General features: G+C 39.6%; 59 protein-coding genes and 1 pseudogene (1 of these 60 running past the window's edge). 40 read left to right on the forward strand and 20 right to left on the reverse strand.

Features of this window, described 5'->3' with window-relative positions; genetic code table 11:
* Window positions 1-205: 205 nt before the first annotated feature.
* Window positions 206-541: pseudogene (locus tag I6F48_RS16585) on the reverse strand (sugar O-acetyltransferase); the annotation flags it as partial.
* 145 nt (window positions 542-686) lie between these two features.
* On the opposite strand from I6F48_RS16585, the gene I6F48_RS16590 reads away from it, so the two are divergent.
* Window positions 687-1280: a hypothetical protein gene (locus tag I6F48_RS16590; protein ID WP_165729058.1), complete on the forward strand. Its 594-nt coding sequence runs from the start codon at window positions 687-689 to the stop codon at window positions 1278-1280.
* A 2-nt stretch (window positions 1281-1282) separates the two neighbouring features.
* Here the strand turns inward: I6F48_RS16590 and I6F48_RS16595 are convergent, their stop codons facing one another.
* Window positions 1283-1663 carry a hypothetical protein gene (locus I6F48_RS16595; protein WP_024591701.1) on the reverse strand — a complete coding sequence of 127 codons (381 nt, stop codon included), beginning with the start codon at window positions 1661-1663 and terminating at the stop codon, window positions 1283-1285.
* A 99-nt stretch (window positions 1664-1762) separates the two neighbouring features.
* On the opposite strand from I6F48_RS16595, the gene I6F48_RS16600 reads away from it, so the two are divergent.
* The gene (locus tag I6F48_RS16600; RefSeq protein ID WP_007584919.1) at window positions 1763-2203 is read left to right on the forward strand and encodes a tellurite resistance TerB family protein; all 441 of its coding nucleotides are present in this window, start codon (window positions 1763-1765) and stop codon (window positions 2201-2203) included.
* 21 nt (window positions 2204-2224) lie between these two features.
* Here the strand turns inward: I6F48_RS16600 and I6F48_RS16605 are convergent, their stop codons facing one another.
* Window positions 2225-2791, reverse strand: coding sequence for an NADPH-dependent FMN reductase (locus I6F48_RS16605; protein WP_165729059.1), 567 nt, complete (start codon window positions 2789-2791; stop codon window positions 2225-2227).
* A 119-nt stretch (window positions 2792-2910) separates the two neighbouring features.
* On the opposite strand from I6F48_RS16605, the gene I6F48_RS16610 reads away from it, so the two are divergent.
* On the forward strand, window positions 2911-3810 hold the full coding sequence (locus I6F48_RS16610) for a LysR family transcriptional regulator (protein ID WP_007584924.1): 900 nt from the start codon (window positions 2911-2913) through the stop codon (window positions 3808-3810).
* 32 nt (window positions 3811-3842) lie between these two features.
* Here the strand turns inward: I6F48_RS16610 and norR are convergent, their stop codons facing one another.
* Window positions 3843-5399 (reverse strand): nitric oxide reductase transcriptional regulator NorR, encoded by a 1557-nt coding sequence (gene norR, locus I6F48_RS16615; RefSeq protein ID WP_165729060.1) that lies wholly within the window; start codon window positions 5397-5399, stop codon window positions 3843-3845.
* Window positions 5400-5559: 160 nt separating this feature from the next.
* Here norR and I6F48_RS16620 point away from each other — a divergent pair, with 160 nt between their 5' ends.
* From I6F48_RS16620 to hmpA, 3 genes are read left to right on the forward strand one after another with little or no spacing between them, the layout of a single operon-like run.
* Entirely contained in the window at window positions 5560-5826 is a 267-nt protein-coding gene (locus I6F48_RS16620) for a hypothetical protein (RefSeq protein WP_197119872.1), read from the forward strand.
* A gap of 2 nt (window positions 5827-5828) precedes the next feature.
* Complete coding sequence (locus I6F48_RS16625) at window positions 5829-7061, forward strand: NnrS family protein (protein ID WP_197119873.1); 1233 nt, start codon at window positions 5829-5831, stop codon at window positions 7059-7061.
* A gap of 20 nt (window positions 7062-7081) precedes the next feature.
* Complete coding sequence (hmpA, locus tag I6F48_RS16630; protein WP_165729063.1) at window positions 7082-8263, forward strand: NO-inducible flavohemoprotein; 1182 nt, start codon at window positions 7082-7084, stop codon at window positions 8261-8263.
* Window positions 8264-8343: 80 nt separating this feature from the next.
* Here hmpA and I6F48_RS16635 read toward each other — a convergent pair whose 3' ends face one another.
* The 3 genes from I6F48_RS16635 to I6F48_RS16645 all read right to left on the reverse strand — a co-directional run bounded on the left by I6F48_RS16635 (window position 8344) and on the right by I6F48_RS16645 (window position 11072).
* Window positions 8344-8715 (reverse strand): hypothetical protein, encoded by a 372-nt coding sequence (locus tag I6F48_RS16635; protein ID WP_197119874.1) that lies wholly within the window; start codon window positions 8713-8715, stop codon window positions 8344-8346.
* On the reverse strand, window positions 8715-10319 hold the full coding sequence (locus I6F48_RS16640; protein WP_197119875.1) for a S41 family peptidase: 1605 nt from the start codon (window positions 10317-10319) through the stop codon (window positions 8715-8717). The genes I6F48_RS16635 and I6F48_RS16640 overlap by 1 nt, the downstream gene beginning before the upstream one ends.
* A gap of 99 nt (window positions 10320-10418) precedes the next feature.
* Window positions 10419-11072 carry an endonuclease gene (locus tag I6F48_RS16645; protein WP_197119876.1) on the reverse strand — a complete coding sequence of 218 codons (654 nt, stop codon included), beginning with the start codon at window positions 11070-11072 and terminating at the stop codon, window positions 10419-10421.
* Window positions 11073-11303: 231 nt separating this feature from the next.
* Between I6F48_RS16645 and I6F48_RS16650 the strand changes: the two genes are divergently transcribed.
* Window positions 11304-12272: a DnaJ C-terminal domain-containing protein gene (locus I6F48_RS16650; protein WP_007584935.1), complete on the forward strand. Its 969-nt coding sequence runs from the start codon at window positions 11304-11306 to the stop codon at window positions 12270-12272.
* The gene (locus tag I6F48_RS16655; RefSeq protein ID WP_002959626.1) at window positions 12272-12592 is read left to right on the forward strand and encodes a chaperone modulator CbpM; all 321 of its coding nucleotides are present in this window, start codon (window positions 12272-12274) and stop codon (window positions 12590-12592) included. Before I6F48_RS16650 ends, I6F48_RS16655 begins: the two co-directional genes overlap by 1 nt.
* Before the next feature lie 75 nt (window positions 12593-12667).
* Here I6F48_RS16655 and I6F48_RS16660 read toward each other — a convergent pair whose 3' ends face one another.
* Window positions 12668-13393: a hypothetical protein gene (locus tag I6F48_RS16660; RefSeq protein ID WP_197119877.1), complete on the reverse strand. Its 726-nt coding sequence runs from the start codon at window positions 13391-13393 to the stop codon at window positions 12668-12670.
* Window positions 13394-13706: 313 nt separating this feature from the next.
* On the opposite strand from I6F48_RS16660, the gene I6F48_RS16665 reads away from it, so the two are divergent.
* Window positions 13707-14087 (forward strand): hypothetical protein, encoded by a 381-nt coding sequence (locus tag I6F48_RS16665; protein ID WP_197119904.1) that lies wholly within the window; start codon window positions 13707-13709, stop codon window positions 14085-14087.
* On the opposite strand, the gene I6F48_RS16670 is transcribed toward I6F48_RS16665, so the two are convergent.
* A complete protein-coding gene (locus I6F48_RS16670; protein ID WP_007584940.1) occupies window positions 14088-14528 on the reverse strand; it encodes a PaaI family thioesterase in 441 nt (146 codons plus the stop codon).
* A 167-nt stretch (window positions 14529-14695) separates the two neighbouring features.
* On the opposite strand from I6F48_RS16670, the gene lexA reads away from it, so the two are divergent.
* The 5 genes from lexA (at window position 14696) to I6F48_RS16695 (ending at window position 19983) form a co-directional block, all read left to right on the forward strand.
* Window positions 14696-15313, forward strand: coding sequence for a transcriptional repressor LexA (gene lexA, locus I6F48_RS16675; RefSeq protein ID WP_007584941.1), 618 nt, complete (start codon window positions 14696-14698; stop codon window positions 15311-15313).
* A 483-nt stretch (window positions 15314-15796) separates the two neighbouring features.
* A complete protein-coding gene (gene coxB / locus I6F48_RS16680) occupies window positions 15797-16939 on the forward strand; it encodes a cytochrome c oxidase subunit II (protein ID WP_024594300.1) in 1143 nt (380 codons plus the stop codon).
* Entirely contained in the window at window positions 16939-18531 is a 1593-nt protein-coding gene (gene ctaD, locus I6F48_RS16685; protein ID WP_007584944.1) for a cytochrome c oxidase subunit I, read from the forward strand. Before coxB ends, ctaD begins: the two co-directional genes overlap by 1 nt.
* Window positions 18531-19061, forward strand: a complete 531-nt coding sequence (locus tag I6F48_RS16690) for a cytochrome c oxidase assembly protein (protein WP_197119878.1) — start codon at window positions 18531-18533, stop codon at window positions 19059-19061. The genes ctaD and I6F48_RS16690 overlap by 1 nt, the downstream gene beginning before the upstream one ends.
* 46 nt (window positions 19062-19107) lie before the next feature.
* Window positions 19108-19983: a cytochrome c oxidase subunit 3 gene (locus tag I6F48_RS16695; RefSeq protein WP_024594298.1), complete on the forward strand. Its 876-nt coding sequence runs from the start codon at window positions 19108-19110 to the stop codon at window positions 19981-19983.
* On the opposite strand, the gene I6F48_RS21510 is transcribed toward I6F48_RS16695, so the two are convergent.
* Complete coding sequence (locus I6F48_RS21510; protein ID WP_076916441.1) at window positions 19886-20194, reverse strand: DUF2909 family protein; 309 nt, start codon at window positions 20192-20194, stop codon at window positions 19886-19888. The two genes, I6F48_RS16695 and I6F48_RS21510, sit on opposite strands and share 98 nt — an antisense overlap.
* Before the next feature lie 14 nt (window positions 20195-20208).
* Between I6F48_RS21510 and I6F48_RS16705 the strand changes: the two genes are divergently transcribed.
* The 13 genes from I6F48_RS16705 to I6F48_RS16765 all read left to right on the forward strand — a co-directional run bounded on the left by I6F48_RS16705 (window position 20209) and on the right by I6F48_RS16765 (window position 32289).
* A complete protein-coding gene (locus tag I6F48_RS16705) occupies window positions 20209-20949 on the forward strand; it encodes an SURF1 family protein (RefSeq protein ID WP_197119879.1) in 741 nt (246 codons plus the stop codon).
* Window positions 20939-21433, forward strand: a complete 495-nt coding sequence (locus I6F48_RS16710) for a hypothetical protein (protein WP_007584950.1) — start codon at window positions 20939-20941, stop codon at window positions 21431-21433. The genes I6F48_RS16705 and I6F48_RS16710 overlap by 11 nt, the downstream gene beginning before the upstream one ends.
* A 28-nt stretch (window positions 21434-21461) precedes the next feature.
* On the forward strand, window positions 21462-22451 hold the full coding sequence (locus I6F48_RS16715; RefSeq protein WP_197119880.1) for a COX15/CtaA family protein: 990 nt from the start codon (window positions 21462-21464) through the stop codon (window positions 22449-22451).
* A 12-nt stretch (window positions 22452-22463) separates the two neighbouring features.
* Complete coding sequence (gene cyoE / locus I6F48_RS16720; RefSeq protein ID WP_024594295.1) at window positions 22464-23393, forward strand: heme o synthase; 930 nt, start codon at window positions 22464-22466, stop codon at window positions 23391-23393.
* Window positions 23390-24007, forward strand: coding sequence for an SCO family protein (locus I6F48_RS16725; RefSeq protein WP_197119881.1), 618 nt, complete (start codon window positions 23390-23392; stop codon window positions 24005-24007). Before cyoE ends, I6F48_RS16725 begins: the two co-directional genes overlap by 4 nt.
* A gap of 152 nt (window positions 24008-24159) precedes the next feature.
* A complete protein-coding gene (locus I6F48_RS16730) occupies window positions 24160-24432 on the forward strand; it encodes an STAS domain-containing protein (RefSeq protein WP_002959595.1) in 273 nt (90 codons plus the stop codon).
* 8 nt (window positions 24433-24440) lie between these two features.
* On the forward strand, window positions 24441-24803 hold the full coding sequence (locus tag I6F48_RS16735) for a response regulator (RefSeq protein WP_007584956.1): 363 nt from the start codon (window positions 24441-24443) through the stop codon (window positions 24801-24803).
* Between the two features lie 10 nt (window positions 24804-24813).
* Window positions 24814-26904, forward strand: coding sequence for a chemotaxis protein CheA (locus tag I6F48_RS16740; RefSeq protein ID WP_007584958.1), 2091 nt, complete (start codon window positions 24814-24816; stop codon window positions 26902-26904).
* The gene (locus I6F48_RS16745) at window positions 26901-27386 is read left to right on the forward strand and encodes a chemotaxis protein CheW (RefSeq protein ID WP_007584959.1); all 486 of its coding nucleotides are present in this window, start codon (window positions 26901-26903) and stop codon (window positions 27384-27386) included. The genes I6F48_RS16740 and I6F48_RS16745 overlap by 4 nt, the downstream gene beginning before the upstream one ends.
* Window positions 27387-27431: 45 nt before the next feature.
* A complete protein-coding gene (locus I6F48_RS16750) occupies window positions 27432-29738 on the forward strand; it encodes a methyl-accepting chemotaxis protein (protein WP_197119882.1) in 2307 nt (768 codons plus the stop codon).
* Between the two features lie 79 nt (window positions 29739-29817).
* Complete coding sequence (locus I6F48_RS16755; protein ID WP_197119883.1) at window positions 29818-30648, forward strand: CheR family methyltransferase; 831 nt, start codon at window positions 29818-29820, stop codon at window positions 30646-30648.
* Window positions 30632-31249, forward strand: a complete 618-nt coding sequence (cheD, locus tag I6F48_RS16760; protein WP_007584962.1) for a chemoreceptor glutamine deamidase CheD — start codon at window positions 30632-30634, stop codon at window positions 31247-31249. Before I6F48_RS16755 ends, cheD begins: the two co-directional genes overlap by 17 nt.
* Window positions 31250-31257: 8 nt before the next feature.
* A complete protein-coding gene (locus tag I6F48_RS16765) occupies window positions 31258-32289 on the forward strand; it encodes a protein-glutamate methylesterase/protein-glutamine glutaminase (RefSeq protein WP_165740891.1) in 1032 nt (343 codons plus the stop codon).
* Here I6F48_RS16765 and I6F48_RS16770 read toward each other — a convergent pair.
* On the reverse strand, window positions 32279-33316 hold the full coding sequence (locus I6F48_RS16770) for a polysaccharide deacetylase family protein (RefSeq protein ID WP_165729074.1): 1038 nt from the start codon (window positions 33314-33316) through the stop codon (window positions 32279-32281). The genes I6F48_RS16765 and I6F48_RS16770 overlap by 11 nt on opposite strands.
* Window positions 33317-33358: 42 nt before the next feature.
* Here I6F48_RS16770 and I6F48_RS16775 point away from each other — a divergent pair, with 42 nt between their 5' ends.
* A complete protein-coding gene (locus I6F48_RS16775) occupies window positions 33359-34630 on the forward strand; it encodes an MATE family efflux transporter (protein WP_024591683.1) in 1272 nt (423 codons plus the stop codon).
* A gap of 176 nt (window positions 34631-34806) precedes the next feature.
* Here the strand turns inward: I6F48_RS16775 and I6F48_RS16780 are convergent, their stop codons facing one another.
* Window positions 34807-35076 carry a hypothetical protein gene (locus I6F48_RS16780; RefSeq protein ID WP_197119884.1) on the reverse strand — a complete coding sequence of 90 codons (270 nt, stop codon included), beginning with the start codon at window positions 35074-35076 and terminating at the stop codon, window positions 34807-34809.
* Between the two features lie 9 nt (window positions 35077-35085).
* The gene (gene nfuA, locus I6F48_RS16785; protein WP_007584966.1) at window positions 35086-35661 is read right to left on the reverse strand and encodes a Fe-S biogenesis protein NfuA; all 576 of its coding nucleotides are present in this window, start codon (window positions 35659-35661) and stop codon (window positions 35086-35088) included.
* A gap of 146 nt (window positions 35662-35807) precedes the next feature.
* Here nfuA and I6F48_RS16790 point away from each other — a divergent pair, with 146 nt between their 5' ends.
* Entirely contained in the window at window positions 35808-38357 is a 2550-nt protein-coding gene (locus tag I6F48_RS16790; protein WP_197119885.1) for a M14 family zinc carboxypeptidase, read from the forward strand.
* A gap of 224 nt (window positions 38358-38581) precedes the next feature.
* On the opposite strand, the gene I6F48_RS16795 is transcribed toward I6F48_RS16790, so the two are convergent.
* Complete coding sequence (locus I6F48_RS16795) at window positions 38582-39259, reverse strand: ComF family protein (RefSeq protein ID WP_010554946.1); 678 nt, start codon at window positions 39257-39259, stop codon at window positions 38582-38584.
* Between the two features lie 74 nt (window positions 39260-39333).
* Between I6F48_RS16795 and bioH the strand changes: the two genes are divergently transcribed.
* The 3 genes from bioH (at window position 39334) to I6F48_RS16810 (ending at window position 41329) form a co-directional block, all read left to right on the forward strand.
* The gene (bioH, locus tag I6F48_RS16800; protein ID WP_024594288.1) at window positions 39334-40071 is read left to right on the forward strand and encodes a pimeloyl-ACP methyl ester esterase BioH; all 738 of its coding nucleotides are present in this window, start codon (window positions 39334-39336) and stop codon (window positions 40069-40071) included.
* Between the two features lie 90 nt (window positions 40072-40161).
* Window positions 40162-40470, forward strand: coding sequence for a hypothetical protein (locus tag I6F48_RS16805; RefSeq protein WP_007584971.1), 309 nt, complete (start codon window positions 40162-40164; stop codon window positions 40468-40470).
* Between the two features lie 4 nt (window positions 40471-40474).
* Window positions 40475-41329 (forward strand): putative metalloprotease CJM1_0395 family protein, encoded by an 855-nt coding sequence (locus tag I6F48_RS16810; protein ID WP_197119886.1) that lies wholly within the window; start codon window positions 40475-40477, stop codon window positions 41327-41329.
* Between the two features lie 72 nt (window positions 41330-41401).
* Here I6F48_RS16810 and I6F48_RS16815 read toward each other — a convergent pair whose 3' ends face one another.
* The 4 genes from I6F48_RS16815 to greB all read right to left on the reverse strand — a co-directional run bounded on the left by I6F48_RS16815 (window position 41402) and on the right by greB (window position 45437).
* The gene (locus tag I6F48_RS16815) at window positions 41402-43729 is read right to left on the reverse strand and encodes a Tex family protein (RefSeq protein WP_101216089.1); all 2328 of its coding nucleotides are present in this window, start codon (window positions 43727-43729) and stop codon (window positions 41402-41404) included.
* A 168-nt stretch (window positions 43730-43897) separates the two neighbouring features.
* On the reverse strand, window positions 43898-44479 hold the full coding sequence (locus I6F48_RS16820; protein ID WP_024594284.1) for a CBS domain-containing protein: 582 nt from the start codon (window positions 44477-44479) through the stop codon (window positions 43898-43900).
* Between the two features lie 50 nt (window positions 44480-44529).
* Complete coding sequence (locus tag I6F48_RS16825; RefSeq protein ID WP_007584977.1) at window positions 44530-44841, reverse strand: hypothetical protein; 312 nt, start codon at window positions 44839-44841, stop codon at window positions 44530-44532.
* A 116-nt stretch (window positions 44842-44957) separates the two neighbouring features.
* Window positions 44958-45437, reverse strand: coding sequence for a transcription elongation factor GreB (gene greB, locus I6F48_RS16830; RefSeq protein ID WP_007584978.1), 480 nt, complete (start codon window positions 45435-45437; stop codon window positions 44958-44960).
* A gap of 195 nt (window positions 45438-45632) precedes the next feature.
* On the opposite strand from greB, the gene ompR reads away from it, so the two are divergent.
* A complete protein-coding gene (gene ompR / locus I6F48_RS16835; protein ID WP_002959552.1) occupies window positions 45633-46352 on the forward strand; it encodes an osmolarity response regulator transcription factor OmpR in 720 nt (239 codons plus the stop codon).
* 5 nt (window positions 46353-46357) lie between these two features.
* Complete coding sequence (gene envZ, locus I6F48_RS16840) at window positions 46358-47671, forward strand: two-component system sensor histidine kinase EnvZ (RefSeq protein WP_024607434.1); 1314 nt, start codon at window positions 46358-46360, stop codon at window positions 47669-47671.
* A gap of 22 nt (window positions 47672-47693) precedes the next feature.
* Here envZ and I6F48_RS16845 read toward each other — a convergent pair whose 3' ends face one another.
* Complete coding sequence (locus I6F48_RS16845; protein ID WP_197119887.1) at window positions 47694-49736, reverse strand: glycoside hydrolase family 97 protein; 2043 nt, start codon at window positions 49734-49736, stop codon at window positions 47694-47696.
* A gap of 158 nt (window positions 49737-49894) precedes the next feature.
* Here I6F48_RS16845 and I6F48_RS16850 point away from each other — a divergent pair, with 158 nt between their 5' ends.
* Together I6F48_RS16850 and I6F48_RS16855 are read left to right on the forward strand one after the other, a co-directional pair.
* Window positions 49895-50518, forward strand: coding sequence for a methylamine utilization protein (locus I6F48_RS16850; RefSeq protein ID WP_197119888.1), 624 nt, complete (start codon window positions 49895-49897; stop codon window positions 50516-50518).
* A complete protein-coding gene (locus tag I6F48_RS16855) occupies window positions 50508-51740 on the forward strand; it encodes a hypothetical protein (RefSeq protein WP_197119889.1) in 1233 nt (410 codons plus the stop codon). The genes I6F48_RS16850 and I6F48_RS16855 overlap by 11 nt, the downstream gene beginning before the upstream one ends.
* A gap of 59 nt (window positions 51741-51799) precedes the next feature.
* On the opposite strand, the gene speE is transcribed toward I6F48_RS16855, so the two are convergent.
* Complete coding sequence (gene speE / locus I6F48_RS16860; RefSeq protein WP_197119890.1) at window positions 51800-52663, reverse strand: polyamine aminopropyltransferase; 864 nt, start codon at window positions 52661-52663, stop codon at window positions 51800-51802.
* Window positions 52664-52861: 198 nt separating this feature from the next.
* Between speE and speA the strand changes: the two genes are divergently transcribed.
* The 4 genes in view from speA to I6F48_RS16880 are tightly spaced (at most 60 nt apart) and all read left to right on the forward strand, a layout consistent with a single transcriptional unit that may run on beyond the window.
* Complete coding sequence (gene speA, locus I6F48_RS16865) at window positions 52862-54742, forward strand: biosynthetic arginine decarboxylase (RefSeq protein WP_007584591.1); 1881 nt, start codon at window positions 52862-52864, stop codon at window positions 54740-54742.
* Between the two features lie 60 nt (window positions 54743-54802).
* Window positions 54803-55681 carry an acyltransferase gene (locus I6F48_RS16870; protein ID WP_197119905.1) on the forward strand — a complete coding sequence of 293 codons (879 nt, stop codon included), beginning with the start codon at window positions 54803-54805 and terminating at the stop codon, window positions 55679-55681.
* A gap of 25 nt (window positions 55682-55706) precedes the next feature.
* A complete protein-coding gene (locus tag I6F48_RS16875; RefSeq protein WP_197119891.1) occupies window positions 55707-56627 on the forward strand; it encodes an acetyltransferase in 921 nt (306 codons plus the stop codon).
* Window positions 56624-57671: the 5' portion of a mechanosensitive ion channel family protein gene (locus I6F48_RS16880; protein ID WP_024594278.1), read on the forward strand. It continues 212 nt past the right edge of the window; 1048 of the gene's 1260 nt are visible here — the first part of the coding sequence; the start codon lies at window positions 56624-56626; its stop codon lies off the right edge, out of view. Before I6F48_RS16875 ends, I6F48_RS16880 begins: the two co-directional genes overlap by 4 nt.

Genomic DNA, 57671 nt, shown 5'->3' on the forward strand with positions numbered 1-57671 from the left:
GAAACAGCGCCGATGATAGTGTAGCATTTGCTATGTGAAAGTAGGACATTACCAGGCTTCAAATTGTAGAAAGCCCGAATCTAACGATTCGGGCTTTTTTACGTCTGCAGAAAAGTAAAATGCGTGCAATTAATGTACACTCGTCAACACCTAGCATGTAGGTCGAGCGTAGCGACTCCCAACGTTAAAATCACATCGAGAATAACTACAGTGTTCTTATTTCACGATCTGGATTATCCGCTACTGCGGTATTAGGCATTACATTTTTAGTAACGACAGCACCCGCACCCACAATACTGTTTTCACCAATACTCACACCCTCTAAAATAATTACACCTGTGCCAACCCATGCGTTATTGGCTAACGCGATAGGCGCTGCAAAGTTTTCTTACTAAGCCTTTTTACTGGATTAGTAGCATGTGACACAGCTAAAAGCTGAACGTTCGGGCCAATTAAGCAGGCATCACAAATGGTGATTAAATAATTGGCCAGTGGCTAGTTGAGGTGTGTAATTAATATTTATAAAAGTAGGATTGTTAATGAAGGCTGAGATATTTAGTCGTTAATCGCTATTTAGTAGTTTTACCTAGTTGTCTTGTTCTAAATTTTATATAGATACTTCTAATAAAGTACTTAAGAAAACTGTACTATTACAGGTGTTTTAAAATAACTATAACGAGAAACATATGAAATTATTAACTGCAGCAACCTTAATAGTTGCTTCATCGACAGCTTTTGCACGCCCTGCACCGTTAGTGTCTATTCCTACTCATAATGCCTTTTTTAATAGTATTGCAGCGCATTGCGGTAAAGCTTTTGAAGGTGAAGTAGCGGTAGATAACGCGAAAGGGCCAAGCTCATTTACAGATAAAAAGCTGGTTATGCATGTACGTAAATGTAGCGAGACTGAGTTACAAGTGCCGTTTCATGTAGGAGACGATGCATCACGTACGTGGATCATAACTAAAACGGGTAGTGGCTTGAGTTTAAAGCACGATCATCGTCATAAAGACGGAACAGACGACACATCAACTATGTATGGTGGCCATACGCTTGATGCAGGGTTCGCGCAAATGCAGTCGTTTCCAGCAGACCAATACTCTAAAGAGTTATTCGTGAAAGAAGGCATTGCACAGTCTGTAGGTAATACATGGCAAATGTATATTTACCCAGAAGTATTTACTTATCGATTAATTCGCCAAGGACGTGAGTTTAAGGTGGATTTTGATTTAACTAAACCGATTACTCCACCATCAGCACCTTGGGGTTATAAAGACTAAGGCTACTTACCCTTGTTTGTATCTTCTTTAGTTTCGCATTGTAGTAAAACACTTAAATCTGGTTGGTAAGCACGTGGTTTTGTTGGAAAGCGCTCGTACTCTTGCACGCCTTCAAGTATTTTCAACATAAAGGTATTGCCGCGGCATAGACGGTCCGCATGGCGTAATAAAAATACACTTTGATTGGTAAAGTGTTTGTAATCGTCTGACTGGATTTCTATTTTATAGTTGTCTTCGCCAATTTTTGTTTGGTAGTAATGCACTTTGTTGTCAAAGTCGTAGAGCTTCTCTGTTTCGGCTTTTTCAGCAAGTGCAGTATTTGCACTTGAAAGGGCCACCAGTGTAGCGCCTATAAATAAGCGTGGTGCGTTTATTCCTTTCATAAAATGTATCCTTTAATTTGCGAACTTTATACCCATTAATAAGAGTAATAAAGTCGATTTCTTTACGTATTAGTCTAACACCCAAAAAGGGAAAGTGTGATGTTCAAACAAATAAAACAACTTTTTGCTGTATTCGATGAACAGCAGCCAAGTATGCAAGAGCACGATTTAAAAACAGCTGTTGCTGCATTATTAATTGAAGTTATGCGTGCAGATACCAAGCTTGAACATGATGAACAACGAACCCTGACTGTAACCTTAAAAAAGTATTTTAATTTAACAGATATTGAGGTTAATGAGCTTACTAATAACGCGGCAAGCAGCTTAGATGATTCGATAGATTACTTTCAGTTTTCAAAACAGATTAATGAGCATTGCAGCGCGGCGCAGCGAATTGAAATAATAGAGTTATTATGGCGCTTAGCGTATGCCGATGGAGAAATAGATCCCCAAGAAGACTACGTAATACGTAAAGTAGCAGGGCTTTTATATGTAACGCATACCGATTTTATCGCCGCAAAACTCGCGGCGACAAAGTAATTAGTTATTTAGGCGTGCAAGTTACCTTAACTTACTTGCAACGCTTACTAACTGATGAGCAAGCGCCGATACTCGCTCTGTAGTAACAGGTTCATTAATTTGCCCATTTTCATCAAACAATGTCTGTACAGCGGGTACTGCAAGTTGATCGGCAAGCACTAACGATCCAATACCACTTAATATATCACGTACATGATTTAAACCGCGTAACCCACCAAGTCCACCTGGTGATGCTGAAAACAGCGCCACTACTTTATTGCGAAAAGCAGGAACAGCACCTTGTTCCGTGCGCGATGCCCAATCAATCGCATTTTTAAGTGCTGCAGTTATAGATCCGTTGTACTCTGGGCTTGCTAGTAAAATACCGTCAGCTGCACGTAGTTTGTCTTTTAAAAGCTGTACATCGCTTGGGGTACCTTGCGCTTCAATATCTTCGTTAAATAGTGGGATGTTTAATTCGTTTAGTTTTATTACTTCTACTTCAGCACCTGTTTGTAGAGCAAAACGTGCTGCCTCATTAATAATTTTTTGATTAAAGCTTTCTTGTCGAAGACTTCCTGCTAGGGCGATAATTTTTGGTGCTGACATGCTAGTGACCTTTTAGTGTTTAAACTTACAACGCTAATGTAGCAAAATTTTGCTTGTAGAAAACCCCAATAAACGCAACACTTGTGTGCGTAAATGCACATAAGTATAAGGTAAGCAGAATGGCGATAAAATTTGAAGATTGGCAAGACGTTAAAGTAGCGTTTGAAGTAGCACGATTAGGCACGTTAACGGCAGCAGCAGAAGAGCTTAATGTGCACCACAGCACAGTACTTAGGCGAATTAATAATCTTGAAAAAAACTTAAATGCACGCCTTTTTCATCGCCATGCTCGTGGTTACAAGGTTACTGAAATTGGCACCAAGTTATTTGAAACAGCACAAACTATCCATAGCTCCTTAGAGCAGTTACATAACGATATAGCAGCAGCCGATAGCACCCTTAGAGGGAGTTTATTGCTAACGACGGTAAGTGGCTTTATGGATGTACTTGGTGATGTATGTGAGCAATTTCAGGCATTACATCCGCAAGTGCAGTTAGAAGTTATTTTAGAACAAAAAAGGTTAAGGCTCGATCACGGACAAGCACATATTGCAGTTCGTGCAGGCCCAAGGCCTGATGAAGGCGATTATATTGCTCAGCATTTAGCGCAGTTATCATCGGGTTTATACGCTAATAAACGTTACATTAATAAGTACGGGATGCCTAAATTATTAAGTGATTTACAACAACATAATTTTGTATCGGGTGTGGCGGGTTTTAATGCCCGCGTGCCTTATTTTGCATGGGCTGATGAACATATTCCTGCATCGCAAATTAAGCTGCGAGTATCTGAAACCGCAGAAGCGACTCGTGCAATAATTAAAGGGCTAGGCATTGGCGGATTACAGCATGACGTAGCGGCGCAATATTCTGATTTAGTACCTATATTACACAGTGAGTTAAGCTGGCCTACCGATGTATGGTTAGTCACGCATCACCTAGTACATCGCACTGCTAAAGTACAAGCTTTTGCAGGGTTGTTAAAAACACACTTTAGTAAGTTAGCTGCTAATCAATAGTTTTAGCAGCATTTTAGCTGTGTTTTAAATGATTATAGTGTTTTTTTTACTTCTATGCCTAGGCGTTTAGCCAAGCGTACTAAGTTAGCTCTATCTAATTCAAGTACTCTTGCTGCTGCTGACCAGTTGTAGTTATGCTTCTTTAATTGCTCGGTAATTACGTTGTATTGCAACGATTCTACAGCTTGCTTTAAAGGTTGGTTGATTAAGGTGTTGGTTGTACTTTGGCTTGCTACTAGAGAGTTTTGTGGCGCACTTGGGGTTAAATCACAGTGCTCGCTTGTAATGGTTATTATTGGATTTTGCCATTGGCTTTGTTTTGCTTTTAGGGCGCTGCGACTAATAACATGTTCAAGCTCGCGAACGTTACCTGGCCAGTTGTACTGATTAAGCAGTACTTGCGCTTCAGGGCTTAGTTTTAATTGTTTTATCCCTAATTTACGGGCTGTTTGCTCAATAAAATAACCAGCTAAGAGTGTTATGTCGTGCTCGCGTTTACTAAGTGGTGGCACAGTAATAGGGTAGACACTGAGGCGATGGTATAAATCGGCTCTAAAGCGACCTTGAGCTACTTCTTCTTTTAAATTTCTGTTGGTTGCGGCAACTACGCGTACATCTACGTACTTTGGCGTGTCTTCTCCTACCGTTTGTATTTCGCCACTTTGTAGCACTCGTAATAGTTTACTTTGCATGGTCAGGGGCAGTTCGCCTATTTCATCTAAAAATAACGTGCCGCCATCAGCTAATTGAAATTTACCTTGGCGCGAATTTTGTGCGCCTGTAAAAGCCCCTTTCGCATGACCAAAAAATTCACTTTCAGCAAGGTTCTCAGGAAGCGATGCACAATTTAAGTGAATAAGCGGTTGATCTTTTCGAGCTGAATTTAAGTGAATATTACGCGCTACAAGCTCTTTCCCTACTCCTGTTTCACCTAATATAAGCACGCTAAAGTTAGATGCTGCAACGAGTTTAATTTCGTTTTTAAGTGTTTGCATTAGCGGACTTTGACCAATAATTTCACCGCCATCTCGTGTTAACGCTTCACGATTTAGTTCTTGCACTAATGCACTTGAGTGCTGTGCATGCTGTTTGTAATGGGCAAGCTCTAAAGCTGTTTTAAAGTGCGCACTACACAGTGTTTGTAAAGTATTGAGTGTATCAGCGCTTATGCTGTTAAATGCATTGGCGTTAAGGCTATCAAACGTAAGTACGCCAAGTAGCGCGTTTTTATCATAAAGAGGTAAACCTAAACATGCATGTACCGGTATGTCGCCGGTTTTAGCTAATAGCAATCCGTCGTATGGATCGGGTAGTGGGCAGTCGTGCGCAAATTGTAGCGCGAGTGTGCTTTTGCAAATAGCTTCTAGACGAGGGTGTTCTACTATCTTAAATCGCCTGCCAAGACTGTCGGACATTAATCCTTTAATTGCCAGTGGTTTTAATTGCTCACCCTGAAGCACTAATAACGCACTTGCATCACTAGGAATCACCCGCTCAACCGTTGCTAGTAATTGATCAAAACTATGCTCGTGCAGTGTACTTTGAGCAAGCTCTAGAGCAACTTGGGTAAGGTTGAATTGCTGGTTCATGTCAAAATGACCTGTTTGTGTTTTTATGAGTTAATTTATAGTAGGTCATAAAGACTCATACTGTAAAGTGGTTTAATTTAACTTATTGAATTTAATTAATTAAATTTGTTGGCACAGTATGTGTAATAGCTAAGTAACGTAGTTAGTTACAGAGATCGCTATGAACACACTAATGCTGAATAATTTAAATAATCAAACACAGTTTAGTTCACTATACGAAACAGTATTATTTGCTGCCAATACTGCATTGGCTGTGAGTTTAGTGTGTATTACGGCAAGTACTTTAATTAGCTACCCGTTTGCTGAGTACTTTTCCATGGCGGTGCAAGTATCAGCTCATATTGGCACTATTGTTATTGCTGCTATTTTAAAAGTAAGTTACGTACTGCGCTGTGTTGCACAACATGGTTTAGGGCAGGAGGTATGATAATGCGCCCTATAAACTTAACTGAGCCAATGCCAGCACGCGTTGCTATTCATCAAGTATCTCAATGGCCATTATGGATGCTCGCTTTTAGACCTTTCTTTTTAGGCGGTGGCTTATTGGCATTTTTGTCGGTGGGGTATTGGCTACTTATTTTAACAGGCCATGCAAGTTGGCACTTATCGATACCTGCGACATTATGGCACGCGCACGAAATGCTGTTTGGCTTTGCAGGAGTTGTAGCTGTTGGCTTTTTACTTACCGCTGCACAAACATGGACAGGCATGCCGAGCATAAGTGGCAAAGCCCTTATGTGGCTTACGTTTATATGGCTTGCAGCGCGCTTAGCTTTTTTTGTGATATTGCCTGATATTACTCATTTTAATTTATATGCTGCACTTACATTACAAGTTATTTGGTGGTTAGGCGCCATAGCCGCGTTGGCTAATATGTTATTAAAAGCCAATAGCAAAAGTAACTATCCGTTTTTAGCTATTTTGGCTGTGCTTTGTGGGCTCAATGTATTGTATTTAATACTCATTTTACAGAAAAACATGCAGCTTGCACTTGGTGTGGTTGATACCGCAGTACTGGTCATTACTTTACTAGTTGGCATTGTTGCGGGTCGCGTTTTACCATTTTTTACCGCTAAAGGTCTAGGTTTAACCGCACAAGTTCGCACTCCTAAAATAGATAAAGCTGTTATGTATTTATCTATTTTGGCTATCACTTTATTTTTCATCAACAAGTTGTTTTTGAACACGATTAATCCTGCGTTAGTTGTTGCAACTGTTGCTGCGCTTCACCTGGTCAGGGCAGGTTTTTGGTGGGATAGCAAGGTATTGAGAGTGCCGTTGTTATGGTCTTTACATTTATCCTACTTAGCGTTAGGCGTAGGGTTAATGATGGTTGCATTTAGCTTTTATAGCAGTGCAATACAATTTAAAGATGCGCTGCACTTAATCACTATTGGCACAATAGGTACGATGATTTTAGCAATGATGACGCGTGTATCACATGGTCATACAGGGCGGACACTCGCTATTCCTCATTACATGGCTGTTGCTTTTGCGTTTTTGCTTGTGGCCGCTATTACTCGTTCATTACTCCCTTTTATTATTGGGCCTCACCTTGCTTGGCAAATAAGTGCTTTGCTGTGGTTAGTGGCTTTTTCATTATTTTTAATTCACTGCACACCTATATTAACGCGGCGTCGTGTTGATGGGCGTCGTGGTTAGTTCATCCATAGGAAACACATATGTTATCTGATAAAACCATTGAGATTGTAAAAAGCACAGTTCCGTTATTAGCGCAGGCGGGTACGGTTGTTACCGATCATTTTTATAAGCGTTTATTTAGCCATAATCCTGAGCTTAAAAATATTTTTAATATGGCGAATCAAGATACAGGTCGTCAGCAATTTGCACTTTTTAATGCATTGGCTGCGTATGCACAAAATATTGATAATTTAGCCGTATTAAAAGAAGCGCTAACACGTATTAATCATAAGCATACAAGCTTGAATATTTTACCTGAGCATTATCCTATTGTAGGTGCGCATTTAATTGGTACTTTAAAAGAGCTTATTCCTGAGCAATTTACTCCCGATGTTGAATACGCTTGGCGCGAAGCTTACGGCGTACTTGCTGATATTTGTATAACCGAAGAAGCTGCTTTGTATGAGCACAGTAAAAATAAACACGGTGGTTGGGCGGGAACTCGCCAATTTGAAATAACCAACAAACAGGCTGAATCAGAACTAGTAACGAGCTTTACACTTACGCCAGTTGATGGCGAAGCTGTTATTACACATAAACCAGGGCAGTATTTAGGTATTAAAGTTAAGCCAGAGGGCGCTGAATATGAAGAAATTCGCCAGTATTCTATTTCGCAAAAAAGTAACGCTAAAAACTACCGTATTAGTGTTAAAAAAGAGCTACAGCCAAAGCCTGGCATGGTGTCTAATTATTTACACTCATTAGAGCAAGGCACTATTGTTGAGTTATACCCGCCGGCAGGAGACTTCTTTTTACGCAATAACACAAACCCAGCGGTACTCATTTCAGCAGGTGTTGGGCAAACGCCAATGCTGGCTATGCTTGAAACGTTATTAAGTGACAACTCTAATCAAGAGATTATGTATTTACATGCCTGCGAAAATACTCAGCAGCATTCGTTTTCAAAATATTTAAATGAGTTAAATGCAGTTTATAACCGTTTACAAACAATGACGTGGTTTAACCAAGCGACAGAGGGCGCTGACTTTACTGGGTTAATGAACCTAAACGCAGTACAAGCACAGCTACCATTGAGTAATGGTGACTTTTACTTATGTGGTCCTGCCGGTTTTATGGCATTTATAAAAAACCAGTTACTTGAATTAGGTGTTAAAAACGAGCAGATTCATTATGAAGTGTTTGGTCCGCATCAAGACTTGTAATAACGCTTTAAAATAGAAAAAGGCGCGCAGCGATATGCTGCGCGCCTTTTTTATTAATTTATAAACATTAATAAAGTGCCTTATAACTCTTTACAGGTAACACCTTCAAGTACTGTAGTAAGCTCTTTTTTAGGATAGTAAAGCTCGCATTGGTTATTACGTAGTTGCAAAATAAACTTCTCAGATTTTATATTATGCGCGCCCATAATTACTCTGCCATCAGACCCTTTACTCATTGCATGATCAATTAGCAGTTCGCTACGTTTAGTAAATACCGAATCGGCAAGTGTTACTAATGTGCCTCCCTTAGCTTGTTGAATTGCCTGTTGTAGTGTTGTAATAACGCTGGGATTAACGCTCGTTAATATAGCGGGTTTAGCAGGCTCATTATCTACACTTTGGCATCCGCCTAAAGCGAGCAAGGTGGCTAATGGGAGTAATAATTTAGCCATTACCTTTCCTCACCCAGCGTTGGCCAAGTTAAGTCCATATTACGCTGGGTAAATTGTACCGGCATATTTAAAGGAATGAGAGATTCACGAGAGCTTGAAAAATTAGCTGGTTCTGCTTTTGCAGCAGCCGTTCTAACTGGACAACTGCCATTTTCAACATGAAATAATGCGGTGGCTAAAACGGCCTCGTCACTGTCGCCTAACTGATGATCAAAGTCGTCCTCAATTTCACAACCTTGAACATCAGCATCAAATTGTGGAGTAGGGGTTGGTGTAAAACCCGCAGCGTATTCGCCAAATCCTTTGCTATTTACGCCACTAAACTGAATAGTGTAATAGGTTGTTGCGCAGTTATGAGTTGGGGTAAAGCCATAGGGCTTACCGCAGGTTGTGTCGCCAATTAAAATAACTTCTGCGTCTATACCTTTTAAACCATTAATAAAAGCTTCTGATGCCGAACAGGTGCCTGATGTGCTTAATACATAAACCTTTGATAGGTTTAAATCAGGTAGGTTTTCACCTGTGCTAAAAAAAGTAGAGTAATCTATTTCTTCATCAATAAATGGAAAAGGCGAATCAACAGGTTGTTTATCGTTTTGTTGAGTTTGATAATAAAAGCGGTTGTTAACGTTGGCATTACCGGCAACCATATAAGCTAATTGTGCCGACAGTGCTAATAAACCACCACCGTTATATCTAAAGTCGATTACAAGCTCATCAATACCATCGGTTTTAAACTTATTTACCGCATCAATAAGTCCTTCTTGGGCAATGCTTATATGGCTATTAAATTGCATGTAACCCACGCTTGAACCATTTGCGGTTGTAATCGTTTTAACATTTTGAACAGGTGTTTGTTCAATATTACCAGCGGTTACATTAAATGTTTTTTCGGCGCCATCGTTACTGCGTACAACAATAGTATGTGAGTCGCCGTTAGTAGGACTAAATAAACCTTCGTTAAGCGTATCTACACCCGACTCTGTATTGGTATTAATGCTAACACCGTCAACTGAAAGTACAGTATCACCACGTTGAAAGCCTATTTGGCTTGCAGGTGAATCATCTTCAAGATAAGCGACGCGTAAAATACGGTCGGCTGTATCGCCAATAAACGCCCAATTTATACCGTAACCAGAAGTAACGCCCGATTGCGCTTCTTGAAAGTAATCTTCAGTAGGTTCTGAAAAATGAAAGTTATCTTTTTTTGCCCCTGAGTCGGTAAGCTGCTCTGTTTTTAATTGAGCGAAGTAATCGGCTACTGTTGTAAAGCTTTCAGGGTCGTTATCGGCAATCTCATCATACCAAAGGTAGGTTTCGTCGCTCCAAGAGCGAAGCCAGAGCTTTTCATAAAGGGCAGAACCCGCTTGATCTGGGTAGGGGTTGTTGTTATTAAAGGGATCGTTACCCGTACGAGGGGTTTCGCAAAAGTTTTTTAAATCGTTAGAGGGCTCAAATACCGCCGCTGTCCATGTTGGGCTGCTACTAACAGGTGTTGTAACTACAGGAGCAGAGTCGATACCGCCTCCGCCGCCACAACCCGTTAAAGCAAAGCCCGAAAGTGCTGCAAAAATGGCAAGCGAGGTTTTATTATTTTTAAACATAGTTAAGGACTTTCTGTAAATAAGTTGTTTAAAATATTACAACACTCGCTCGTTTATTCAACATTTATAACTTTGATTTATGTAAATGAGTGTTAAAGCTTAGAGCTTGCTCGCACTACTTGTATCTGCAAATGCTTGCTTTTTCCACGCATTAAATAACTTTTGCTGTTTATCAGAGATTTTTAAACCGTATGTTTTCTGCATGTAAGCGTAAGTGTCGGCTATACGTTTACGTGCATAGACAGGCGGTTCAACTACACGTTGCTTAAAGTTTACTTTTACTTCGCAGCGACCATACTGTGTGGCGTTTTCGCTAAGCATGCCAAAACGATAATTAGAGCGATCGGCATTAATTTCGCCAATAGCTGGCGCTAAGTTATTTATATCAGCTTCCATTTTTCTAAATTTAGCACTTACTTTACGGCAGTTTTTACGTCCGCCATCTTGCCAACATTGTAGCTGATGACCAAATTCCCACGCCGGAACAATATGTTCCCACTCAATGCGTAGTGCTCGCACATTTACTTTGCCTGAGCGGGTAAGTGTATTTCGAGGAATGTAACCACAGTTAGAAGGATCAGGAACGAGTTTTTTGCCTTCTTTTTTAATATCACAACCGCAGTAAATACTTTTGGCGTTGTCAGGGAGGGTTTTAATTAAATGTCTTTTAGCTGTTGAAAAACGGGTAAATTGTTCGGCTGATACCGAAACGCACACACAACAAGCCAGTAAGGCCAGAATAAATCGAGTCATATCCATCACAAATGTGAACTACAGGAACAGGCAGTTTAAAGCCTTGAAGATAAAAGATAAAGTTAACTTAAGGCCTGCACTTATATTACTAAAAAGTGTCCGATTAATTTTTTATTCAAAGTTATTTTCACTATTCATTTATTTCTTACTATTTATCGTATTTTAACCACACAAGATTATACGTTAAGGAGTATGCTTAAAGCTTACTCAATATGGGGATTTGGATTGCAAATGAAATTTGTTGATTATTATGCAGTGCTTGGAATATCGCCTGATGCAGACGATAAAGCGGTTAAAGTAGCTTATAAAAAGTTAGCCAGAAAATATCACCCAGATGTAAGCAAAGAGCCTCAAGCAGAAGATAAGTTTAAAGAAATAGCAGAAGCTTACGAAGTCATTCATAACAAAGAAGAACGCACTAAATACGACGAGTTACGTCGTCATCAACAAAATCGTGCTCGTCAACAGCAAGGTAATTATGGTGGTAACAATGCCTCATCGCAAAGTAATTATCAGCAAAGCGATCCTCAAACCGATCAAGAGTTTTCTGATTTTGTTAATTCAATGTTTGGCGGCGCCGGTGGATTCAATCGTTCCGGGCAGAGCAGAAGTAACGCCGCTCGCGCGCAAAAAGGACAAGATGTGGAAATAGAGTTCCCGATTTTTCTTGAAGAGACTTTAGTTGATACCGTTAAGCCTGTTGAGTTTATGTTACCGCAGCGAGATAGTAGTGGTCGTGTCTCTGAAATTAAAAAATCACTTAAAGTGAAAATTCCCGCAGGCTCAGTAAATGGCGAACGAATTCGACTAAAAGGGCAAGGCGGATTAGGGTCAGCGAACGGGCAAAATGGCGATTTGTACTTACAAATTAGTTTAGTGCCCCACCCATTATTTGATGTTGAAGGTCATAACCTAAATATAGTCGTCCCTCTTGCACCATGGGAAGCGGCTCTTGGTACAAAAATAAATTTACCTACGTTGGCAGGCAAAATCCAATTAACTATTCCATCTAATAGTCAGTCTGGTCAACGCTTGCGTATTAAAGGTAAGGGATTAATGAGTAAAAAAGCCAAAGGTGATTTATTTGCTGTGCTTAAAATTGTTAATCCAACATCTGTTGATGATACCAGTAAAAAACTTTGGGAAGAATTAGCCGAAAAAGCTCACTTTGATCCCCGTAATAACTGGAGCAAGCCATAATGCAAATTATCGTGACACAAAAAGATGATTTACTTACTAGCAAAGAGCTATGTTTGAGTAGTGATATTAGCGAAGCAATTTTATATGAGCTAGTTGAGCACAATATTGCGGTTCCAATTGAGGGGGAGCACGTTACGCAGTGGCAATTTACGGTATCTGCAGTGACCTTAGTTAAAAAAGCGGCCCGTATTCAACATGACTTTTCGTTAGATTGGTCGGCAATAGCTTTAGTTTTACAATTGCTGGATGAGCGTGATGAGTTGATTTTCGAAAACGAAATGTTAAAGCGACATTTGAGTCGATTTAAACACTTGGAATAAAATCTGCCCTTGGGTATTTCCTAGGGCTTATTTACTCTTTGGTGAGAGTGCGCTAGTTCTTAAAAACCAATATGACTACTTTGATTTATTCTTACTTTTAATTCGGATAAATCGTTTTAGTCGTATGTTTTGCATAAGTAGTAATATTCCACTTAGGCAAAAAAGTACGCTGGTTGCTGCAAAACTAATAAGCAGCGGATTATTAAAATCCTCTCGCTCATCGTAATCCATAATATGTAACATCCAAAAAAAGTCGAAAATTCGCCATAGTGTGCTGCGAACGGTGATAACTTTGCCGTTATTTTCTGACAAATACAGTGTTGTGTTAAATGTGTCGTCAAATTGTACCTGCCAAACATTGGTTTTATATCCAACTTCTCGCATACCTTGCTTTAGCAGTACAGCGCTTGTCACTTGAGCATCAATAAGTAAGTGTGCTTTAGCATTTGCGGTAATTTGTATTTTAGTTGGCGGCTCAAAGGGCCGGCCTGTTATACCGTTAAAGCTTTGCTGTTCATCTTTATTTATTACTGTAATTATAGGTGTGGTTAAAAAGTTCTCAAAAATTATTTGTGTTGGATTAACCACCTGAGGTGCAATATCGTTAAGGGAGGCAATATAATCAGCCTGCGTAAATGGGTTATTAAGAGTACGTGTTGCAAGATGCTCCCCATGAACTTTATCAAGAGGAATAGCGCTCATGACTAAACCGCCTAATAGCCAAGCTAAAATTTGTAATGTGAGCAAATAACCGAGCCATTTATGTAACTTGCGAGCATACTTAAATATTTTTTTATTCATGTTTTAGTCTTATTATTTTTAGAGGCTAGTTTATTACATTAATGGGATTAGTTACTGCGACATTTTGTCGCAGTTTAAACTATAGCTTACTGTAATCATTTAAAAATAAAAAAGATTACACTTAAATTGCTAACATGACTTATTTGTTTAATTGAGCTGAGTGTTTGATATCCAGCTAGCTTTAAACGCTAAAAAATACTTAAAAGCTGCGAAATATCTATATAAAGTGGTTAATAGAGCATAGTTGATTTGGTATAACGGTAAAACTGCGTTAAAGTTTGCAATGAAATTATTAGAGGATAAATACGAAACGATGCCGGAAATTCAATTTTTAAATGTAGATCTTGAGCTTGAATCAAAGCAAGATATTAGTTTGCTAGTGGCAGACTTGAAAAAAGTCGCGACGATTTTACATTATGACAAAGACGAATACCGTCAATTAGCGCGTATTGAAGCAACAGGTATAGTAAACACGCCTGACAAAGCAATAAACCATATATGTGAGCTTATTGAATCGTGTTCGCGTAACGCGCTAAAGCAATGGTTAAGCTGTTCACGTAGAACGTTTGATATTGGTTTTGAATCAGGCACTTCCCCTAAGTGCTTTAATCAAGCCTTAGATGCAGATACATTACTACGTATATCTGCGATTGGTGCGGGTATGGAAATTACAATTTACCCAATCGAAAAGTAACTATCTTCGCTCTACGACTGCTGCGGTCATTTTTGATACGCAGCACAGCTCATTGCGGCTATTTGTAATTTTTATTTCCCACACTGAACTACGTTTGCCAATATGAAACGCTCTTGCCGTTGCTGTTAAAGTGCCGTTGCGAGATGCTTTTAAATGACTTGCGCTAATTTCCTGCCCCACGCAGTAAAATTTTGTAAAATCGACAACAAAGTTAGCTGCATAGCTGGCAACTGTTTCGGCAAGTACAACGTTAGCACCGCCGTGAACCATTCCCATTGGGTTATGATGCTCAGGAATTGCCGGCATAGTGGCTACTAAGTAATCATCACCAATTTCAGTGACTTCTATTCCCATGGTTTTCATTAATGTTCCTTGGCCATCAATGCCTTGTTCTAACTGCTTGCACAGCTCTAAAGTGATGGGCTGGTACCAAATACTCATAATGACTCCTTTGCTTTTTTAATCATTTATAAACCTAGCGTTAGTTATATCCCTAAAATGTACACAAGTGAAATTACTTTGGCTATTTTAAGGCTTAATTTAAATTTGCGATTTTTATTTAACTGTATATACTCACAGTTAAATGTACTGTATGGAAAACCAGTTGTATGCGACCATTAACGAACCGCCAAGCTCAAATACTCGAACTAATTAAAGTTTTTATTAAAGACACTGGTATGCCTCCTACACGTGCTGAAATAGCGCAAACATTAGGTTTTAAAAGTGCCAATGCTGCTGAAGAACATTTAAAAGCACTTGCTAAAAAAGGCGCAATTAAAATGAAACCAGGTGCAAGCCGTGGTATTCAGTTAATTGAAGAAGAAGAGCCAGAACAATTAGGTTTACCGCTTATAGGGCGTGTTGCTGCTGGTTCACCTATTTTGGCGCAAGAGCACGTTGAAAGTCACTGCAAAATCGATCCATTAATGTTTAAACCGGCTGCAGATTTTTTACTACGCGTTAACGGTATGAGCATGAAAGATATTGGTATTATGGATGGTGATTTACTTGCTGTGCATCGTACTCAAACCGCTGAAAACGGGCAAGTTGTTGTTGCCCGCCTAGACGAAGACGTAACTGTAAAACGTCTTGAGAAAGCGGGTCGTAAAGTATTACTTCATGCTGAAAACGACGATTTTGAATCTATTGAAGTAGATCTTGAGAATGAGTCTTTTAATATTGAAGGCTTAGCCGTTGGCGTTATAAGAAACGCTGATTGGATGTGACTTTAAAAATAGCTTTTAAACAAGCAGTTTTATAAATGCGTACTAATTAGTACGCATTTTCTGTTTTAAATTCGCACTAAAAATAGGGCATAAATAGCTCACTGACAATTTAAGCTGTAAACTTTTTTGCACTTATATTTTCCCCCTCCGAATGCGTTAAACCCCTTTGTTTTGCTCATCTTTTGAACTTCCTGTTACCTAGTTGGTTACTGATTTTTTATTAATTACTCAATATCACCTGATTGTTTTTTATACTAAAACTTGCTTGTTGTTCATTTTTTAGCTAATTATTAATGTGCTGAGCTAATAATAACTCACAGCTTTTTAGTTTTGAGAACACACAATATACACAAACCCGTTGTTGGCGCAGCAAAACCAATCAATATTAAATGAGATTGACTAAAAAAATAAAAATAACGAATTGGCGTTTAAGCCGTATGCCTCTTCGCTTTGCATTCGCAATAGCATCAAAGGAGCCGTCACATGGGTAAACTGACCTCTACCTTGTGGCTTATATTATGTGTTTTTTCGCACCCAGTTTTGGCTAACAGCCAATACAATATGCGCAAAGGCGTAACCGATATAAGCAATAATGTATATCAGCTGCACATGACCATATTTATAATATGTTGTGTGATTGGGGTGATAGTGTTCGCAATTATGTTTTGGGCACTTATTCATCACCGTAAATCTAAAGGGGCTGTACCTGCCCAATTTCACGAAAGCACTAAAGTAGAAATACTTTGGACTGCAATCCCGTTTGTTATTTTAATTGCTATGGCAGTACCAGCCACTAAAACCCTAATTGCAATGGAAGATGCCAGCAAAGCTGATCTCACTATTAAAATTACAGGCTCGCAATGGAAATGGCATTATGAATATATGGGTGAAGATGTAGAGTTTTACTCTATTTTATCTACCCCGCAAGATGAAATCGCGAATCTTGCAGATAAAAATCCTAACTACTTACTTGAGGTTGATAAGCCTCTCGTACTGCCAATAAATCAAAAAGTACGATTTTTAATGACTTCTGACGATGTTATTCACTCTTGGTGGGTACCTGATTTTGCAGTTAAAAAAGATGCGAATCCCGGCTTTATAAACGAAACATGGACGAACATAAACGAAGAAGGTACTTACCGAGGCCAATGTGCTGAGTTGTGTGGTAAAGATCATGGCTTTATGCCCGTTGTGGTGGTCGCTAAATCTGAGGCTGATTTTAAAACATGGCTTGCAGATGCAAAGCAGGCTAAACAAAAAGCAGCATTAGCAGATGCCGCATTACTTGATAAAACCCTCCCAAAAGAAGAATTAATGACTTTAGGCGAACAAGTATATATGGCCAATTGTGCTGCATGTCATCAGCCTACTGGCATGGGGTTACCGGGTGTATTTCCTGCACTTAAAGGCAGTCCTATAGTGCTTGGCGATATAAAAGATCACATTGATGTAGTTATCCATGGACGACCTGGTACGGCAATGCAAGCATTTGCCAAACAGTTATCTATAAAGCAATTAGCAGCGGTTATTACTTATAAACGTAATGCGTGGGGTAATGATACGGGTGATGTTATTCAACCGAGTCAAATACAGGCAGCACTTGATGCCAAAGTGGAGGCGAACTAATGAGTAGCATAGTAGAACAACCTAACGCCAATGAAGCTCATCATGCTCATCACCCAGCTAAGGGTTTTAAACGCTGGCTTTACACAACTAATCATAAAGATATAGGTAGTTTATATTTAATTTTTTCGCTGACCATGTTCTTAATTGGTGGTGGAATGGCCATGGTGATCAGAGCTGAATTATTTCAACCAGGTTTACAGTTGGTCGATCCTCACTTTTTTAATCAAATGACCACCGTGCATGGTTTAATTATGGTGTTTGGTGCGGTTATGCCGGCCTTTACTGGCCTTGCTAACTGGATGATACCACTCATGATTGGCGCGCCAGATATGGCATTGCCAAGAATGAATAACTGGAGCTTTTGGATTTTACCGTTTGCGTTTTTAATCCTATTGGCATCGTTATTTATGCCTGGTGGGGGTCCTGCATTTGGTTGGACTTTTTATGCACCACTGTCTACAACATACAGTAATGATAATACTGCATTGTTTGTATTTGCCGTACATATTATGGGGATTAGTTCAATAATGGGCGCAATCAATGTGATTGTAACCATAGTGAACTTACGTGCCCCAGGCATGACATGGATGAAGTTGCCCTTATTTGTATGGACGTGGTTAATTACTGCCTTTTTATTAATAGCGGTAATGCCAGTGCTTGCAGGGGCTGTCACTATGGTACTTACCGATAAGTATTTTGCGACCAGCTTTTTTGATGCCGCAGGCGGTGGCGACCCGGTGATGTTCCAACACATTTTTTGGTTTTTTGGTCATCCCGAAGTATACATAATGATTCTTCCTGCCTTTGGCATTATATCTACAATAGTACCTACCTTTTCTCGTAAAAAACTTTTTGGCTATGCCTCAATGGTATACGCCACATCCTCCATAGCACTATTGAGCTTTATTGTATGGGCTCATCATATGTTTACCACTGGGATGCCGGTCGCTGGCGAGTTGTTTTTTATGTATGCGACCATGCTTATATCGGTACCTACAGGAGTAAAAGTATTTAATTGGGTTGCCACAATGTGGAAAGGCTCAATAACTTTTGAAGTGCCAATGCTTTTTAGTATTGCGTTTATTGTGCTGTTTACCTTAGGTGGCTTTTCGGGTTTGATGCTGGCAATTACACCTGCTGACTTTCAGTACCACGATACTTATTTTGTAGTGGCGCATTTTCATTATGTATTAGTAACAGGGGCTGTATTTTCGATAATGGCGGGGGCCTATTACTGGCTGCCCAAGTGGACGGGCAATATGTTTAATATCACGCTAGCTAAATGGCATTTTTGGCTATCGCTGGTGAGTGTGAACGTATTGTTTTTTCCTATGCATTTTGTAGGGCTTGCCGGTATGCCGCGTCGAATTCCCGATTATGCACTTCAATTTGCCGACTTTAACGCAATCATAAGTATTGGTGGATTTGCCTTTGGTTTATCGCAATTGTTGTTTGTAGCTGTGGTAATTAAATGCGCGCGTGGCGGTGATAAAGTGCCTGCAAAAGTATGGGAAGGGGCAGAAGGGCTTGAGTGGGAAGTTGACTCTCCAGCGCCATATCATACTTTTTCTACGCCGCCGGTAATTAAGTAATGACACACGCACCGCTACTCAAACGTTTGGTACTTATTTGCATAGGCATGTTTGCCTTTGCCTTTGCTTTAGTACCTTTGTATGACGTGTTTTGTGATGTAACAGGGCTTAATGGAAAACCTTCGCTTGAGCAAGCAGAGCAAAGTACACAAATAGTACAAAACCGAGAAGTCGGCGTTAGCTTTACTACTCACGCACAAAGTGGTGCACCGTTTGAAGTTAAATCAAAAGAATACAGTGTAGTGGTAAAACCCGGTGCAATGCGTGAAGTAATGTTTAGTGCTAAAAATAACAGCAACCTAGATAAAGTAATGCAGGCTATACCATCAGTCTCGCCAGGTAAAGCGGCAAAGTATTTACACAAAATAGCCTGTTTTTGCTTTGATCAGCAACCTCTAAAAGCAGGGGAAGAACTTGAATTTAAATTACTTTTTTATGTTGATACCGCACTGCCGAGCGATATTGAAGAATTAACTTTATCTTATACCGTATTTGATATTAGTGAACAGCTGGTGGCAAGTAACAACTAGCTTTTTAAACTAGTGTGAAACTAGTGTGAAACTAGGAGTAAATAAAATGAATCAAGAATATGAGCATTATTACGTACCTGAGCAAAGCCCATGGCCTATTGTAGGTGCTGTTGCATTGTTTTTTATTGCAGTAGGGGCAGGCTTGACTGTTATGAGTGTAGGTAAAGAAGGTGGTAGCGGGGTTTATCTGCTTTATGCCGGTATTGCTGTACTTGTGTATATGTTGTTTAGCTGGTTTAAAAATGTAATTAATGAATCGGACCAAGGTTTGTACTCAGCACAAATGGATCGCTCTTTTAGACAAGGTATGAGCTGGTTTATTTTTTCTGAAGTTATGTTTTTTATGGCCTTTTTTGGTGCGCTTTTTTATGCACGCGTATTGTCGGTACCTTGGCTTGGAGGCGCAGGCAATAATGCAATGACTAACGAGGTTTTATGGCCAACTTTCGAAGCTGTTTGGCCGCTAGTTTCAACACCTGCTGGTGAAACTACTCAAGCTATGGGCTGGCAAGGCTTACCGCTTATAAATACCTTAATACTGCTTACTTCCTCAGTTACTTTACATTTTGCCCACGTAGCGATGGAAAACAATAAACGCACTCCACTTAAAGTTTTTTTAGGCGCTACTATTTTATTGGGCGTTTGCTTTTTAGGGCTGCAAGTTGAGGAGTACATGCATGCATATAATGACCTTAACCTAACGCTAGATGCGGGCATTTACGGTAATACGTTCTTTTTATTGACTGGTTTTCATGGCATGCATGTAACGTTAGGAACCGTACTTTTATTTGTAATATTTTTACGGATATTAAAAGGGCACTTTACTAAAGATAAGCATTTTGCTTTTCAAGCAGCTGCTTGGTATTGGCACTTTGTTGATGTGGTGTGGCTGTGTTTGTTTGTATTTGTATATGTGCTGTAGCGTTTATTGGCGAATTATTTGCTTTAATAAAACCAAGTTTAAGCGCTGCAATAACAACAACTAAAACAACGACCGAAAACAATACGCGACGACCTAAAAAGTGAGACATAGGTCGTCCCCCAGTTTTCCCTGACACCATAATAAACAATGCTCTAAATAAGTTAAAAAGTATAAATATTAACAACAGTACGATAATAATTTTAATAATCACTGAGTTGACCCTTTATGCAGTTAGTTTTATGGTACAAACAAAAGCTTAGTTCACTAATCACACTTTGTATGGTTGTGGTTGTTGTACTTGTGTGTGTGCGACTAGGATTTTGGCAGTTGGAGCGGGGTGAGCAAAAACAGCAGCAACTAACCGCTATTGCTAAGCAACATACTCGTGGTGTGATGAGTTGGTCTCAATTACATAACCTGCCTGATAGCTGGAACAAAACAGGTGTATTGGTTGAGTTAAAAGGGCGGTTTGTACAAAACCAATATTGGCTTTTAGATAATCAAGTTTATAACGGACAAGTAGGGTACGACCTACTTGCTTTACTAAAGCCAGCCAGCGAAGAAAAAGTGATTTTAGTTAATTTAGGATGGGTAAAAGCGCCTATATCTAGAGATACACTGCCAAAGGTTACTCTGCCTACAGGTGTTTTTATTCTTAAAGCGCAAATAAAAGAAAATAACCTAAGTAGCTTTACGCTTGAAGATAAAACTATAAATAACGACTTGCCTACAAGAATCCAATCTATCGACTTGAATATGCTGAACACTCAAAGCCAGCAATCATTAATTAATTTTATGGCTTACAGACAAGGTACTGGTGATGAGATTGCAACACCTCATTATGAGGCAGTTGTTATGAGCCCTCAAAAGCATAATGCCTACGCTGTGCAATGGTTTTTAATTGCTATTGCATGTGCTGTTGTGGCTATTTTTGCGAGTAAAAAAAGGACACATAATGAAAAATAACCCCCTTGTGTTGTTTGTGGGCTGCTGCGCTATCCCATTAATTTTGGCATATGGCGCATTAAAGTTTGATTGGTTGCCTACTGCAATTACTAATAATGGCGAGTTTTTAAGCCAAGAAATAAAACTTAAAAATTGGCCGCAAAATAATCCCAAGCAATGGACTATCGCACTTAATTATTCAAACGAATGTAACACCCCATGCAGCGAACAACTCAATGCACTTAATAATTTATATGTGGCACTTGGTAAAAACCAAGGCAAGGTTGATATGGCTGTAATGGGAAGTCCCGACAATAAAAACCTACCATGGAAAATTATTACCGAGCAACAGAGTTTAAATCCTGCAAGTTTGTATTTGATTGATCATATGGGGTTAGTGGTACTTGAATATCCCTTTAAGGTCGAGCCACAAGAAAACCGTTTAGTACAAAAAGGGTTATTAAAAGATCTAAAAAAATTACTTAACTATTCTCGTTCTAGCTAACTAAGTTGAGCTTAAGTTGGAGTATCTGATGTATAAAAATTATAAAAACTTAGTATTAATAACAGGATTACTCGCTTTGATTGTAGTTGCTTTAGGTGCGTACACCCGCTTAAGTGATGCAGGTTTAGGGTGCCCCGATTGGCCTGGTTGTTATGGTTTTTTAACGGTACCTAAGCATGAGGCTGACATAGCCTTAGCAACTCAAAGCTACCCCGATATGATGTTCGAAACCGCAAAAGCGTGGAAAGAAATGATTCATCGCTACTTTGCAGGTGCTTTAGGCTTACTTATTTTAGGTTTATTTGTGTTGGCTTTTTTAAAACGCCAATATCCAACTACGCCAGTTAAATTGCCTTTGGCTTTACTTCTACTAGTGGTGTTTCAGGCTGCTCTTGGTATGTGGACAGTAACCATGAACCTTCAGCCGCTTATTGTAATGGGCCACTTATTAGGTGGCTTTAGTATTTTGTCACTTATAACGCTTTTATATTTACGGCTAACCGCAAAACCTATTATGGGTGGCGATAGCGGCGCAAAACGCTATTTCGGTTTAAGTTTAGTAGCGCTCAGTGTATTAATTATCCAAATTGCACTTGGTGGTTGGCTGGCTGCAAATTACGCCGCTCCACATTGTAGTGGTTTGCCATTGTGTAATTACGCACAACCGTTTTCATTGAGTAGCGTATTTCAATTACCACTTGAGCACAGTAATTATGAGTTTGGTGTGTTATCGCAGCAAGCGCGTATGTCTATTCATTTATTACATCGCATTTGGGCACTCGTTACTTGCATTGTTCTGGCGTTAATTATGTGGAAAATATACAGCCAAGCGCACTCTAAAAAAATTAAAAATTGCGTTGTGAGTGTATTACTTGTTTTGCTTTGCCAAATTAGCTTAGGGCTTATTTTAGTACATTGGCATATCCCGTTGGGAGTTGCACTGGCGCATAACTTGATGGCAGCCATACTGTTATTAAGCATAGTTAGGTTGTGTTATTACCTAAAATCACGCACATAAAGGGGAAATATGATGGCACTTATAATAGATAAAAAAATACTGCTACCCGTTAATACTCAATCGCTAATTTCGCGTACTCATAGTTTGCTGCAAGACTACTTAGCAATTAGTAAATTTAAAGTGGTAGCTATGTTGGTGCTAACAGCTTGGGTTGGTTTAGCGCTGGCTCCCGATGTAGGGCGCGGTATGGTCGTACAGTTTATTAGCTTGTTAGGTATAGGGCTACTTTCTGCTGCTGCAGCGGTTATTAATCATGTAGTTGATAGCGAGATAGACTCAAAAATGGCACGGACTCGTCATCGCCCTGTGGCTAAAGGGCGTTTAAGTAAAACACATGCGCTTAGTTTTGCAGCTGTTATTGGGGTTGCTGGTTTTATTATGCTAATGGTGTGGGCTAATACCTTAACCGCTATATTAACGTTATTTGCATTGGTAGGTTATGCATTTGTTTATACATCATTTTTAAAGCGTGCTACACCGCAAAATATTGTTATAGGTGGGTTGGCTGGCGCAATGCCTCCATTATTAGGTTGGGTGTCAGAAACAAACCAAATGGCAGCAGCCCCTTGGTTACTTGTAATGATAATATTTACCTGGACTCCGCCACACTTTTGGGCGCTGGCTATAGCACGAAAAAGTGATTACGAACGCGCTAAAATCCCTATGTTACCAGTAACCCATGGAATCGACTTTTGTAAAACGTGCGTCGTTGCTTACTCTGTTTTACTCGCTGTAGTTTGCGTATTGCCTTATTTAATTGGTATGTCTGGATTAATCTATTTGATAGGTGCATGTGTATTAAATGCAGTGTTTATATATAAAGCCGTCAAATTAAAAATTGCTGGAAATGATGAGACTGCAATGGACTTATTTCGTTTTTCGATTATTCATTTAATGGTACTCTTCGTAATCTTATTTATAGATAAATGGCTCCCTTTATGAAGCAGTTATGGCTTGGATTAATCGTTGTTTTAGTTTTGTTTTTATCGGCATGTTCAAACGAAAATAGTCCGCCAGATGTCGATGCATTAGTTTACGAAAATGCAAAGCCACTGTCTGATTTTACGCTAAACGATCAGCGCGGTGAATTAGTGACTAAGCAACAATTTGTAGGACAGTGGAATTTAGTATTTTTAGGCTATACAAGCTGTCCAGATATTTGTCCATTAACACTTGCTAAGTTAAATGCTGTTTATAAAAACTTACAAGCAGATTATCCGCTGCAAATTTGGTTTTTATCGGTTGATCCAAAACGCGATACACCAGCTAAACGAAAGCAATATATAAATTACTTTAACCCAGACTTTTTAGCTGTATCAGGGGAACATAAACACCTTTTTCCTGTTGTTCGAGAGCTTGGTTTAATTTACGCCATTAGCGATAGTAGTGAATCAGAATATGCTGTTGATCATAGTGCCTCGGTCGCTATGGTTGATCAAAATGGAGCCGTTAGAGCTATTTTTAAACCAGAATTTAAACAAGGTAGTGTGCCATTAATTAATGCGACGACTTTAACGCAAGAGTTTAAAAAAATAGCTGATTACTATAAAAACTAGTTTTTTACTTTTTACCAATTTTAAAGGAGCTTTAGGCTCCTTTTTTTGTATTTTAACGACAGGTTAAATTTAATTAAGCATTTTATGGCAATTTTAATAACTAGGGCTAAGCTTTTGTTATGAATTGAATTGACAGGGAATGCACTTACTAAATGCTAAAACTTCCGAGCGAACTTGCTATTACGCAAGTTGAAACACTACATCAAGACTTACTACACGAACTCAATAGCAACGATGATATCTGTCTTGATATTAACGATGTGATTTCTGCTGATACTGCCTCAATTCAACTTTTATGCGCCTTACAAAAACACCTACTTACTATACAGCACAAAATAATATGGGTAGGCAGTAGCGAGGCCTTAACGCATACAATTAATAAACTTGGCTTAAGCCAATACTTAACAACCGAAAGTAAAAGTTAGGGGTATATATGAAAAGAATTTTAGCGGTTGATGATTCAGCATCGATGCGTCAAATGGTGAGCTTTACATTAAAAACTGCCGGGTTTGATGTAACCGAAGCTAAGGATGGCAGTGAAGCTCTCGCTATTGCCAAGCAACAAGACTTTGATGCCGTGATCTCAGATGTAAACATGCCAATAATGGATGGAATTACATTAATACGAGAGCTGCGTACTTTACCGAGTTATAAATTTACACCACTACTGATGCTTACTACAGAGTCGGGCTTAGAAAAAAAGATAGAGGGTAAAGCTGCTGGTGCAACAGGTTGGATTGTAAAACCATTTAATCCCGATCAGCTACTAGCGGTAATTAAAAAAGTTATTCGCTAAGGAGCGCAGTGTGAGTATAGATTTAAGTCAATTTTTTGAAGTTTTCTTTGAAGAGAGTTTTGAAGGCCTAGATACCATGGAGGCTGAGCTATTAAACTTAGTGCCAGGTGAGGAAGATTTAGAAACTATCAACACTATTTTTAGAGCTGCTCACTCAATAAAAGGAGGCAGTGGCACTTTTGGCTTTAGCTCCGTTGCTGACTTTACTCATGTACTTGAAACACTACTGGATCAAATTCGCCAAGGTGAACGAGAGCTTAGTACCGAGCATGTCAATTTATTACTCAAAGCTGTGGATTGCTTGCGCGCTTTACTTGCTGCACTTCAAGGTGAGCAAGAGCCAGATTTAACTGAGGCAGATTTGTTAAAAGTACAATTTGAACATGTACTTGGAATGAAAAACGAAACACAAGAGAATAAACCTCAAAGCTGTGAAGAGCAAACAAGTAGTAACACCTATCAAATAGACTTTAAACCCCATCATCATTTATTTAAAACAGGAAACGAGCCACTGTATATGATCAGTGAGCTTGAAGAGCTAGGTGAGTTAGAAACCACAGTATTTTACGATGAAGTTCCAGAAATCACCGATTTAAGTAGTGATGAATGCTTTTTACATTGGCGCTTTTTTTTAGATACTAGCCATGATGAAAAAGCCATAAAAGAAGTATTTGAATGGGTAGAAGACGATGCCGACATAAAAATTGAATTATGCGGAGGCTTATTTGGCAATGATGAGCAAATACAACCTAATCAAGGTGAGATATCTAAAGCTGTTGAGCTTGAAACATCCGATTTAATAAAAGTAGCTGAGCTACCTAGTAAGCCAAAGCAACCCGCTGCTAATAAAGATAAAAAACCTGCAAGTACACCAGAATCTACCTCCATTCGAGTTGGTATTGATAAAGTTGATTCGTTAATAAATATGGTAGGTGAACTTGTTATTACACAAGCGATGCTCAATCAGCTTAGCGAACAAGAAATCACACCAGCCACAATCACTTTACTACAAGAAGGTCTAGCGCAACTTGCCCATAATACGCGTGATTTACAAGAAAATGTGATGCGCATTCGTATGCTGCCAATAAACTTTGTATTTAGTCGTTTTCCTCGATTAGTGCGAGATATAGCGCAAAAACTAAATAAGCAAGTTGAGCTAAAGTTGATTGGAGAGCAAACCGAGCTTGATAAAACAGTAATGGAAAAAATATCCGATCCTATGGTGCATTTAGTGAGGAACTCACTTGATCATGGATTAGAGACTGTTGAGCAAAGACTGGCGGCAGGTAAAGATCCCGTTGGCACAGTAACCTTAAATGCGTTTCATCAGGGTGGAAACATTGTTATTGAAATAATGGATGATGGGCAGGGGTTAAATACAAAAAAAATAAAAGAAAAAGCCATCGCTAACGAATTAATCTCAGCTGATAACCATCTCAGTGACGATGAAATAAATGAGCTTATTTTTATGCCCGGCTTTTCGACAGTGGATGAGGTAAGTGACTTATCTGGTCGTGGAGTTGGGATGGATGTAGTTAAGCGAAATATTCAATCATTAAATGGCTCAGTAGAGGTAACCTCAGCGCCCGGTGTTGGTTCTACGTTTACTATTAGATTACCACTTACTCTCGCTATTTTAGATGGGCAATTAGTTAAGGTGGCTCAGCATACTTATATTATCCCGCTCATTTCTATTGTGGAATCTCTGCAAATTGATATTGCTAAAGTGAGTCGAGTGGGTAAAAACCTTGATGTATTGAGGCTTCGGGACGAATACATTCCTATTTTAAGGCTCTACGATATTTTTAATCATAAAAATGCCATTGAATCACTCGATAAAACGCTGCTTGTTGTTGTAGAAACAGATAACCAAAAGGTGGGTTTATTAGTTGATGATTTACTGTCTCAACAACAGGTTGTTATTAAAAGTTTAGAGGCTAACTATCATAAAGTTGATGGCGTATCGGGAGCCACTATTTTAGGCGATGGGCGTGTATCGCTGATTGTGGACATTAGCGGCTTAATAAAGCTCTCAGGTTTAAAAAAACCAGGTAGCCAAGAATTAACGATTGAAACGCAAGCCACTTTGGAGGCGTTATGAGCTCAGAGCAAAGCCAGTTAAGTAATCAATTAAATCTTCAGCAACAGCAAGGTGTAAAACAGTTTTTAACTTTTATTATGGCTGATGAAGAATACGGCGTTGATATTTTAACAGTACAAGAAATTCGCAGTTGGGAAGAAATTACAGTACTGCCCAATGCGCCTGAATTTGTAAAAGGCGTTATTAATTTACGTGGAACAATAGTGCCAATTATTGATTTACGGTTGCGCTTTGGATTACCAAGTGTCGACTATGGGCCATTAACGGTGGTTATCGTTGTCAAAATAGAATTTGAACTAGGTAGTAAAATTATAGGTGTTGCTGTTGATGCCGTTTCTGATGTTTACAGTATTGCGGAGCAAGATGCGAAAGCTGTTCCTAGTTTATCTGAGTCGAATAATTGTGAATATGTAGCTGGGTTGGTGAATGTTGGTGAAAAAATGGTAGCGCTAATTGACCTGCAAAAAACAATGAATATTTAGCAAATAGAAACTAAATGAATAATAAACTTAAAGGTGGTGATGAGCATGGGATGGTTTAGTAATCCAAAGCAGTCAAAATCAAGTAATGATTTAATTGTAGACGCATTGAATAAATCATTAGCGGTGATTGAGTTTGAACCTAACGGAAAAATAATTACTGCAAATATGAATTTTCTAAACGCGATGGGCTATCGCCTTGAAGAGGTTCAAGGCCAGCATCACTCTATGTTTGTTGACCCAGATGAAGCTCAGGGCAACGATTATAAGAACTTTTGGCAACGCCTGCGTAATGGCGAGTTTATCTCAGATGAGTTTAAGCGTAATGCAAAAGGTGGAGCTGAGGTATGGATCCAAGCAACTTATAACCCAATTGTTGATGAGCAAGGGCAAGTATTAAAAGTAGTTAAATTTGCCACCGACGTGACCGAGCAAAAGTTAATAGCAGCAGAAGCCTCAGGGCAAATTAGTGCTATAAGTAAATCTCAAGCGGTTATCGAGTTTAATTTAGATGGCACTATTATTGATGCCAATGATAACTTTTTAAATGCACTTGGTTATCAACTTAGCGAGATTAAAGGTCAGCACCATAGGCTTTTTATTGAACCCGAACATGCAAATAGTATCGAATATAAAGAATTTTGGGCCAAACTAGGTCGTGGTGAATTTGATTCAGGGGAATATTTAAGAATAGGGAAGCAGGGTCAGGAGGTTTGGATTCAAGCATCTTATAACCCAATTTATGATATGAACGGCAAGCCGTTTAAAGTGATTAAATACGCATCTGATATTACTGAACAAAAAGAGCTTGAAAAAGCATCTCGCAAAGCAGCCGATTTAGCAAATGCGCTTAAAGTTTGCCAAGCGAACGTAATGATTGCTGATGAAGACCTTAATATAGTATTTGTGAACGATCGTGTTCAGCAAATGCTAAAAGTCCGCGAAAAAGAATTACAAACTGTATTACCAAGCTTTTCTGTTGATAATTTAATTGGCACCTGTGTTGATGATTTTCATAAGCACCCTAATCATCAGCGCGATTTATTAAAAAATCTCGATAAGCCTCATAAAGCCGAATTACTTTTAGCGGGTGTCACTTTCACCTTGATTGCTTCACCTTGGATTAGCCAAGATGGAAAGCATTTAGGCACCATTGTTGAGTGGGAAGATAGGACCAATGAGGTTGCGCTTGAAAAAGAAATAGCCGAACTTATTAGCGCTGCAGGTAATGGCGAATTAGATACAAGAGTCGCGGAAGAAGGCAAGGAAGGATTCTTTTTACGTTTGGCTCAAGGGCTAAATAGCTTAGTTAAAATAGTTGATGATGCAGTTGCTGACACGGGCAGTATGCTCGATGCGATGGCAAATGGTGATTTATCAAAACGAGTTGAAAAAGAATATAAAGGCTCATTTGATAAACTCAAACGCGATGCTAATGCTACGGCAGATAAGTTAACGGAAGTGATTAATCGCATTAATTCATCGGCAACGCTTGTAGCCAGTGGTGCAGAGGAAATCTCTCAAGGTAATGCTGATTTAAGCCAACGTACAGAAGAGCAAGCCTCGTCACTTGAAGAAACAGCGTCGAGCATGGAAGAGATGACTAGCACCGTTCGCCAAAATGCTGATAACGCAAAAGTGGCAAACGATTTAGCAGAAGAAACATGCGAAAAGGCGATTCAAGGTGGTGAGGTTGTAAATAGAGCAGTTACGAGCATGTCGGCAATTAATGAGTCGAGCAAGAAAATTGCAGATATTATTGGTGTCATTGACGAAATAGCATTTCAAACTAACTTATTAGCGCTTAATGCTGCAGTAGAGGCTGCAAGGGCTGGTGAACAAGGTCGAGGCTTTGCGGTTGTTGCAGGTGAAGTTCGTAATTTAGCACAGCGCTCTGCAGGCGCAGCGAAAGAAATTAAAGAGTTAATAAGAGATAGTGTAGGCAAAGTAGCTGATGGCTCTCAATTAGTTAATGAGTCGGGCGCTACACTTAAAGAGATTGTTGTATCGGTACAAAGAGTGACGCAAATGATTTCTGATATTACAGAGGCATCTGAGGAACAAAGTGCGGGTATTGAACAAGTTAATACCGCCATCTCACAGATGGACGAAATGACGCAACAAAATGCCGCCTTAGTAGAGCAAGCCTCTGCCGCTGGCGAGTCTATGGCTGAGCAAGCTAATGAGATGCGCCAACTACTCAACTTTTTCTCAATAGGTCAGCAAGAGATGGCGATGATTTCGCCGACTATGCGCACACCTAAATTATCTCATAAGTCGCAAAGCAGTTTTGTAAGTAATAAACCCAAAGGCGATAACTTTGTAGACTCTGCTGATGAATGGGAAGAATTTTAACAACCAATCTTCTTATATACCTCGCTGAATACATAATCACAGCGAGGTATTATTTGGCAGGCTAAATTGAGAGCGAACAATGAAAGAGTTTTTGTGTACCGACCGCGACTTTAAAGAAATTGCCAGTTTAGTTTATAGCGCATGTGGAATTGTATTAGGTGAGCATAAGCGAGAGATGGTTTATTCACGCTTAGCAAGACGTATTAGAGAGCGAAAACTAACTGACTTTAAAGCCTATTTAGAGTATTTAAATAGCCATAAAGATCAGGAGTTTGATGCCTTTATTAATGCAATAACAACTAACTTAACGTCTTTTTTTCGTGAAATACACCACTTTGAATTTATAGAATCTGAGCTTGTACCTGCTCTCTTAAAGGCAAATAAAAATAGTAAGCGAGTAAGAATCTGGTCTGCAGGTTGCTCAACAGGAGAAGAGCCCTACAGTTTGGCGATGACTTTAAATAATGTATTTCCGAGCAATTGGGATGTAAAAATACTAGCAACCGATTTAGATTCTAATGTATTGGCAAAAGCACAAAAGGGTATTTACACCGCAGCGAATGTTAACGGCTTAGATGACGTGCAACTTAAGCGTTGGTTTTTAAAAAGTAAAGACGGTGAAAACTATAAAGTTAAAGATAGGCTAAAAGAGTCTATTTCATTCAAGCGTTTAAACTTATTGCAAGATTGGCCAATGAAAGGATCATTTGATCTTATTTTATGTCGTAATGTTGTTATTTACTTTGATAAAGAAACAAAAGATCAGCTTTTTAAGCGTTACGCCAATATATTAAATGAACAAGGTTATTTGTTTTTAGGTCACTCAGAAAGTATGGGAAAAGAGCATACGCAATTTAAAAATTTAGGGAAAACTATGTACCAAAAGGGACAAAATGCACGCAGAGTTTAGGCCGGTATTACCTAACTTTGAACATATTAAACGATATTGGGACTCGGGCCGAGGTAGCGTTGTTGCTAAAGTGCTTCCGGGTGAGTTTTATGTTTCTAAAAATAATGAGCTGATCTCTACAGTTCTGGGTTCGTGTATTGCGGCTTGTGTTTACGATGAAGTACTAGGGATTGGGGGCATGAATCACTTTATGTTACCAATTCAAAAGGGAGTAGAACTTAAGAATGCGCATAGTTTAAGTTGTCGGTATGGCAATTGGGCTATGGAGTATCTTATAAACGAAGTTTTAAAAAATGGTGCATCTCGCCGTAACCTAAAAGTAAAACTTTTTGGTGGGGGTAAAATTATTAGTGCGATGACTGATATAGGGCTGGGTAATATTAGTTTTGCAGCGGCGTATATTAAAGAAGAGGCATTAAATCTAGTTGCCCACGATATGGGTGGACCATGGCCACGAAAAATATTTTTTCATCCGAACACCGGTAAAGTTCATATGAAAAAACTTAAAAACCTACATAATAATACGATTGAAAAACGCGAAGTCCGTTACTTACAAAACCTTAAAAAGCAAGAAGTAGTAACTGATATAGAGCTGTTTTAGGAGTATGCATGATTAAAGTATTAATAATTGACGACTCCCCCTTAATTAGGCGTTTACTCACTGAAATATTACAGCAAGCTAAAGATATTACGGTAGTGGGGAGCGCTGAGGATCCCTACGAAGCTCGCGAAATGATAAAAAAGTTAAATCCTGATGTATTAACGCTCGACGTAGAAATGCCAAAAATGGATGGCATTAGTTTTTTAAAAAACTTAATGCGATTAAGACCAATGCCAGTAGTGATGATTTCAACACTGACCCAAAAAGGCTCTCCTATTACACTCGAGGCACTCGAATTAGGGGCTGTTGATTTTATAGCTAAGCCTACTAATAACGTAAGAGAGCAATTGAGCCAATATGCATCACTTGTTCAACAAAAGGTGCGAATAGCTGCTGGAGCAAGAGTAAGAAGCTATAAAAAAACGGTCGTCACAAATGAGCCTATTAATACCCATTCTCAATTTTTACTTAATAAAGTAATTGCGATAGGTGCTTCAACGGGTGGTACTGAGGCTATCAAAGAAGTACTTATTAAAATGCCACAAAATTGCCCGCCCATTGTAATTACTCAGCATATTCCTCCTGTGTTTAGCGCCTCATTTGCTGAGCGAATGAATCGTACATGCACGATAAATGTGAAAGAGGCTGAACATGGCGATAAGCTTAGCACTGGCTGGGCTTATATAGCACCAGGTGGTTTTCATTTAAGTATTAAAAAGCGAGGTGTTAGCTTGTATTGCCAGCTTGATGATGGCGAGCCGGTTAACAGACATAAACCTGCGGTAGATGTGCTGTTTAACTCATTAGTTGAGACAGGAGCTAAAAACGTAGTTGCAGCCATACTAACAGGGATGGGGAGTGATGGCGCAAAAGGATTACTTGCACTAAAACAAAACGGTGCGTATACCTTGGCTCAAGATGAGTACTCATCGGTGGTATGGGGTATGCCTAAGGCTGCCGCTGAGTTAAATGCAACGGACGAGATAGTTGCGCTGGATAAAATAACCCAGCGACTATTACATCAGGCAGTTAAGGTTTAGGCGCTTCAATTACCCAAGGCTGCGAAAACCAAAAATAATCACCAGGGCTAGAAATAGAAGGGGCCGTACAATTAAAACGAGATCGCCCTTTATTAAGCACCTTTGGTGAGGTTATTTCGACTGTATTTTTATTTACCCATTTTAAATCTGCTTGGCCTACGCTTGATACGTAACAGGCAAATTGGCTTTTATGAAAGTCACCCATTTTAAATTCAATTGTGAGCGTGGGTGGATTTTGTTGTGTAACGCTATCTTGATAAGTTAAATTGGTGATATTAAATGCGCGTGAGTTAAGCTTAGTAATAAGAGTTTCTAGTTTGCTGTAAAAGCCTGATGCAGGAAAACGCGGTAAGCGGCTAAAATTAGAGTCTTTATTTACAGCGCCGGAGTGCTGACCAATACCCACAAAACCAAGCTCTGTCACAAGTGCTTGCAGCTCGTTATTAAACTCACCATACGGGTATGCTAAGTATTTATAGTCGTGGCCTATTTCTTCTTTTATACGCTTTTGAGAGCTAATAATATCTTGCTTAATACGTGATTGCCATTGTGCATCGGTTTCGTTTTCAAGCTTAAGGTGTAAGTAATCATGTTGTCCGCTATGATTGGCTATTAATGCCCCTTTTTTAGATAATTCTTTGAGCTTATCCCACCCCATTACGTAGCTCATGCTCTCGTCTATTAATTTAGGATTTACAAAGATAGTGTACGGGTAGCCAAACTTTTCTAAAATAGGCGCGGCTTGTTCATAGTTATTGTTATAACCATCATCAAAGGTGATGGCGACAGTTTTATCAGGTAAGGTTTCACCTTGCTGAAGTGCGCTTATTAACTCATTAAGAGGAATAACGTTAAAGTTGTGCTCTTTTAAATAGCTCAAATGTTTAGTGAATGTATTGGCGCTAACGCTCGTTACAGCGGGTAGGGTTTCACTAACATGATGATACTGTAAAATAACGGCTGCTTGAGCCCGCACAGATACACTAATGAGGATAAATAATACTAAATGAAACAATTTCTTATACATAATAAGGCACACCATAAAAGCTTGCTGTTGTTAGCGGGTCCGATGATACTATCAAATATCACAGTGCCGTTGTTAGGAATTGTTGATACCGCTGTAATTGGGCACTTAGGAAGCGCTCATTACTTAGCGGGTATTGCCCTTGGCTCTGCAGTTATATCTATTTTATTTTGGCTGGCTGGTTTTTTAAGAATGAGCACCACGGGGCTCGTGGCACAAGCATATGGAAAAAACGATTTAACCCAACTTGCCGCTCTACTTAAACGAAGCTTATTGCTTGCAAGCGCAGTGGCTGTGCTATTAATTGTGTTATCCCCATTAATAAAGCACGCTATTGCTTACCTCTCCGCCGCCAATAGCGATGTACTTATCCAAGCGTATCAGTATTTTAGCATTCGTATTTTTAGTGCTCCAGCAGCATTGTGTAATTTAGTGTTACTGGGTTGGATGCTTGGTGTGCATTATGGTCGAGGCCCATTTTATTTATTACTCGTCACTAATATCGTTAATATAGTACTCGATATTTATTTTGTTGTTTATTTAGATTGGGCAGTTGCAGGCGCTGCGTGGGCTTCACTTATTGCTGATTATACGGCTTTAGTATTTGCACTGTTTTTAGTGGTTAAACTAGCTAAAAAACAAGACATTGATCTAAATGTACCGAATTGGTTGAGTATTAGCAAAATGGCTGAATTATTGAGTTTGAATAGAGATATATTTATTCGCTCTTTAATACTGCAATTATGCTTTAGTTTTATGACGTTTTACGCAGCGCGTATAGGCGAAACCACATTAGCTGCTAATGCTGTTTTACTTAACTTTCTAATGTTGGTGAGTTTTGCTCTTGATGGCGTTGCTTACGCGTCTGAGGCAAAAGTAGGGCAAGCTAAAGGCCAAGGAAGCGTTAAAAATATAGAGCTTTGGGTTAAAATAAGTGTATTTTGGGGCATGCTTTTTGGCGTCTTATATAGCGCTTTTTTTGCATTATTCGGCAGCGGTATAATCAAGCTTTTAACCAATGTGCCAGAGGTTATTCAAGAGGCAACACATTATTTACCATGGCTAATAGTGTTGCCTATTTTGGCCATGAGTTGCTTTTTGTTTGATGGTGTTTTTGTAGGGCTTACGCGAGCAAAGAACATGCGTAACAGTATGATACTTTCAGCTGGAGTTGGCTTTTTTGGTGTGTTTTGGGTGTTTATAGACTTGCAAAATAACGGGTTATGGCTGGCTATGAGCTGTTTTATGTTAATGCGCGGGGTTACATTAATAATTAAATATCACCACTTAAAAATAAATAATCAGCTACTGGATTAAACTAATACTAATCTGCTTATATATGGGGTCTATTTAACGATAAGGAAATTGCGCTAGAACTAGGCAAAAATTTTTGTATCTAGTTGTTCTAAATAAAAAATTTTTAACAACGTTATAGAGTGATTTAATTCGATAAATTGCCCAAATATATATGGAGGTTGGTATAAATAAATGGTTTATTTCCAGAGATCGGGGTCGTGGTGTTTAGGGCCCATATCTTTTAAAACTTGTGAAAAACGATTAGCAAAAATACCGCAGTAGCCCCAACCGGCAAAAAATAATGCGGGGAGTAAAATTATAACGCCAATTATTTGTAAGCTGTAGTGAGTGTAATACCCAATAGATATGAATATCACGGCTAGCACAAACAGTGCTAAGCCGCGAAAAAAGCGCTTTAAGCTCAGCTTAGGGTTGTTCCCTAAGCGATAAATAAGCTGCTTTAGCATTTAGAAGGCCTAATAGTAAGAGTGATCGCCCGCTTCGTGCTCTGTTATATCAGCAACACCGGTGATTTCTTCAAACTTAGCTATCATTTCTTTTTCAATGCCTTCTTTTAGCGTTACATCGATCATAGAACAACCGTTACAACCACCACCAAACTGAAGTATAGCTATACCTGCAGCTGTAATTTCAACAAGGCTTACTTGACCACCGTGGTTAGCAAGTTGTGGATTTACTTCGGTTTCTAGCATGTGCTGTACACGTTCGTTTAACGATGCATCGTTACCTATTTTACGCGCCTTTGCATTTGGTGCTTTTAGCGTTAACTGAGTACCCATTTTGTCGGTAACAAAATCGATTTCAGCTTCTTCTAAAAATGGAGCACTTTCTGCATCTACAACGGCATCAAAACCGTTAAAGTTTAGGCGAATATCGCTCGCTTCTACAGCGTCTTCTGGACAATAAGACACACCACATTCCGCTTGTGATGAACCAGGGTTTACAACAAACACACGAATATTGGTTTGTTGTGATTGATCTGCTAATAGTTTAGCAAAATGCGCTTGCGCTGTTTCGGAAATAGAAATCATAAAACCATCTATACTTGACTAAATTACTCGGATACTGCGTATCATACTCCGCTCATCGTGTTGCGGCTAGTGTTGAGCGTAAAAAGTTGGCATCTATTTTAAGCAATGGTAGCGTGCAAACAACGAACATTTTTTGAGTGATTTATATGCGTTTGGTATTAACATTAATGGTGGTGTTGCTTAGCTTTTCAAGTGTAGCTAAGCCACTTTCGTATTATTTTGAACAAGATGTAAAATTTGACCCTTCAATTCCTACTCCTGAGCAAGTACTCGGTTACGAAGTAGGAGAGTGGCACGTGAGACACGATCAGCTCGTACGTTATATGGAAATACTTGCTGATAAAAGCGACCGTATAAATTTTGAGGTGATTGGCCGCACGCATGAACAACGCCCGTTAGTAATGCTAACAATTACTGCTGCTGATAAGTTATCAAGCATAGAGCAGACACGCCAAGCTCACTTAGCACGCTTAAGTAATAACAGTAGTAAAGCACAAGACGATCCTGCCGTTGTATGGATGGGGTACAGTGTTCATGGTAATGAGTCATCAGGTAGTAACTCATCTTTGCTGGTGGCATATTACTTAGCTGCTGCACAAGGTACTGAAATAGATGAGCTATTAAATAACACGGTTATTTTACTCGATCCTTCACTTAACCCAGATGGCTTAGCGCGTTTTGCTAATTGGGCCAACAGTAATCGAGGCATGAACTTATCAAGTGACCCTAAAACCCGTGAACATGTTGAAAACTGGCCAAGTAGTCGTACCAATCATTACTGGTTTGATTTAAATCGTGACTGGTTATTACTACAGCATCCTGAATCGCGTGCGCGTATTGCCAAATTTCATCAGTGGAAACCAAATATTTTAACTGACTTTCATGAGATGGGTCCAAACAGCAGTTACTTTTTTCAACCAGGTATTCCAAGTCGTAAGCACCCTATAACACCTGATGAAAATGTTACCTTAACAAAGACAATTGCCAACTATCATGCAAAAACCTTAGATGAAAACAATGCACTTTATTTTACAGAAGAAAGCTTTGACGATTTTTACTATGGAAAAGGCTCAACTTACCCAGATGTAAATGGCGGCATAGGCATTTTATTTGAACAAGCAAGTTCTCGCGGACATATTCAAGACACCATAAATGGACCTTTGAGCTTTCCTTTCACTATTAAAAATCAACTGTTAACGAGTTTATCTACCTTTAAGGCAGCAGTTGATAACCGCCAAGCATTACTTGATTACCAGGCTAAGTTTTACAATCAAGCTACTGATTTAGCCAGCGATGAAAGCTTTGAAGGTTATGTTGTTGAAGGTGCAAGCGACAACACCCGTATTATGCACTTTTTAGAATTGTTAAAGCAGCATCAAGTTAACGCTTACCCACTTACTAAATCATTAAAAGCAGATGGTAAGAATTTCAGTACACATAGCTATTTTGTAGCATTAGCACAACCACAATATCGTTTGGTAAAAGCGATTTTTAGTGAGCAAAAAAACTTTGCCGATAATACTTTTTACGATGTATCTGGCTGGACATTAGCGCATGCGTTTAATTTGCCATTTTCTAAAGTTAAAAGTAGTTGGGGATTAAAGGTTGCTGATAAAGCATGGGAAAAAGTAGCAACCCCATCATTTTCTTCACTCACCGAAGGTTACGCATTTGGTTTTTCGTGGGATGATTATTTAGCACCTAAAATGTTAAATAGCTTATTACAGCAAGGTATAAAAGCACGTGTAGCGCTAAAAGCATTAACGGCTAAATCAACATCAGGAGAAATTAATTTTAAACCTGGAAGTATTATTATACCGGCTGGACTACAAACAAATACAGATTGGATTACCTTGCTAAATAAAGCACAAAATGAGTTTGGTATTGCAATCAAACCTATTACATCAGGTTTAACAAGCAAAGGAGCCGATTTAGGGTCGCGATCAATGGCGGTTGTTAGTGCTCCAAAAGCACTGCTTATTGGCGGGCAAGGCGCAAGCCAGTACGAAGTCGGCGAAGTGTGGTATTACCTAGATCGCTTTGTAGGTGTTGCACCAACAATTGTTGAAATGAATCGCTTTAGTTCACTCGAGTTAAGTGACTACAGTCATATTGTGCTTGCTCACGGCAATTACAATAGCTTATCTGATGCCGACAAAGTGGCTATTAAAAGCTGGGTAAGAAAAGGCGGCGTTATTTGGGGTCACAAAGGCGGCGCTAAATTTTTAGCTGATCAGCAATTACTCAAAGCAAGCTATCTATCACGACAAGATGTAGCAAGTGCATTTAAAACGACAGGTTTAAGTTATGGCGATAAAGATCATTTAGCAGGACGTCAACGCATTGCAGGTGCTATTTTTAATACTAATGTAGATTTAACTCATCCGCTTACATTTTCACTTAAGCGTAATACATTGCCCGTATTCAAAAACAGTACTTGGTTGCTAGAAGCTTCCGATGCTCCGTTCGTAAATGTACTTACCTACACTAAAAATCCATTATTGGCAGGCTTTACCGATGCCGTTAATGTTGAGCAAGTTGCTGGCGGCGCAGGCTTAATTGCTCACTCATACGGACGAGGTACAGTAATAGGCATGACCGATGACCCTGTATTTAGAGGTTACTGGTATGGGACTAGTCGACTACTAAGCAACGCTTTATTTTTTGGCCATACGTTTCGTGCAAATGGCGAATAATACTAATTCGCTTAAATTAAGTGATCTATTTTGAGGATGGAAAAACGTGTTGATAGCTAGGCAAAAAATTCGCTATTTAGTTGTTCTCGGCAATTGCTCCTGCATTGCTCTACCTTCTGCATCCATGCAGTCGTAAATGAGAATTTTTTAACTCAGGTAGCGACACGTTTAGCCCCGTAAAATGATTAAGTATTATTGCGGATTGGTATAATACTTTTTAATAATTAAATAGGCGTTAAGCAAGTTGTAAAAGCCCACACTTGTTTAGCGCCTGCTTGTTTTAGTGCACTAGTAGCTGCGTTTAATGTTGCCCCTGTCGTCATCACATCATCAACAATAGCGACTGTTTTACCGCCCATATCCTCTGTACAAATAAAGGCATTTTTTAAGTTTTTAATACGCTTTGCTTTAGATAGCTCCGACTGAGCTTGTGTTTTTTTATTGCGAATAAGTACGTTACTCACTGATGCGTAATTAGCTAAACATGGTTGCCAAACTTGGCTTACCTGATTAAACCCGCGAGTAATGAATCGGCTTTTATGAAGAGGTAAAATAATAAAGGTATCTGGCAAAGTAGGGCTTTGCTCAAAAAACTGCGTTAATTGTTTTTGTATAACTTGCTGCAATGCCTTTTTATAATGAATTTGATTATTAAATTTTAGCCTTTTAAGCCAATGTTCAAAGGGAGGTTGATAAAAAGCACAGGCAAATAATTTATCAAACTCGCAATTAGGAAACATCTCAACAATATCGGGTCGATGCAGTAAATTCTTATGCTTACTAAAATCAAACAATGGTAAATCTTCAAGGCAATAATCACAAAGCCCTAAAGAGGTCGTAATCGTATTTTGACATTGCACGCAATAAGAGGGAAATAACCAATTTAAAATGGCTTGCTTCACTGACTCGCTCCTTGCATTGCAATCGCCTTTTTAAACGTTATGATGAGCCTAAGTTTGGTAAAGGTTAGGCAAATATGCAAAATGAGTTAGTGTTATTACATGGTTGGGGAATGAATCAGGGCGTATGGCAGTTAGTACAGCCAGAACTTGAGTTTTTATATTCAGGAAGTGTACGTAGCCTTGACCTACCTGGGTTTGGTAATAGCCATGTTTGCCCAAGCCCTTATACTTTGCATGATGCAGCAGAAACTTTAAGTAAGCAATTAAAGCCGAAGAGCATTTTAATGGGGTGGTCGTTAGGTGGATTGTTTGCACTTTATATTGCTAAGCATTGGCCTGAAAAAGTATCAAAAGTTATTTTAATTGCATCGACTCCTTTCTTTGCTGAGGCAGATAATTGGCCCGGAATAAAAGCGAATGTATTGGCGCAGTTTAAAGAGCAGTTAGTTAATCATCGAGAAAAAACAATAGAGCGCTTTTTAGCTATTCAAGCGATGGGTAGCGAGTCGGCGCGTGATGATATAAAGCTGCTTAAACAATTACTAAATCAGTACAGCGCACCACAAAGCGACGCCCTGAGTGCTGGTTTAGATATTTTACAAAACGACGATTTACGTGATTTATTTGCTCATTGCCCAGTACCTATCAAAGGAGTATTTGGCCGACTTGATGCCTTAGTGCCTTATAAAGCAATTAGTGAAATGTCAGTACTAAATACTGAGTTTGAATACGAGGTGCTAGATAAAGCGTCGCACGCGCCATTTATTTCTCATAAAAGTGAGTTTTTATCTGTCGTTAAATCAATGCTTTAAAATAGAGCTAAGAATAGCGCTGTTTAAAGCTTTATTTTGAGCAGAACCTGAGCGATAATTAAACAATGTTTACTTGGTGGAGGTTTTAATATGCCAATCGGATCTGTATTTAATAGTGGTGTAGAAGGGTTTAATCGAGCTAGCCAAGGTATTGAAAAGGCCAGTGCTGAGATTAACCGTGCCAGTATAGAACAGCAAGATGACGCACAATTAGCGCAGCAACGTCAGCTTACAGCAGCACGCCCTGAAGAAGCTATTACCGCACCTGTAGCACAGCCAGCTCGTGTTGATGAAGCGCTTGTTAACTTAAAAGTTGAAGAGTTTAATGCCAAGGCAAATACGCAATCAATTCAAACGGCCGATGATGTACTTGGCACGTTAATCGATATTAAAGTTTAGTATTATGAATATTGTCACGCCATTTCCGTCTATCAATATAAACACTGCAAATGTTTATACGGAAACTGCACGGCGTGACAACCAACTACGCGAAGTTATTCCGGCTCCCGCATCTAGTAGCGCAAGTAATACAGAAACCAAAGCGCAAAGTGATGCTGAAAAAGCAAAATTGCCAGGTAGTAGCGATGGTGCGACGTATAACGCAACGGGAAAAATAGCAGACGAAAAGTCAGTTCAGCAGCGCGATGGAAACTCAGAAAATCCTGAGGGCTCTGAAGAAGAAAGTGAAGCAATCGAGAAAAAAGAATCTGAGCAAGAAGAGCTGCAATTAGAACAAGAACAACAACAAATTACAGAGCTAAAAGCACGAGATACTGAAGTACGAATACACGAGCAAGCGCACGCTTCTGTAGGTGGGCAACATGCTGGCTCGCCAAGCTATGAGTATCAACGTGGCCCAGATGGTACTAACTACGCAGTTGGCGGAGAAGTACAAATAGATGTATCTGAAGTTCCGGGTGATCCGCAAGCGACTATAGACAAAATGCAAACGGTACGTGCTGCGGCATTGGCGCCTGCAGAGCCTTCGGGAGCTGATCGCTCTATTGCTGCAGATGCTACGCAAAAGCTAGCAGCGGCTCAATCTGAGCTTGCACAACCTGAAAAAGAAGACGACGAAGACGCAAAAAGTAAGCTTGAAGCTTCATTCTCTAGCGATGAAAGCAGCGATACAAAAACAGCTAAAAGTGATGAGCAAACACGTGATGCCGATGTTGAGGCACGGGCGGGGCGTATTGCTAACTTTTATCAAATGGCTACATCGCCAGCGAGCCAAAGTAGTTTTTCAGCGTTAAGTTAATAATTTAGTAAAACGTAACCACAAAAAAACCGCTTACGCGGTTTTTTTCGTTTTAGCTTAGCTGTACAACTATTATTTTTTCACTTTAGCATTAGCGAACGCATCGGCAAATGCATTACCCATTAACGCATTACCGTTGTCACGTTTAGGCTTTGCAGCGCGAGGTTGCGAATTATTAGCACGTGCTTGTGGCTTTTGCGTAGCTGGCGCTGCTGACTTATTACTTGTGTCAATGTCGTCATCTAAGCGCATAGTAAAGCTTATACGTTTACGTGCAGCGTCTACTTCAACAACTTTAACCTTTACAATATCACCAGCTTTAACAACTTCACGCGGATCTGATATAAATTTATTCGTGATTGCTGAAATATGCACTAAACCATCTTGGTGAACACCTACATCAACAAACGCACCAAAGTTAGCAACGTTTGAAACCACGCCTTCTAAAATCATACCTGGTTTTAGGTCACTAATTTTTTCAACACCGGCTTTAAACTCAGCTGTTTTAAATTCAGGACGAGGATCTCGACCTGGTTTATCAAGCTCAGTAATAATGTCGGTAACGGTTGGTAAGCCAAACTTTTCGTCAGTGTAATCGTTAGCAGCAAGTTTAGTTAAAAAGTCGCTGTTACCAATTAGGTTACTGACATCTACGCTATTGCGTTCACAAATACGTTTAACAACAGGATAAGCTTCAGGGTGAACTGATGAGTTATCTAGAGGATCGCTACCATTGTTAATACGTAAAAAACCAGCCGCTTGTTCAAATGCTTTTGGCCCTAAACGCTCAACCTTTTTAAGCTCACTACGTTTAGTAAATGTGCCGTTAGCATCGCGATAATTAACGATATTTTGCGCTAATGTTTTGTTCAAACCAGATACGCGTGTAAGTAGCGGTACCGATGCCATGTTTAAATCTACGCCTACTGAGTTTACACAGTCTTCAACAACTGAAATAAGACTTTGGCCTAATTGGCTTTGCGATACATCGTGTTGGTATTGGCCAACACCAATTGATTTTGGCTCAATTTTAACAAGTTCAGCAAGAGGATCTTGAAGGCGGCGCGCAATAGAGACAGCTCCTCGTATAGAAACATCTAAATCTGGGAATTCATTAGCTGCAAATTCAGAAGCTGAGTAAACCGATGCACCCGCTTCGCTAACCATAATTTTACTAAGCTTAAGTTCGCTGTTTGCTTTCATAAGCTCAGCAACCAACTTATCTGATTCGCGTGATGCAGTACCGTTACCAATCGCAATTAGCTCAACTTTATGCTGACGACAAAGTTGCTCTAACGTACGCACTGATTTATCCCAATGATTTTGTGGTGCATGAGGGAAAATAGTTTGTGTAGCTAGTAATTTACCTGTGCTATCAACAACGGCAATCTTACAGCCAGTACGAAGGCCTGGATCAAGACCTAAAGTAGTACGAGGGCCTGCAGGTGCTGCCATTAATAAATCTTTTAAGTTTTTAGCAAATACGTCGATTGCACCAGCTTCTGCTTTTTCGCGCATTGCTGCAAAAAATTCATTCTCTAGGTGTAATCCTAACTTAATTTTCCACGCCCATTGCACAACGTTTAATAACCAAGGACTTGCCACTTTATATTTAATATCTAAACGGTAATGGTCAGCAATCATGTTGGCACATAGTTGCGCTGAATTTTCAGCGCTAGGCTCTGGATTAACATTTAACTGAAGTACACCTTCATTTCGGGCTCTAAGCATAGCAAGCGCGCGGTGAGAAGGTACTTTTTTGAGAAGTTCTTGATGCTCAAAGTAGTCACGATATTTTGCACCCGCTTGCTCTTGGCCTTTAATTACAGTGCTTTCAATTGCGCCGTTTTGGCTTATGTGGCTTCTAAATTTAGCAAGTAATTTTGCGTCTTCAGCAAAGCGCTCCATCAAGATAAATTTAGCGCCTTCGAGTACCGCTTTTGTATCTGCGAAACCTTTTTCAGCATTTACAAACTGCTCTGCTTGTTGCTCTGGGTCAAGGTTAGCATCTTTAAATAGTGCATCTGCAAGAGGCTCTAAACCAGCTTCAATTGCTATTTGGCCTTTAGTACGGCGCTTAGCTTTATAAGGTAAGTATAAATCTTCAAGTTCAGTTTTACTTTGTGCATTAGTTATATCGGCACTTAGCTCTGGCGTTAATTTATTTTGCGATTCGATGGTCGATAAAATAAAACTACGGCGCTCTTCTAGTTCACGTAAATACGATAAACGCTGCTCTAAAAGGCGTAATTGGGTGTCGTCTAGGCCGCCGGTAACTTCTTTTCTGTAGCGGGCAATAAAAGGAACAGTTGCGCCTTCATCAAGTAATTTTGTAGCTGCAACAACCTGTTGCTGCTGTGCGTTTAACTCACCGGCTAAACGTGCAGAGATATCGCTCATGCAAAAACCTTTTTATACAATAAAATAAGACCAGAAGCGTGTTACTGGCGCCGTTAATTGCTTGAATAATATCACAGGAGGTAGTAATAAAAAGCTCTTAAAGCAAGCTATTTCACTTGCTTTAAGATGGTTGGGAGGGGAGTAAATAAATTCAACTAAAAGAGCGCCCTAGTGAGGATGCTCAATGTTTTCTAATACTTCACTGAAAGAGTGAGCAATAGGGCTAATATGTAGTGGAATATGTAATGTTTTAGCTATTTGGCGAGCTGAAATTAAACCACAAATTTCGCTACTTGCTGTTGTTACTAATAAAAACATTACACCTTGATGCTCCATTGTTTGCAGCGCATCACCAATACATGCATAGCTTAAACTTTGCATGCTTACACCTGTAAGTCGGCTAATTGGCGTCATAATATCGCGCAAGCTTACTTCACTTCGTGGGGTATTTAAACGCTCTGCAATAATAGTAATTTTAGAGCTTTGTAAATCGGCGCTAGAAACAAGACCAATCAATTTTTGGTTCTCGTCGGTTACTAAAACAAAATCAGATTGTTGTGCACTAACTTGTTTAAGTGCATCTGTAATCGTTGTTGTATGCTCTGCACGAATGGGCGTTTTTTGAGTAAAGTTATTTACCATTTTTAGCGCTGGAGATGATAAATCAATCAATGGTTGGTCATCTGCAAATGTGCTTGCAATAACGCCGTGAGAAACATTTTGAGTACGTAATTCTTTAAAGTTAGACATAGTAGTCACCTTAGTAGTTATAAAATTTAATTAAGTTGTAAAATAATGAATTAAATTAAATAGCTAGGTGGTCCGCGTTGGTACGCAGTGCTAAAAGGTCTGTTTAGGTTGGTGCTCTTATAAAAAGAATCTACGACATTAGGAAGTGGTTGAGGCGACCTAAAGGTAATAGTATTAACGTGAGAGTCTACGTCAAAATCGAGGTTTGCTTGGTCAGGAATGTCACAAGCAATAAAGTGATTAGATAGTTTAGCGTTATCAAGGTTTACTTCAGTGTTACTGGCATGCAGCGTCAAACTTACACTCATTAAAAGTGCAAACAATACGGCATTATTTAATATGCGCTGTACTATGTTTGACATAACCACGACCTTAATTAACTGCTTTCAAATTAAACAAATCAACTTGAATAATTCAGTTATAGCTTATCGGTTTAATTTACACAATCAAAAGTTAACATGATCTGAATCAAAACTTTTTATTTCTTTTTTTGGTAATCGATACTGTTTACATACCACTGTTTTTTACCCTGAGGAGTAGGTACCTCAAAATCGTCATCTACTTGTTTTTTAATCAGCGCCCGCGCCATAGGTGAGTCTATCGATATGTAATCTTTTCGGTCGTAAATTTCATCAGGTCCGACAATTCTGAATTTTTTAGTTTCACCTTCTTCGTTTTCAATTTCGACCCATGCACCAAAAAACACTTTTCCATCTTGAACGGGAGAGTAGTCGATGATTTTTAAATCAGGTATGCGTTTGCGTAAATAGCGTACACGACGGTCAATTTGGCGTAACAAACGCTTGTTATATTGATAGTCTGCGTTCTCAGAGCGATCTCCGAGGCTGGCTGCCCAGCTAACTATTTTTGTTACTTCTGGGCGTTTAACGTTCCATAGTTGGTCGTGTTCTTGTTGTAATTGTAAGTAACCTTCGCGGGTGACTAAATTTGTTTTCATGGTGAATTCTTTATTAACTCTAATGGTGTGCACGTTATTAAATTTGCCAAAACTTGTCGAGCGTAAAATGTAATAAAGTACGAGTAAGTAAGCTTTGAAATGTTCAGTAACAATCTAAGCAAGTAATTAGTTTTTGATTATTAAGTTTTTCATTTATATTAACTAGTAATTGGATATAAAAATAAGAAAGAGATTATGGGACACGAAACCACAAAAGTATTAGTTGTTGATGACGATATGCGCTTACGCAGTTTGCTTGAACGTTATTTAGTAGAGCAAGGCTTTATTGTTAGAACCGCAGGAAACTCGGAGCAAATGGATAGACTCCTAGAGCGAGAAAACTTTCACTTAATGGTTCTCGATTTAATGCTCCCAGGCGAGGATGGCTTATCTATTTGCCGCCGTCTACGCCAAAAAGAAAATGAAATTCCTATCGTTATGCTTACTGCAAAGGGCGACGAAGTAGATCGCATTATTGGCCTTGAACTTGGCGCTGACGATTACATTCCAAAACCATTTAATCCACGAGAGCTACTTGCTCGCATAAAAGCCATTTTACGTCGCCGAGCAAAAGAAGTACCAGGCGCACCTGCTGCTGAAGAAAACTTAATCGCTTTTGGTAAATTTACGCTTAATTTGGCAACGCGCGAAATGAGTGAAGGGGATAAAACAATATCGCTTACCAGTGGTGAGTTTGCAGTGCTTAAAGCGCTTGTTTCGCATCCACGTGAGCCACTTAGTCGCGATAAGCTAATGAACTTAGCGCGTGGCCGCGATTACAGTGCGCTTGAGCGAAGCATTGATGTGCAAGTGTCGAGACTTCGCCGCATGATCGAAGTAGATGCTGCCAATCCACGATATATTCAAACCGTTTGGGGTTTGGGGTATGTGTTTGTTCCCGACGGTGAAAAGTAATATTTATGGGCATGTTTCCGCGCAGTGCTTTTGGACAAACTGTTTTTTTAGTGGCGGCTCTGCTGCTCATAAATCAAATAGTGTCTTATGTTACGGTTAGTTTTTATGTTGTAAAACCAACCATTGAGCAAGTTAACTTGATGCTTGCTAAGCAAATTAAAACAGTATTTATTGACTGGGAAGATGGCGTTGAAATAAACGACGAAGTATCTGCAAAGTTTTTTGAAATTACCGGCATTGAAGTCATGACTCAGCGAGAAGCGATGCGTCAAGGGCTTGGGCAAAGCCGCGAATATTCTATGCTATCGCGCAGCATGACTGAGCAACTTGGTGGTTATTCTCGTGTACGTATTAGCCAAACTGATCCGTTGATTTATTGGGTTGAAGCACCGCAAGCGCCAGGTTATTGGGTAAAAGTACCGCTTAAAGGCTTTAAAGAGAACAACTTAGAGTTTTTAACTTTTTACTTATCAAGTATTGGCTTTTTAAGTGTGCTGGGTGGGTGGTTGTTTGCAAGGCACCTTAATAGACCATTAAAAGCACTGCAACAAGCTGCAGTGAAAGTGGGTAAAGGCGACTTTTCTACCAAGTTAGAAGAACAAGGCTCAACAGAAGTAATAGAAGTAACGCGCGCGTTTAACCAAATGTCGCGCGGAATTGCTGCACTTGAAAACGACCGCCGTTTACTAATGGCCGGTGTATCTCATGATTTACGTACGCCGCTTACGCGTATCCGTTTAGCCACCGAAATGATGGTTGATGAAGACGACTATCTCCGTGAAGGTATTATTTACGATATAGAAGACATGAACGGGATTATTGATCAGTTTATTGAGTATCTACGCCACCATAAACGTGAAGAACTAAGTTGCGAGGATATAAATGCTTTAGTTGCCGAAGTTGTTAATTCTGAGCTTCAGCATCAACGTACTATTACGTTTAAAAGTAATCCAAATATAGGCAATATACCATTAAGTTCTGTTGCTATTAAGCGTGTAATTACCAATATGATTGGTAATGCACTGCGTTATTCTGAGGGCGATATTGAAGTACTTAGCTATTTTAATTCAAACAAAAAATACGTGGTTATTGCTGTAAACGACAGTGGCCCCGGCATTCCTGAAAATGAATTAGAGTCTGTTTTTGAGCCATTTAAACAAGGCGATGCAGCTCGCGGCAGTGAAGGTAGCGGCTTAGGTCTTGCTATTATTAAGCGTATTGTTGATATGCACGACGGTAAAGTAAAGCTAGAAAACCGCCCAGAAGGCGGTTTAAGTGCACAAGTATACTTGCCAATAAAGGTATCAACCCCTGCATAGTAAATTCAGGGGGCCCATTATATTAAAGTGCTTTAAAACGAATAGCTGTACCGCCACTAGTGGCTAATTTAAGCATTAGTTTATCGCTTGCAGTTACAACACGTTTTTCGATAGCTAGATCGTACGGATTGTTTTTCCACTCTGCGCTTTTACCATCTTTATAAATTTGTGCTTCAAACTTTTTGCCTTGCTCTAAAAAGTCGAGTTTTACCTCAACAGTTCTGGCTTTTTCGTCAGTAACAGCACCTAGGTACCAATCATTTCCTGAGTATTTAGTGCTTTTACGCTCTTTACGAGCGAATACAATAAAGTCGCCTACTTCACCATCAATAGCAATACTTTGCTGCCAATCTGTTGGTACGTCTTGAATGAATTGAAACGCATCGGGCTTAGCCAAATAGTTTTTAGGTAAGTCGGCAGCCATTTGAATTGGGCTATACAAAACAACATAAAGTGCGAGTTGTTTGGCGAGTGTGGTTTGTGGGCGGTTTGTATCGCCTCCTAAACCATTAAAGCTCATATCAAAAATACCTGGCGTAAAGTCCATTGGTCCTGCAAGCATGCGGGTAAAAGCAAGCATTGGTACATGCTCTGGTGGGTTAGGTGGTGAACCCCATGCATTATACTCTTGTCCGCGTGCGCCTTCGCGCGCAATCCAGTTTGGATAAGTACGGCGCAGGCCTGTATCTTTAATTGGCTCGTGAGTATTAATGCTAATTTTATGCTTAGCCGCAAGTTTTACGTTATAAAGGTATTCGTTAACCATAAACTGGCCGTCATGCCATTCGTGGCGAGCAATACCGTTTTTGTCTATACGTTTTATATTTCCGCCATCGGCTACATAACCTGTTTTTACTTGGCTTACGTTTGATTTTTCGTAAAGGGCAAAAGCATCTTCCATTTGGTCACGGTAGTTGCTTACATTGCCTGATGTTTCATGGTGGCCAATGAGCTGTACGCCTTTTTCTTTGCCGTATTGAGTTAGTGCTGCTATATCAAAGTCGTCGTACGGTTTGGTAAAGTTAAATACATCGCCATTAAAATACCAATCGCCATCCCAACCAATATTCCAGCCTTCAACGAGTACGCCATCAAAACCATACTGCGCTGCAAAATCCATATAGTATTTTGTGGTTTGCGTAGTGGCGCCGTGTTTTTTACCGCTACCCCAAGTTTGCGTGTTTATATGCATACCCCACCAAATACCCACGTATTTGCCAGGCTTAGCCCACGACACGTCACCGAGTTTATTAGGCTCGTTTAGGTTTAGTATTATATCTGAATTAACTAAGCCAACAGCGCTGTCGGCTATTTGAATGGTGCGCCATGGTGTTTTAAAAGCACCTTGTTTTTTAACTGCAACACCATCTGACCACGGTGTTAAATCGGCAGTGAACGTACCAGAGCGGCGTTGATTAAGCACCATGCCTGCGTAATCAACAAGTGCGGCTTCATGAATACTAATATGAGTACCGTCACTTGTTTTAAACGTAAATGGTGTGTGAGCTAGTGGAGCTTCGTTAAGTGGAGTAGTGTTGTAAACATATTCGTAGCGGTTCCAGCCACGAGCAGGTATCCACCATGCTGTTGCATCATGGCTATTGTTTATTGCAAATTCAGTCAACTCTTTGGTTATTTCTGTATGTTCGAACCCGGCTTGTTGTGGTACTTCGTATCGAAAACCTACACCACTATCAAATGCTTTAAATCGAATAGTGTAGGTACCTTTATTTGGCTCGTTTTTTGTAAAGGTAACGGCTACTTCGTTATATTCGTCAATAACGTTTTGGCGTTCGCCCCAAGGTTGTTGCCACTGCGAGTTAACGCTTTGTTGTTCAATGCTTTTAATTTTAAAGCCGTCGCTAAAAGCTGCTTGTGTTTTAAATTCAAACCCCAGTAAAGATTTGTTTATAACCGCTTTGTTTTTAAATTTTATAGCGTAGCTTGGCGTGTTGTTTTCGTCAGAGATGCTTACTGTTATTTGTGTGTCTGGCGATTTTAGCTCTACGGTTTGTCCGTAGCTATTACTAGCAAAGGCTAAAAGCACAAGTGCTGGTATTCTCATGGTATGTCCTTAGATGAGTCGGTGGTGACATCTAAGGATAATGACTGTTGATGATTAATACGACTGCTTACATACGTATTCAATGTTTTAAAAAATAGAAAGAATTTGGTGGCTTAATCGGTCTATAATGTAAACAAATTGATAATAGCGACAAGAAAATGATAAAAAGCTTACTTTATGTATTTTTACTAAGTGTTAGTACTGGAGTTTTTGCAGCAAATATTACAATTAAAAATGCGAACAATGACCCATTACCTAATGCTGTTGTGTGGTTAACTGCAGGAGATTCCTCTAGCGTTATTCCTCCAGTAGCACCTTATGCGATGACCCAGCAAAATCGAGAATTTAAGCCGCGTATTTTAGTTGTCCCAAAAAATGCAAAGGTGGAGTTTCCGAATGCGGACTCTATCATGCACCATGTTTATTCATTTTCTAAAGCCAAAACGTTCGAATTAAAGCTATATAAAGAGCATCCCAAAGCCCCCATTACTTTTGACCAAACGGGTGTGGTTGAGCTTGGCTGTAACATTCACGACTGGATGTTAGGTTATATTGTGGTGGTAGACAGTACTATTTTTGCTATTACTGATGAAAACGGGAATGTTGATTTAAATGCCAACGCAGGCGAATACACGTTAAGTGTTTGGCATTCTGGGTTTAGTGATATTAGTAAGGTTGAATCTCAAACTATTACTGTGGCTACTAACCCTATCACTTATAAAGTAAAGCAGGAAATTGCGGAGCAAATTGACTTTGCTACGGATGAATTTGATGACTATTAATCGCTTAATGAGGCTGGCATTTTTAGCCGGTGCTTTATGTTTTAGTAATGCATTGTATGCACAAGTAAAAGGCTTGATACAAATTAGAGCCGTGCAGGGGGACGATATACGTAGCTTCCAAGAGGGCGGTCTTGGGCTATATCGGCACGATACTAAAAGCGACGAACTTATTTTATCCCAAGGTATTTTAGATTTTAATGTTGATTTAGCATCTAGTTGGTCGGCTCATGGGGTGTTAAATGCGAATCAAGATCCTGACGTTGGCCTTGGTTTTACGCAGGCTTATATAAAGTATCAGCCGCTATCTAACAGCAACTATAAATGGCACATGCGCGTGGGGGGTTTTTACCCACTTATGTCGCTTGAAAATCCTGATATAGGGTGGACTTCTCCTTATAACTATACAAACTCAGCTATTAATAGCTGGATAGGCGAGGAAGTACGCACTGTTGGCGCAGAGGTAACTATTAAGCGCCCAGCAAAACGTTTTAACAGCGCTCATAGCTTTAGTTTTGTAGGTGCTACATTTAAAGGCAATGATCCTGCCGGTACTTTACTTGCGTGGCGTGGTTTTGCATTACACGATAGACAAACTACATTTAACGAAAGTATTAAATTTGCGCCTATAGCGGCATTAAATGCATACGAATTACGTTGGCAGGCTAATCAGGTTTTACCGTTTGAAGAAGTAGACGGTCGTTTTGGCTATTACGCTGGCGTACATTGGGATTACTTAAAAAAATCACAATTTCGAATTTATTATTACAACAATAATGGCGACCCAACCACACTTAATATTAGTACAGGGCAGTATGCTTGGGATACTCGCTTTACAAGCGCCGCTTGGCTTTATAAGTTTAATAGTAAAACACGTTTAATAGCACAGGTACTTAATGGTAAAACTGAAATGGGCAGTAACGCATTAATTGATAATGCTTTTTATAGCCATTATTTAATGCTGAGCCATAAAGAAGGCAAACATCGAGTTTCAGTACGTTATGATTATTTTAAAGTTACTGACAACGACACAACCGCGTTTGACCCTAATGCAAGTAATGGGGAAGGCTTAACCGCAACATGGCGCTACCAGCTCACTAATAAACTACAAATAGGGGTTGAAGGTTCTGCACTTAAAAGTGCTGCAAAAAATAGAGAGCCAATTGGATTTAATGAACGAATCTCGCAGCAGCAAATAATGCTAAATGCGCAATGGCGTTTTTAAAAGCATAAAAAAGGGAGCATTTAAATGCTCCCTTTTTAGTTTAATAAAATTGGTATAGATTATTTTTTATCGAATGCGCGTTTCATGTAGTTAGGTGTAGCGAGTGCACCATGGTGAATACCGTTGTTATAGTACTCGCTGTGCTGTGCAATATTTGCAGCTGCATCTTCTCTAAAACCGTCAAATGCTTGTGATTTACGTGCAAGTGTTACTGACCATAAACCGCTTGGGTAAATTGGTTGTGGAAATGGTAATGTTTGTAAATCGTTAAAGCCTACGCTTAACATTGCTTCGCGCATTTCAACTAATAGTGGCATGTGCATAAGTGGTGATTCACTTTGTTGTACTAAAATACCACCTGGGCGCAGTGCATCTAAACAGCTTGTGTAAAACGCATGGTTAAATAAACCCTCACCTGGACCTACCGGATCTGTGCCATCAACAATCACTACGTCGATAGATTCGCCAGCGGCTTCGCGCATGTATTTAATACCGTCGTCAAACATAACAGTTGCACGGGCGTCGTTATTAGATTCACAAAGCTCTGGGAAGTATTTTAACGACATTTGCGTTACTACTTCGTCGATATCTATTTGCGTTACAGTTTCTACGCCTGGGTGTTTTAATACTTCGCGTAAAGTACCGCAGTCGCCGCCGCCAATAATAACGACGTTTTTAGGGTTTGGATGCGCTAAAAGTGCAGGGTGGCTGATCATCTCATGATAAAAGAAGTTTTCGCGGGTTGTTACCATAGTACACCCGTCGATGATCATTAAATTACCAAAGTCTGTGGTTTCAAACATTTCTACCTTTTGAAAAGGAGACTGTTTTTCATCTAACTTTTTATTAATACGTAATGAAAATGCGCTGCCATCGCGGTCGCTAGTTTCAGTAAACCACTTACTTTGATCTAAATTTGCCATAGTTACTATTACACTTTTTAGGTTGAGTATGAAAAAGGGGCAATTCTGCCAGTGCTTGGCGTTTTGCTCAATGACATTTTAACTGATTTGACGAATAAAGTTAGTTAGGAGTGAGTGAAAGTTCAATTTTTGTTAGCCTAGTGGATAGTGACGTATTAAAATGCGCCTTTATACCTAATTGACTAAAGAAGAGTTGCCATGACCTGGGGTTTAGAAACAGCACGCGCCACTTATAACGTTGCTCATTGGAGTGATGGTTATTTTGATATTAACGCACAAGGCGAACTGGTGGCTTACCCAGATGGCGACCAAACAAAACCGGCCATTTCTTTAACGCAATTAACTGAGCAGTTTAAGCAACAAGGTTTAACGTTGCCGGTTTTAGTACGCTTTACCGATATTTTAAAAAATCGTGTAGACACCCTTACTAACGCGTTTACGCAGGCGCGAGCAAATCGCGAATATAACGGAAAATACACCTGTGTTTACCCAATTAAAGTAAATCAACAACGTTCTGTAGTAAGTAAACTATTAGCGCATCCAAGCGGGCTTGTTGGCCTAGAAGCAGGCTCAAAGCCAGAACTTATGGCTATTTTGGGTGTAGCAAAAGAGCCAATCACAATAGTGTGTAACGGCTATAAAGACAGTGAGTTTTTACGCTTAGCGTGTATTGGTCAAGCAATGGGCCACAGCGTAAAAATTGTGGTAGAAAAGCTTTCAGAACTGACCACACTACTTGAAGAAATAGACAACCTAGGCATTGAACCGGCTATTGGTATTCGCATTCGCCTAAACTCAGTAGGCAAAGGCAAGTGGCAAAACACGGGCGGCGAAAAAGGCAAGTTTGGTTTAACAGCAGGCCAAGTACTAAGTGCTGTTGAAGTGCTTAAAAAGCATAATAAGCTGCACTTAATGCAAATGGTGCATTTTCATATTGGTTCTCAAATTGCCAATATTCGTGATATTCACCGTGCTTTGCGTGAATGTGCGCGTCACTTTGCTGAGCTTACACAATTAAACGTACCGTTAAATACCGTTGATGTGGGCGGCGGCTTAGGTGTTGATTACGAGGGCTCTGGCTCGCGTAGTGCATGTTCAATGAATTACACCGTAGAAGAGTACGCGCGTAACGTAGTGAATGCATTTGCAGAAGTGTGCGATCAGCATAACCTTACGCATCCTGCCATTATCACCGAATCGGGGCGTGCTTTAACTGCTCACCATGCGGTATTAATTACCGATGTAATTGACGTAGAAAAAGCGCCTAATCATTTAAATCCAGAGCCACCGCTTGAAAATAGCGCATTAGTGCTTGATGAAATGTGGCAGTGTTTACAGCGTTTAAACCCGCGTATGGCATTAGAAATTTATCACGACGCTATGCACTTATTTAGCGAAGCGCACGATCAGTACGTGCATGGCTTAGTAAGCATGCTAGAGTGGGCGAAAATAGAGCAGCTTTACTTTACTATTTTACATCGTGTACGTGCATCGCTTAGTAATAACGCGCGCGCGCATCGTGAAGTACTCGACGATTTAAATGAAAAGCTTGCTGATAAACTCTTTGTTAACTTTTCATTATTTCAGTCGTTGCCTGATGTATGGGGGATTCAGCAGTTGTTTCCTGTTATGCCAATCGAAAACTTAACTCAGCCACTGACTCAGCGCGCGATTATTCAAGATATTACCTGCGATTCTGACGGGCAAATTCGCGAATACGTTGAAGGCGCTGGTATCGAAACCAGCCTACCAATACCAGAATATAAGCATGGCGAGCAATACCACATTGCTATGTTTATGGTAGGCGCGTATCAAGAGATTTTAGGTGATTTACATAACCTATTTGGTGACACTGATTCGGTGCACGTAGAGCTTAACGACGACGGCTACGTGTTAACCAATGCTATAAAAGGTGATAGCGTTAAGGATGTATTAAAGTTTGTTGACTATGATAGCGCCATTTTAGCTGACAACTTTGCGTACCAAGTTAATAAACTTGATGTATCGACGCAGTGTAAAGAAGGTTATTTAGCTGAGCTTAATGCAGGCCTTGAAGGCTATACCTATTTTGAAGATTAATTTGTAAGCAACTGAAAGCGCAGTATTAGTGGCTGCGCAATGTTTAAAGGAATGGAAGTAATGTCAGTTATTCGCAGTGTATTTAGTATTATTTTTTACACAATAAACACACTTTTTTGGTTTGTGCCTATTTTTTTTTGTGGGCTTATAAAGCTTATCCCTATTAAGCCTCTACAAAAGCTTATGAGCTGGGCAGCTAAGCAATTTGCAACTATTTGGGTTACCTTTAATAGCTTAAATCAAGCGTTATTCACGCCAACTAAACTTAATGTAACTGGCCTTGAAGACCTTAAATTAAAAGATTGGTACCTAGTAATTGCAAATCACCAAAGCTGGGTCGATATTTTAGTATTACAGCGCGTGTTTAATCGTAAAATTCCATTTTTAAACTTCTTTTTGAAAAAAGAGCTTATTTACGTGCCTATTTTAGGTTTATGTTGGTGGGCGCTTGATTTTCCGTTTATGACTCGCACGAGTAAAAGCCAATTAAAAAAGAATCCAAAGCTGCGTGGCAAAGATTTAGAAACCACACGTAAAGCCTGCGAAAAATTTAAAGAGATGCCAGTAAGTGTGGTTAACTTTGTAGAAGGCACTCGTTTTACTACGCAAAAGCATGAGCGCCAAAATAGCCCGTTCCCACATTTATTAAAACCAAAAGCGGGCGGTATTGCTTTTGTAATGCAAGCAATGGGCGAGCAAATTACTAAAGTGGTTAACGTTACCATTCAGTACCCAGATGGTATTCCTACTTTTATGGATTTTGCTGGTGGTAAGGTAAAAAATATCAACGTACACGTGGAAGTAAGGCCGGTAAGCGAAGAGCTTATTGGTGACTACACCGGTGATTCTGAATTTAGAGTTCGCTTTCAAAGCGAGTTAAACCGCTTATGGGAAAACAAAGAGCAAACACTACAATCGCTCGAAAAAACCCATAAGTAAAAGGTAAAAATATGAGCTTACAGTTATGCTAAAAAAGTGGTTACCAAATTGGCTTAACGGCTTAATTGTAGGCTGCGTATTGTTTTCTAACATGATACTTTTTGGCTCGCTAGTATTTGTACTGGGCCTTATTAAGTTATTACTGCCTTTGCCTGTGGTTAACTCTATATCACACAGCGCTTACCGAGGTTGGTGTAACGGCAACCGTTTAGGGCTTTGGTTAGGTTGCCCTAACATTGTGGTTGATATAAGTGGCGACTTAAACTCAAAAAGTTGGTATTTACTTATTTGTAACCACGCGAGTTGGTTAGATATAACTGTACTTAGCTCATTACATGCATTGCCTGCCCCTAAGTTCTTTTTAAAAGACGGGTTAAAGTACATGCCTTTTATTGGCACTGGTGCGTGGGCTATGGGTATGCCGTTTATGAAACGGGTAAGCAAAGCGCAGCTTGCTAAAAATCCAAAGTTGAAAGGGTTGGATGTAGAGCGCACGAAGCGTAGCTGTCGTAATTTTCGTCATCATCCTACTACCATCATTAATTTTGTTGAAGGTACACGCTATACGCCAGCCAAACATAATCTGCAACAAAGTCCTTTTAAGCATTTATTAAAGCCCAAAGCGGGTGGCATTGCTTTTGCGCTTGAAGTATTAGCCGATCAATTTGATGCCATGCTTAATACAAGTTTAGTATACAGCGGTAAGACAGATCACGTTTGTCGTAACTTGCTAAAAGGTGAGCTAGATTCTATTTATGTTTCAATAGACGTAACGCCCATTAATGACAATATGCAGGGCAGCTATCAAAGCGATGACGTATTTAAAGTTAATTTTCAACATTATGTGAATGAGCTATGGGTTGCTAAAGATCAGCAGCTTGCCGACATTTATGCTCAACAAGATTTACCTGAACCACAAATCAGTAAGGAAATTGAAACACTATGACCAACACCCATCTTCAGGAATTAATTGCTCCTTGGTTTGAAAAAGTACCCGACGCGGATTTTCTTAGCTCAATTACCGCAGTCTCAATAGGAATATTCTCTTTATTAATTGTTTACTTATTTACTCGTAGATTAATGTTACCTGGCATTCAAAAAATAGTGACGAGGCTTTCTCCTGAGCGAATTGGGGCGCTTTCTCCTATGCTTAATAAGCTAAATAAACGTATTGCCGGAATGCTGTGCTGCGTATTGTTTTTAGCTACGTTTGATAGCGTATACCCAGTTAATGAAATTGCAGGAGAAATACTAAAAACGATAGGACAAGCTTTGCTTATTATTTATGCTGGTTTTATTTTTAGTAGTATTGTGAGCATTGCGGGTACTATTTATAACCAGTTAGAGTTTGCACGCGAAGTCCCTATTCAGGGCTTAATTCAGGTTGTTAAGCTAATAACCTTTATTGTGTGTGCAATTTTAATTGTGAGCATTTTTCTTGAGAAGTCACCTACTTATATTCTCTCTGGCTTTGGTGCTATTGCTGCCGTTACGTTATTAGTATTTAAAGACACTATTTTAGGCTTTGTAGCCAGTATTCAAATAGCAGCAAATCGCCTAGTAACCTATGGTGATTGGATTCAAGTAGAAAATTACGGCGCCGATGGCGAAGTAATTGATTTGGGTTTAAACACTGTAAAGGTACGTAACTGGGATAACACCATAACAACTATTCCAACTTATATGCTGGTAGCGGGTTCATTTAAAAACTGGCGCGGCATGCAAGAGTCGGGCGGTAGACGTATTAAACGTTCACTCAATATTGATATGCACAGTATTTGTTTAGTGGGTGATGAGTTTAGAAAACAAATTGATGCGGCTATTCCGCTGCACGACTATATTCGAGTGACGACATTACCTGCTCAGGTTTCTAATTTAGGGTTATTTCGTCGCTATGCTGAAGGCTATTTAAAACAGCACAGTAAAATTAATACGTCGCTTACGTTAATGGTACGAGAGCTACAACCACTAAACCATGGTTTACCTATTG

The organism is Pseudoalteromonas sp. SWYJ118 (assembly GCF_015864505.1).
GTDB lineage: Bacteria > Pseudomonadota > Gammaproteobacteria > Enterobacterales > Alteromonadaceae > Pseudoalteromonas > Pseudoalteromonas arctica.

Coding starts and splice junctions, on each gene's coding strand:
- I6F48_RS16590 (WP_165729058.1), top strand. CDS start 687: ATGAAATTATTAACTGCAGCAACCTTAATAGTTGCTTCATCGACAGCT.
- I6F48_RS16595 (WP_024591701.1), bottom strand. CDS start 1,663: ATGAAAGGAATAAACGCACCACGCTTATTTATAGGCGCTACACTGGTG.
- I6F48_RS16600 (WP_007584919.1), top strand. CDS start 1,763: ATGTTCAAACAAATAAAACAACTTTTTGCTGTATTCGATGAACAGCAG.
- I6F48_RS16605 (WP_165729059.1), bottom strand. CDS start 2,791: ATGTCAGCACCAAAAATTATCGCCCTAGCAGGAAGTCTTCGACAAGAA.
- I6F48_RS16610 (WP_007584924.1), top strand. CDS start 2,911: ATGGCGATAAAATTTGAAGATTGGCAAGACGTTAAAGTAGCGTTTGAA.
- norR (WP_165729060.1), bottom strand. CDS start 5,399: ATGAACCAGCAATTCAACCTTACCCAAGTTGCTCTAGAGCTTGCTCAA.
- I6F48_RS16620 (WP_197119872.1), top strand. CDS start 5,560: ATGAACACACTAATGCTGAATAATTTAAATAATCAAACACAGTTTAGT.
- I6F48_RS16625 (WP_197119873.1), top strand. CDS start 5,829: ATGCGCCCTATAAACTTAACTGAGCCAATGCCAGCACGCGTTGCTATT.
- hmpA (WP_165729063.1), top strand. CDS start 7,082: ATGTTATCTGATAAAACCATTGAGATTGTAAAAAGCACAGTTCCGTTA.
- I6F48_RS16635 (WP_197119874.1), bottom strand. CDS start 8,715: ATGGCTAAATTATTACTCCCATTAGCCACCTTGCTCGCTTTAGGCGGA.
- I6F48_RS16640 (WP_197119875.1), bottom strand. CDS start 10,319: ATGTTTAAAAATAATAAAACCTCGCTTGCCATTTTTGCAGCACTTTCG.
- I6F48_RS16645 (WP_197119876.1), bottom strand. CDS start 11,072: ATGACTCGATTTATTCTGGCCTTACTGGCTTGTTGTGTGTGCGTTTCG.
- I6F48_RS16650 (WP_007584935.1), top strand. CDS start 11,304: ATGAAATTTGTTGATTATTATGCAGTGCTTGGAATATCGCCTGATGCA.
- I6F48_RS16655 (WP_002959626.1), top strand. CDS start 12,272: ATGCAAATTATCGTGACACAAAAAGATGATTTACTTACTAGCAAAGAG.
- I6F48_RS16660 (WP_197119877.1), bottom strand. CDS start 13,393: ATGAATAAAAAAATATTTAAGTATGCTCGCAAGTTACATAAATGGCTC.
- I6F48_RS16665 (WP_197119904.1), top strand. CDS start 13,707: ATGCCGGAAATTCAATTTTTAAATGTAGATCTTGAGCTTGAATCAAAG.
- I6F48_RS16670 (WP_007584940.1), bottom strand. CDS start 14,528: ATGAGTATTTGGTACCAGCCCATCACTTTAGAGCTGTGCAAGCAGTTA.
- lexA (WP_007584941.1), top strand. CDS start 14,696: ATGCGACCATTAACGAACCGCCAAGCTCAAATACTCGAACTAATTAAA.
- coxB (WP_024594300.1), top strand. CDS start 15,797: ATGGGTAAACTGACCTCTACCTTGTGGCTTATATTATGTGTTTTTTCG.
- ctaD (WP_007584944.1), top strand. CDS start 16,939: ATGAGTAGCATAGTAGAACAACCTAACGCCAATGAAGCTCATCATGCT.
- I6F48_RS16690 (WP_197119878.1), top strand. CDS start 18,531: ATGACACACGCACCGCTACTCAAACGTTTGGTACTTATTTGCATAGGC.
- I6F48_RS16695 (WP_024594298.1), top strand. CDS start 19,108: ATGAATCAAGAATATGAGCATTATTACGTACCTGAGCAAAGCCCATGG.
- I6F48_RS16705 (WP_197119879.1), top strand. CDS start 20,209: ATGCAGTTAGTTTTATGGTACAAACAAAAGCTTAGTTCACTAATCACA.
- I6F48_RS16710 (WP_007584950.1), top strand. CDS start 20,939: ATGAAAAATAACCCCCTTGTGTTGTTTGTGGGCTGCTGCGCTATCCCA.
- I6F48_RS16715 (WP_197119880.1), top strand. CDS start 21,462: ATGTATAAAAATTATAAAAACTTAGTATTAATAACAGGATTACTCGCT.
- cyoE (WP_024594295.1), top strand. CDS start 22,464: ATGGCACTTATAATAGATAAAAAAATACTGCTACCCGTTAATACTCAA.
- I6F48_RS16725 (WP_197119881.1), top strand. CDS start 23,390: ATGAAGCAGTTATGGCTTGGATTAATCGTTGTTTTAGTTTTGTTTTTA.
- I6F48_RS16730 (WP_002959595.1), top strand. CDS start 24,160: ATGCTAAAACTTCCGAGCGAACTTGCTATTACGCAAGTTGAAACACTA.
- I6F48_RS16735 (WP_007584956.1), top strand. CDS start 24,441: ATGAAAAGAATTTTAGCGGTTGATGATTCAGCATCGATGCGTCAAATG.
- I6F48_RS16745 (WP_007584959.1), top strand. CDS start 26,901: ATGAGCTCAGAGCAAAGCCAGTTAAGTAATCAATTAAATCTTCAGCAA.
- I6F48_RS16750 (WP_197119882.1), top strand. CDS start 27,432: ATGGGATGGTTTAGTAATCCAAAGCAGTCAAAATCAAGTAATGATTTA.
- I6F48_RS16755 (WP_197119883.1), top strand. CDS start 29,818: ATGAAAGAGTTTTTGTGTACCGACCGCGACTTTAAAGAAATTGCCAGT.
- cheD (WP_007584962.1), top strand. CDS start 30,632: ATGCACGCAGAGTTTAGGCCGGTATTACCTAACTTTGAACATATTAAA.
- I6F48_RS16765 (WP_165740891.1), top strand. CDS start 31,258: ATGATTAAAGTATTAATAATTGACGACTCCCCCTTAATTAGGCGTTTA.
- I6F48_RS16770 (WP_165729074.1), bottom strand. CDS start 33,316: ATGTATAAGAAATTGTTTCATTTAGTATTATTTATCCTCATTAGTGTA.
- I6F48_RS16775 (WP_024591683.1), top strand. CDS start 33,359: ATGATACTATCAAATATCACAGTGCCGTTGTTAGGAATTGTTGATACC.
- I6F48_RS16780 (WP_197119884.1), bottom strand. CDS start 35,076: ATGCTAAAGCAGCTTATTTATCGCTTAGGGAACAACCCTAAGCTGAGC.
- nfuA (WP_007584966.1), bottom strand. CDS start 35,661: ATGATTTCTATTTCCGAAACAGCGCAAGCGCATTTTGCTAAACTATTA.
- I6F48_RS16790 (WP_197119885.1), top strand. CDS start 35,808: ATGCGTTTGGTATTAACATTAATGGTGGTGTTGCTTAGCTTTTCAAGT.
- bioH (WP_024594288.1), top strand. CDS start 39,334: ATGCAAAATGAGTTAGTGTTATTACATGGTTGGGGAATGAATCAGGGC.
- I6F48_RS16805 (WP_007584971.1), top strand. CDS start 40,162: ATGCCAATCGGATCTGTATTTAATAGTGGTGTAGAAGGGTTTAATCGA.
- I6F48_RS16810 (WP_197119886.1), top strand. CDS start 40,475: ATGAATATTGTCACGCCATTTCCGTCTATCAATATAAACACTGCAAAT.
- I6F48_RS16815 (WP_101216089.1), bottom strand. CDS start 43,729: ATGAGCGATATCTCTGCACGTTTAGCCGGTGAGTTAAACGCACAGCAG.
- I6F48_RS16820 (WP_024594284.1), bottom strand. CDS start 44,479: ATGTCTAACTTTAAAGAATTACGTACTCAAAATGTTTCTCACGGCGTT.
- I6F48_RS16825 (WP_007584977.1), bottom strand. CDS start 44,841: ATGTCAAACATAGTACAGCGCATATTAAATAATGCCGTATTGTTTGCA.
- greB (WP_007584978.1), bottom strand. CDS start 45,437: ATGAAAACAAATTTAGTCACCCGCGAAGGTTACTTACAATTACAACAA.
- ompR (WP_002959552.1), top strand. CDS start 45,633: ATGGGACACGAAACCACAAAAGTATTAGTTGTTGATGACGATATGCGC.
- envZ (WP_024607434.1), top strand. CDS start 46,358: ATGGGCATGTTTCCGCGCAGTGCTTTTGGACAAACTGTTTTTTTAGTG.
- I6F48_RS16845 (WP_197119887.1), bottom strand. CDS start 49,736: ATGAGAATACCAGCACTTGTGCTTTTAGCCTTTGCTAGTAATAGCTAC.
- I6F48_RS16850 (WP_197119888.1), top strand. CDS start 49,895: ATGATAAAAAGCTTACTTTATGTATTTTTACTAAGTGTTAGTACTGGA.
- I6F48_RS16855 (WP_197119889.1), top strand. CDS start 50,508: ATGACTATTAATCGCTTAATGAGGCTGGCATTTTTAGCCGGTGCTTTA.
- speE (WP_197119890.1), bottom strand. CDS start 52,663: ATGGCAAATTTAGATCAAAGTAAGTGGTTTACTGAAACTAGCGACCGC.
- speA (WP_007584591.1), top strand. CDS start 52,862: ATGACCTGGGGTTTAGAAACAGCACGCGCCACTTATAACGTTGCTCAT.
- I6F48_RS16870 (WP_197119905.1), top strand. CDS start 54,803: ATGTCAGTTATTCGCAGTGTATTTAGTATTATTTTTTACACAATAAAC.
- I6F48_RS16875 (WP_197119891.1), top strand. CDS start 55,707: ATGCTAAAAAAGTGGTTACCAAATTGGCTTAACGGCTTAATTGTAGGC.